57 protein-coding genes, 1 tRNA gene and 1 pseudogene (1 of these 59 running past the window's edge) are annotated in these 54,884 nt (G+C 61.8%); 33 read left to right on the top strand and 26 right to left on the bottom strand.

What is annotated here, in order from left to right; all coding sequences use genetic code 11:
• A protein-coding gene (gene accC, locus EN885_RS02705; RefSeq protein ID WP_095489489.1) for an acetyl-CoA carboxylase biotin carboxylase subunit crosses the window boundary here: on the top strand, positions 1-129 show its final stretch. It extends 1,215 nt beyond the left edge of the window; only the last 129 of its 1,344 coding nucleotides appear in the window; the start codon falls outside the window, past its left edge; it ends in the stop codon at positions 127-129.
• A gap of 29 nt (positions 130-158) precedes the next feature.
• Positions 159-776, top strand: coding sequence for a leucyl/phenylalanyl-tRNA--protein transferase (gene aat, locus EN885_RS02700; RefSeq protein WP_128241175.1), 618 nt, complete (start codon positions 159-161; stop codon positions 774-776).
• A 12-nt stretch (positions 777-788) separates the two neighbouring features.
• Here aat and EN885_RS02695 read toward each other — a convergent pair whose 3' ends face one another.
• The 5 genes and pseudogenes from EN885_RS02695 to EN885_RS02675 all read right to left on the bottom strand — a co-directional run bounded on the left by EN885_RS02695 (position 789) and on the right by EN885_RS02675 (position 4,862).
• Positions 789-1,157, bottom strand: coding sequence for a hypothetical protein (locus EN885_RS02695; RefSeq protein WP_128241176.1), 369 nt, complete (start codon positions 1,155-1,157; stop codon positions 789-791).
• 65 nt (positions 1,158-1,222) lie between these two features.
• Positions 1,223-1,630: a DUF2155 domain-containing protein gene (locus EN885_RS02690; RefSeq protein ID WP_245461418.1), complete on the bottom strand. Its 408-nt coding sequence runs from the start codon at positions 1,628-1,630 to the stop codon at positions 1,223-1,225.
• A gap of 317 nt (positions 1,631-1,947) precedes the next feature.
• Positions 1,948-2,346 carry an NADH:ubiquinone oxidoreductase subunit NDUFA12 gene (locus EN885_RS02685; RefSeq protein ID WP_128241177.1) on the bottom strand — a complete coding sequence of 133 codons (399 nt, stop codon included), beginning with the start codon at positions 2,344-2,346 and terminating at the stop codon, positions 1,948-1,950.
• A 144-nt stretch (positions 2,347-2,490) separates the two neighbouring features.
• Entirely contained in the window at positions 2,491-3,552 is a 1,062-nt protein-coding gene (locus tag EN885_RS02680) for a dienelactone hydrolase (RefSeq protein WP_128241178.1), read from the bottom strand.
• A gap of 204 nt (positions 3,553-3,756) precedes the next feature.
• A pseudogene (locus EN885_RS02675) lies at positions 3,757-4,862 on the bottom strand (AraC family transcriptional regulator).
• A 356-nt stretch (positions 4,863-5,218) separates the two neighbouring features.
• Between EN885_RS02675 and panB the strand changes: the two are divergent.
• The 3 genes from panB (at position 5,219) to EN885_RS02660 (ending at position 8,474) form a co-directional block, all read left to right on the top strand.
• On the top strand, positions 5,219-6,061 hold the full coding sequence (gene panB, locus EN885_RS02670; RefSeq protein WP_128241179.1) for a 3-methyl-2-oxobutanoate hydroxymethyltransferase: 843 nt from the start codon (positions 5,219-5,221) through the stop codon (positions 6,059-6,061).
• Positions 6,058-6,909 carry a pantoate--beta-alanine ligase gene (panC, locus tag EN885_RS02665; RefSeq protein ID WP_128241180.1) on the top strand — a complete coding sequence of 284 codons (852 nt, stop codon included), beginning with the start codon at positions 6,058-6,060 and terminating at the stop codon, positions 6,907-6,909. The genes panB and panC overlap by 4 nt, the downstream gene beginning before the upstream one ends.
• A 167-nt stretch (positions 6,910-7,076) precedes the next feature.
• The gene (locus EN885_RS02660) at positions 7,077-8,474 is read left to right on the top strand and encodes a glycosyltransferase family 39 protein (RefSeq protein ID WP_164897772.1); all 1,398 of its coding nucleotides are present in this window, start codon (positions 7,077-7,079) and stop codon (positions 8,472-8,474) included.
• A 73-nt stretch (positions 8,475-8,547) separates the two neighbouring features.
• Here EN885_RS02660 and EN885_RS02655 read toward each other — a convergent pair whose 3' ends face one another.
• The 4 genes from EN885_RS02655 to EN885_RS02640 all read right to left on the bottom strand — a co-directional run bounded on the left by EN885_RS02655 (position 8,548) and on the right by EN885_RS02640 (position 12,161).
• Positions 8,548-9,036 carry a GNAT family N-acetyltransferase gene (locus EN885_RS02655; protein WP_206616805.1) on the bottom strand — a complete coding sequence of 163 codons (489 nt, stop codon included), beginning with the start codon at positions 9,034-9,036 and terminating at the stop codon, positions 8,548-8,550.
• A 4-nt stretch (positions 9,037-9,040) separates the two neighbouring features.
• Positions 9,041-10,540 carry an Asp-tRNA(Asn)/Glu-tRNA(Gln) amidotransferase subunit GatB gene (gatB, locus tag EN885_RS02650; RefSeq protein ID WP_126106755.1) on the bottom strand — a complete coding sequence of 500 codons (1,500 nt, stop codon included), beginning with the start codon at positions 10,538-10,540 and terminating at the stop codon, positions 9,041-9,043.
• 163 nt (positions 10,541-10,703) lie between these two features.
• On the bottom strand, positions 10,704-11,135 hold the full coding sequence (locus tag EN885_RS02645) for a CBS domain-containing protein (RefSeq protein ID WP_023798170.1): 432 nt from the start codon (positions 11,133-11,135) through the stop codon (positions 10,704-10,706).
• A gap of 285 nt (positions 11,136-11,420) precedes the next feature.
• The gene (locus tag EN885_RS02640) at positions 11,421-12,161 is read right to left on the bottom strand and encodes a rhomboid family intramembrane serine protease (protein WP_095489500.1); all 741 of its coding nucleotides are present in this window, start codon (positions 12,159-12,161) and stop codon (positions 11,421-11,423) included.
• Positions 12,162-12,556: 395 nt separating this feature from the next.
• Between EN885_RS02640 and EN885_RS02635 the strand changes: the two genes are divergently transcribed.
• The 4 genes from EN885_RS02635 to EN885_RS02615 all read left to right on the top strand — a co-directional run bounded on the left by EN885_RS02635 (position 12,557) and on the right by EN885_RS02615 (position 16,335).
• Positions 12,557-13,195: a PAS domain-containing protein gene (locus EN885_RS02635; protein WP_128241183.1), complete on the top strand. Its 639-nt coding sequence runs from the start codon at positions 12,557-12,559 to the stop codon at positions 13,193-13,195.
• 117 nt (positions 13,196-13,312) lie between these two features.
• Positions 13,313-13,930 carry a PilZ domain-containing protein gene (locus EN885_RS02630; protein ID WP_126106758.1) on the top strand — a complete coding sequence of 206 codons (618 nt, stop codon included), beginning with the start codon at positions 13,313-13,315 and terminating at the stop codon, positions 13,928-13,930.
• Between the two features lie 305 nt (positions 13,931-14,235).
• The gene (locus EN885_RS02625; RefSeq protein WP_245492999.1) at positions 14,236-14,808 is read left to right on the top strand and encodes a transglutaminase-like cysteine peptidase; all 573 of its coding nucleotides are present in this window, start codon (positions 14,236-14,238) and stop codon (positions 14,806-14,808) included.
• 966 nt (positions 14,809-15,774) lie between these two features.
• Complete coding sequence (locus EN885_RS02615) at positions 15,775-16,335, top strand: ankyrin repeat domain-containing protein (protein ID WP_164897771.1); 561 nt, start codon at positions 15,775-15,777, stop codon at positions 16,333-16,335.
• Between the two features lie 43 nt (positions 16,336-16,378).
• Here EN885_RS02615 and EN885_RS02610 read toward each other — a convergent pair whose 3' ends face one another.
• Positions 16,379-16,906 carry a gamma carbonic anhydrase family protein gene (locus tag EN885_RS02610; RefSeq protein ID WP_095489506.1) on the bottom strand — a complete coding sequence of 176 codons (528 nt, stop codon included), beginning with the start codon at positions 16,904-16,906 and terminating at the stop codon, positions 16,379-16,381.
• A 121-nt stretch (positions 16,907-17,027) separates the two neighbouring features.
• On the bottom strand, positions 17,028-17,351 hold the full coding sequence (locus EN885_RS02605; RefSeq protein ID WP_164759244.1) for a hypothetical protein: 324 nt from the start codon (positions 17,349-17,351) through the stop codon (positions 17,028-17,030).
• A 149-nt stretch (positions 17,352-17,500) separates the two neighbouring features.
• Here EN885_RS02605 and EN885_RS02600 point away from each other — a divergent pair, with 149 nt between their 5' ends.
• Positions 17,501-18,232: a hypothetical protein gene (locus EN885_RS02600; protein WP_095489507.1), complete on the top strand. Its 732-nt coding sequence runs from the start codon at positions 17,501-17,503 to the stop codon at positions 18,230-18,232.
• 132 nt (positions 18,233-18,364) lie between these two features.
• On the opposite strand, the gene EN885_RS02595 is transcribed toward EN885_RS02600, so the two are convergent.
• On the bottom strand, positions 18,365-18,568 hold the full coding sequence (locus EN885_RS02595) for a DUF3126 family protein (protein WP_013531334.1): 204 nt from the start codon (positions 18,566-18,568) through the stop codon (positions 18,365-18,367).
• Positions 18,569-18,719: 151 nt separating this feature from the next.
• Positions 18,720-19,568: a serine O-acetyltransferase gene (gene cysE, locus EN885_RS02590; RefSeq protein WP_095489508.1), complete on the bottom strand. Its 849-nt coding sequence runs from the start codon at positions 19,566-19,568 to the stop codon at positions 18,720-18,722.
• Positions 19,569-19,713: 145 nt separating this feature from the next.
• Here cysE and EN885_RS02585 point away from each other — a divergent pair, with 145 nt between their 5' ends.
• Entirely contained in the window at positions 19,714-20,313 is a 600-nt protein-coding gene (locus EN885_RS02585; RefSeq protein WP_095489509.1) for a hypothetical protein, read from the top strand.
• 78 nt (positions 20,314-20,391) lie between these two features.
• Here EN885_RS02585 and EN885_RS02580 read toward each other — a convergent pair whose 3' ends face one another.
• From EN885_RS02580 to EN885_RS02570, 3 genes are read right to left on the bottom strand one after another with little or no spacing between them, the layout of a single operon-like run.
• Positions 20,392-21,159 carry an alpha/beta hydrolase gene (locus tag EN885_RS02580; RefSeq protein WP_164547221.1) on the bottom strand — a complete coding sequence of 256 codons (768 nt, stop codon included), beginning with the start codon at positions 21,157-21,159 and terminating at the stop codon, positions 20,392-20,394.
• 20 nt (positions 21,160-21,179) lie between these two features.
• The gene (locus EN885_RS02575) at positions 21,180-21,686 is read right to left on the bottom strand and encodes a DUF192 domain-containing protein (protein ID WP_128244114.1); all 507 of its coding nucleotides are present in this window, start codon (positions 21,684-21,686) and stop codon (positions 21,180-21,182) included.
• A 25-nt stretch (positions 21,687-21,711) separates the two neighbouring features.
• Positions 21,712-22,287 (bottom strand): cold-shock protein, encoded by a 576-nt coding sequence (locus tag EN885_RS02570; RefSeq protein WP_185928364.1) that lies wholly within the window; start codon positions 22,285-22,287, stop codon positions 21,712-21,714.
• Positions 22,288-22,527: 240 nt separating this feature from the next.
• Between EN885_RS02570 and gloA the strand changes: the two genes are divergently transcribed.
• Complete coding sequence (gene gloA, locus EN885_RS02565; RefSeq protein ID WP_095489512.1) at positions 22,528-22,968, top strand: lactoylglutathione lyase; 441 nt, start codon at positions 22,528-22,530, stop codon at positions 22,966-22,968.
• A 144-nt stretch (positions 22,969-23,112) separates the two neighbouring features.
• Positions 23,113-23,406, top strand: coding sequence for a DUF2218 domain-containing protein (locus EN885_RS02560; protein ID WP_095489513.1), 294 nt, complete (start codon positions 23,113-23,115; stop codon positions 23,404-23,406).
• Between the two features lie 10 nt (positions 23,407-23,416).
• Here the strand turns inward: EN885_RS02560 and EN885_RS02555 are convergent, their stop codons facing one another.
• Together EN885_RS02555 and ilvA are read right to left on the bottom strand one after the other, a co-directional pair.
• Positions 23,417-23,977 (bottom strand): DUF1697 domain-containing protein, encoded by a 561-nt coding sequence (locus tag EN885_RS02555; protein WP_128244113.1) that lies wholly within the window; start codon positions 23,975-23,977, stop codon positions 23,417-23,419.
• On the bottom strand, positions 23,974-25,230 hold the full coding sequence (ilvA, locus tag EN885_RS02550) for a threonine ammonia-lyase IlvA (protein WP_128244112.1): 1,257 nt from the start codon (positions 25,228-25,230) through the stop codon (positions 23,974-23,976). Before ilvA ends, EN885_RS02555 begins: the two co-directional genes overlap by 4 nt.
• Positions 25,231-25,437: 207 nt before the next feature.
• On the opposite strand from ilvA, the gene EN885_RS02545 reads away from it, so the two are divergent.
• From EN885_RS02545 to EN885_RS02535, 3 genes are all read left to right on the top strand, one after another.
• Positions 25,438-26,841 carry an aminopeptidase P family N-terminal domain-containing protein gene (locus tag EN885_RS02545; RefSeq protein WP_095489672.1) on the top strand — a complete coding sequence of 468 codons (1,404 nt, stop codon included), beginning with the start codon at positions 25,438-25,440 and terminating at the stop codon, positions 26,839-26,841.
• A gap of 101 nt (positions 26,842-26,942) precedes the next feature.
• Positions 26,943-28,010 (top strand): alpha/beta hydrolase, encoded by a 1,068-nt coding sequence (locus EN885_RS02540; RefSeq protein ID WP_128244111.1) that lies wholly within the window; start codon positions 26,943-26,945, stop codon positions 28,008-28,010.
• 141 nt (positions 28,011-28,151) lie between these two features.
• Positions 28,152-29,318, top strand: coding sequence for an alpha/beta hydrolase (locus EN885_RS02535; protein ID WP_095489517.1), 1,167 nt, complete (start codon positions 28,152-28,154; stop codon positions 29,316-29,318).
• A gap of 239 nt (positions 29,319-29,557) precedes the next feature.
• On the opposite strand, the gene ade is transcribed toward EN885_RS02535, so the two are convergent.
• Both ade and EN885_RS02520 read right to left on the bottom strand, forming a co-directional pair.
• A complete protein-coding gene (gene ade / locus EN885_RS02525) occupies positions 29,558-31,369 on the bottom strand; it encodes an adenine deaminase (protein ID WP_128244110.1) in 1,812 nt (603 codons plus the stop codon).
• Between the two features lie 224 nt (positions 31,370-31,593).
• On the bottom strand, positions 31,594-31,773 hold the full coding sequence (locus EN885_RS02520; protein ID WP_095489518.1) for a hypothetical protein: 180 nt from the start codon (positions 31,771-31,773) through the stop codon (positions 31,594-31,596).
• A gap of 487 nt (positions 31,774-32,260) precedes the next feature.
• Between EN885_RS02520 and EN885_RS02515 the strand changes: the two genes are divergently transcribed.
• From EN885_RS02515 to EN885_RS02505, 4 genes are all read left to right on the top strand, one after another.
• Positions 32,261-32,345: transfer RNA gene (locus tag EN885_RS02515), tRNA-Leu, on the top strand.
• A 357-nt stretch (positions 32,346-32,702) separates the two neighbouring features.
• Positions 32,703-33,182, top strand: coding sequence for a substrate-binding domain-containing protein (locus tag EN885_RS33470; RefSeq protein WP_281035110.1), 480 nt, complete (start codon positions 32,703-32,705; stop codon positions 33,180-33,182).
• A complete protein-coding gene (locus EN885_RS33465) occupies positions 33,089-33,526 on the top strand; it encodes a substrate-binding domain-containing protein (protein ID WP_348631553.1) in 438 nt (145 codons plus the stop codon). The genes EN885_RS33470 and EN885_RS33465 overlap by 94 nt, the downstream gene beginning before the upstream one ends.
• A complete protein-coding gene (locus EN885_RS02505; protein WP_164897768.1) occupies positions 33,523-34,629 on the top strand; it encodes a transporter substrate-binding domain-containing protein in 1,107 nt (368 codons plus the stop codon). Before EN885_RS33465 ends, EN885_RS02505 begins: the two co-directional genes overlap by 4 nt.
• Positions 34,630-34,771: 142 nt before the next feature.
• On the opposite strand, the gene EN885_RS02500 is transcribed toward EN885_RS02505, so the two are convergent.
• Together EN885_RS02500 and EN885_RS02495 are read right to left on the bottom strand one after the other, a co-directional pair.
• Positions 34,772-35,737: an ATP-grasp fold amidoligase family protein gene (locus EN885_RS02500; protein WP_095489521.1), complete on the bottom strand. Its 966-nt coding sequence runs from the start codon at positions 35,735-35,737 to the stop codon at positions 34,772-34,774.
• Between the two features lie 41 nt (positions 35,738-35,778).
• Positions 35,779-36,357 carry an NUDIX domain-containing protein gene (locus EN885_RS02495; RefSeq protein ID WP_095489674.1) on the bottom strand — a complete coding sequence of 193 codons (579 nt, stop codon included), beginning with the start codon at positions 36,355-36,357 and terminating at the stop codon, positions 35,779-35,781.
• A 259-nt stretch (positions 36,358-36,616) separates the two neighbouring features.
• Between EN885_RS02495 and EN885_RS02490 the strand changes: the two genes are divergently transcribed.
• The 7 genes from EN885_RS02490 (at position 36,617) to EN885_RS02460 (ending at position 43,105) form a co-directional block, all read left to right on the top strand.
• Positions 36,617-37,720 carry an NADH:flavin oxidoreductase/NADH oxidase gene (locus EN885_RS02490; protein WP_126106769.1) on the top strand — a complete coding sequence of 368 codons (1,104 nt, stop codon included), beginning with the start codon at positions 36,617-36,619 and terminating at the stop codon, positions 37,718-37,720.
• A gap of 113 nt (positions 37,721-37,833) precedes the next feature.
• Positions 37,834-38,142, top strand: a complete 309-nt coding sequence (locus EN885_RS02485; protein ID WP_095489523.1) for a DUF982 domain-containing protein — start codon at positions 37,834-37,836, stop codon at positions 38,140-38,142.
• 31 nt (positions 38,143-38,173) lie between these two features.
• Positions 38,174-38,413, top strand: coding sequence for a DUF2188 domain-containing protein (locus EN885_RS02480; RefSeq protein ID WP_095489524.1), 240 nt, complete (start codon positions 38,174-38,176; stop codon positions 38,411-38,413).
• A 291-nt stretch (positions 38,414-38,704) separates the two neighbouring features.
• Positions 38,705-39,793, top strand: coding sequence for a sn-glycerol-3-phosphate ABC transporter ATP-binding protein UgpC (ugpC, locus tag EN885_RS02475; protein ID WP_126106770.1), 1,089 nt, complete (start codon positions 38,705-38,707; stop codon positions 39,791-39,793).
• A 34-nt stretch (positions 39,794-39,827) separates the two neighbouring features.
• Positions 39,828-41,153 (top strand): ABC transporter substrate-binding protein, encoded by a 1,326-nt coding sequence (locus EN885_RS02470; RefSeq protein WP_126106771.1) that lies wholly within the window; start codon positions 39,828-39,830, stop codon positions 41,151-41,153.
• A 106-nt stretch (positions 41,154-41,259) separates the two neighbouring features.
• Positions 41,260-42,210 (top strand): sugar ABC transporter permease, encoded by a 951-nt coding sequence (locus EN885_RS02465; protein ID WP_126106772.1) that lies wholly within the window; start codon positions 41,260-41,262, stop codon positions 42,208-42,210.
• Between the two features lies 1 nt (position 42,211).
• Positions 42,212-43,105, top strand: a complete 894-nt coding sequence (locus tag EN885_RS02460) for a carbohydrate ABC transporter permease (RefSeq protein WP_095489528.1) — start codon at positions 42,212-42,214, stop codon at positions 43,103-43,105.
• 74 nt (positions 43,106-43,179) lie between these two features.
• Here the strand turns inward: EN885_RS02460 and EN885_RS02455 are convergent, their stop codons facing one another.
• Positions 43,180-43,467, bottom strand: a complete 288-nt coding sequence (locus EN885_RS02455; protein ID WP_126106774.1) for a hypothetical protein — start codon at positions 43,465-43,467, stop codon at positions 43,180-43,182.
• 356 nt (positions 43,468-43,823) lie between these two features.
• On the opposite strand from EN885_RS02455, the gene EN885_RS02450 reads away from it, so the two are divergent.
• Both EN885_RS02450 and EN885_RS02445 read left to right on the top strand, forming a co-directional pair.
• Entirely contained in the window at positions 43,824-44,567 is a 744-nt protein-coding gene (locus tag EN885_RS02450) for a competence/damage-inducible protein A (protein ID WP_128244107.1), read from the top strand.
• A 205-nt stretch (positions 44,568-44,772) separates the two neighbouring features.
• A complete protein-coding gene (locus tag EN885_RS02445) occupies positions 44,773-45,606 on the top strand; it encodes a universal stress protein (RefSeq protein WP_095489530.1) in 834 nt (277 codons plus the stop codon).
• 10 nt (positions 45,607-45,616) lie between these two features.
• Here EN885_RS02445 and EN885_RS02440 read toward each other — a convergent pair whose 3' ends face one another.
• The gene (locus tag EN885_RS02440; protein WP_128244106.1) at positions 45,617-46,528 is read right to left on the bottom strand and encodes a LysR substrate-binding domain-containing protein; all 912 of its coding nucleotides are present in this window, start codon (positions 46,526-46,528) and stop codon (positions 45,617-45,619) included.
• 170 nt (positions 46,529-46,698) lie between these two features.
• Here EN885_RS02440 and EN885_RS02435 point away from each other — a divergent pair, with 170 nt between their 5' ends.
• From EN885_RS02435 to EN885_RS02420, 4 genes are all read left to right on the top strand, one after another.
• Positions 46,699-48,132 (top strand): pyridoxal-dependent decarboxylase, encoded by a 1,434-nt coding sequence (locus EN885_RS02435; RefSeq protein WP_127206298.1) that lies wholly within the window; start codon positions 46,699-46,701, stop codon positions 48,130-48,132.
• A gap of 75 nt (positions 48,133-48,207) precedes the next feature.
• Complete coding sequence (gene gpt, locus EN885_RS02430; RefSeq protein ID WP_029353723.1) at positions 48,208-48,708, top strand: xanthine phosphoribosyltransferase; 501 nt, start codon at positions 48,208-48,210, stop codon at positions 48,706-48,708.
• A 217-nt stretch (positions 48,709-48,925) separates the two neighbouring features.
• Positions 48,926-49,414, top strand: coding sequence for an NUDIX hydrolase (locus EN885_RS02425; protein ID WP_127206299.1), 489 nt, complete (start codon positions 48,926-48,928; stop codon positions 49,412-49,414).
• Between the two features lie 615 nt (positions 49,415-50,029).
• Positions 50,030-53,815, top strand: coding sequence for a vitamin B12-dependent ribonucleotide reductase (locus EN885_RS02420; protein WP_127206300.1), 3,786 nt, complete (start codon positions 50,030-50,032; stop codon positions 53,813-53,815).
• Here EN885_RS02420 and EN885_RS02415 read toward each other — a convergent pair.
• Both EN885_RS02415 and EN885_RS02410 read right to left on the bottom strand, forming a co-directional pair.
• Positions 53,796-54,026 carry a hypothetical protein gene (locus EN885_RS02415; protein WP_128335158.1) on the bottom strand — a complete coding sequence of 77 codons (231 nt, stop codon included), beginning with the start codon at positions 54,024-54,026 and terminating at the stop codon, positions 53,796-53,798. The two genes, EN885_RS02420 and EN885_RS02415, sit on opposite strands and share 20 nt — an antisense overlap.
• A 34-nt stretch (positions 54,027-54,060) precedes the next feature.
• Complete coding sequence (locus EN885_RS02410; RefSeq protein WP_128244396.1) at positions 54,061-54,432, bottom strand: endonuclease domain-containing protein; 372 nt, start codon at positions 54,430-54,432, stop codon at positions 54,061-54,063.
• Positions 54,433-54,884 lie beyond the last annotated feature (452 nt).

Genomic DNA, 54,884 nt, shown 5'->3' with positions numbered 1-54,884 from the left:
GACGAATTTGTCGTCGACGGCATCAAGACGACACTGCCGCTGTTTCGTGATCTCGTCGGCAATGCCGATATCGCCAATGGCGAGTATGACATCCACTGGCTGGAAAAATATCTGGCCAAAGAGGATTAGGTCGTGAACTTATAGAATATAATGATGCGATGACCCGTCCCTACGCGCCAGGCTATCGCATACCGACCGACCTGTTGCTCAAGGCCTACGCCTCGGGCGTCTTCCCGATGGCCGAAAGCGCCACCGATCCCGAAGTGTTCTGGGTACGGCCGGAGACGCGCGGCATCATCCCTCTCGATGGTTTTCACACGCCCAAAAGCCTGAGGAAAGCGATCCGGAAAAACCCGTTCGACATCCGTTTCGATTTCGACTTCGAGGCGACCATCGATGGCTGCGCCGAGAGGCGCGAGGAGCGCCGGTCGACCTGGATCAATGCGCCGATCCGCGAAGCCTATGTCGAACTCCATCGGATGGGCCATTGCCACTCGGTCGAAGCCTGGCGCGAGGGTCGGCTGGTTGGCGGCCTCTATGGCGTGTCGCTCGGCCGGGTGTTCTTCGGCGAAAGCATGTTCGCCAGGGAAACGGACGCGTCGAAGGTCTGCCTGGTGCATCTGGTCGAGCGCCTGAAGGAACGGCACTTTGCGCTGCTCGACACGCAGTTCACCACCGAGCACCTCAAACGCTTCGGCGCGGTCGACGTGCCAAGGGGCAGATACGAAAAGATGCTGGCTGACGCGCTGAAGGGCGAAGCGGTCTTCTTTCCCTGACGATCCGTCCAATCAGCCTTTCGCCGGGACTTCCAACGGCGTCTGTGAATGGAACATCATCTTCCAGCCATTGACGCGATGGACATAGCCGGTGCTGACCAGCGCCGCATAAGGCTCGCCATTCTCGCGAGTGGCGTGGGCCTCATAGGTCAGCATGACGATGTCGCTACCCGGCTCGATGATGCCCTTGAGGTCGATGTCGAGATCGCGCCAGCGGTTCGGGTCCGTCGCGGTTTCGGCCAGATCGGCGTTGCTCATCGCCTGCGCCATCTGTGGGAACGCCACCAGGCATTCGGTGTCGGCATTGGCTTTGAAATAGGCTGCGTCACCGGTCCAGAACCCTTTTTCGAGTTCGAGAAGCTCGCCTTTGTTGGCCATCATCGGAACGTCCTCCGCACGTGCCCTAACGCGCGGCTGGCAGGGCAGTTCCGAAAGGACGCAGCGCTCTAGTTGGTCTTGGCCGCGTCGGGTGCCGGCACATCCGACTTCTGCTTGCAGCCCTTCAGCCAGACGTCGTAGACGGCGTGCTCGACAGCGTTGAGGCCGGGGCTCTCGGCAAACATCCAGCCTGTGAAGATGCGGCGGATCTTGCGATCCAGCGTGATCTCGTCGACCTCGACGAAGGAATCGGTCTTTGGCTCTTCGGTTTGCGGCCGCGAATAGCAGATGCGCGGCGTCACCTGCAAAGCACCGAACTGCACCGTCTCGTCGATATAGACATCGAAGGTGATGATGCGGCCGGTGATCTTGTCGATGCCGGCGAATTCGGCGACGGGATTGGTGATGCGTTGTGGTGCCGCCGGTGCCGCCGGCGCCACTGTCGCATCCGGTTCCACTGTCGCATCCGGTTCCATTGGCGCATCCGGGTCCACTGGCGCCTCAAATTCCGTCGGCGCCCCCGGGTTCACTGGCGCCTCAAATTCCGTCGGCGCCCCCGGGTCCGCTGGCACCTCCAACGTCTGCGCGGCGGCCATGCTAAAAGCGGCAAAACCGGCGGCGGCCACCGTCAGTCCGCCTATCGAGATTCGGCTGAAAATGCTCATGCAAGGGGTCCGGTGGTTTGCGCCCGGGGTGATTCTGTCGCGCCCAAGGCTAGTCGCTGCTGTCAGATCAGCAAGCAGCTAAACGCCAATTGTGGCGATAAAGGACCGATCTCCACCTTGACGAGCGGTTACGAACCCGGCGTCCAGGCGTCGTAATCGCCTGTCACCTGCGGGCGGTGCTGATTGGTAAGCACCGAGCCCTTGGGGCGATAGGCGGCGGCACTTCCGGTGAGGTTCGGCTGATGCGGCTTCTGCCAGTCGCGTGGCTTGTAATTGTCGCTCGGCGGCGCGACATCGACGCGGTGATGCATCCAGCCATGCCAGCCGGGCGGAATCATCGAGGCTTCCGAATAGTCGCGATAGATGACCCAGCGGCGGGTGCGGCCTTCCGAATCGACCCCGCCCTCGTAGTAGACGTTGCCAGCCTCGTCCTGTCCGATTTTCTTGCCATGCCGCCAGGTGTGGAAGCGCGTTCCCAGCGTCTGGCTGTTCCACCAGGTGAAAAACTGCAGAAGGAAAGTTTTCATCCAAATCCTCGCGGCGGACGCCCCATTGCCTGCTTATGGCGTCAGGTCATCGCGAAGGCAAGGGTTTGCCGCAAGAGCCGCGCAAATGGCTGTCAGAAAACCGATGTCCGTTATCGATGCGGACGCATATGGGACAGTCGATGTTTAAGGGCTTGCCTTCAATGCTCGACTGAAAGCAGTGGTGACCATACTGATCAGTTCCGTATGGATTTCGCGCCGTGTGCGGCCTCCGCCATCCATGCAAATCGGATCACCAACCTTTTCAGCTTCGGCGAGCTCAGGCGCACCAGGTTTGCATTCGGCAAACATGCTGTAATGGCTCGCATCTCCGATTGTGGAATAAGTTGCATTTGGGATGGCTTTTGCAATTTTGGCGGCCTGCGCGGTCAGAGGGATTTTCCCTGGTTGACCTAGATTTGTGAGTTCAACAGGAATTGAGATCTGCGAAAAGCTGTTGAATTCGAAGACATCGGCGGGTGCAGGATCAATCGCCATTGCAAATCTGATACGCATATCTTCATTGTTGCGGCCGGCCGATGTCAGTTCCATGGCGTGAAGATCAACGCCGCTTTGCCTGACCCATCCACAAAGAGAAGGGTTGAGCGCGTCCGTATCGCAATAGCCCGCCAAGCGTTTTGCATCGATGCGGGCACCAGCTATCGCCAAAGCTGTGCTTCCGCCCATGGAAAGCCCGAGCGTACCTACCTTGTCATGTTCGAGGTGCTCTTCGAAAAAAGGGGCTTTGTCCATCGCATTCAAGGTCTCGGTGATATCCGCAGGTCTCAGCCAAAGCTTCATCGTTTCCACCGCGGATCGGTTTGCGCCTGTATTTCCGGGATGGGTAGGGGCCGCCACAACGAACCCCTGCTTCGCCAATGGCATCGCAATCCAGCTCAAGGCTTGCGCGTTTCCTGCCAGGCCAGCGCCATGGGATAGCAATATGACAGGAAATTTTCCATCCGAGATTGGGGCATCGAGCATGGCAGGCGTTCCCACAAAAAACATGCTCTCCCCAAGCATAATCGGTTTGCCACCCGAAGATGCCGGGTACCAAACGGTCACGTCGAGATCGACCCCGCGCTCTTTGGAGAGAGCCGCAATCTGACGCACACCGACATTGTCGCTGGCGACGGCTGGCTGTTGCACCACCAACGTCGAAGACGCGACGGCCCAAAGCATAGCCAAGACATTCATCAAGAACTTCATTGTTTTCCTCTTGCGCTCGTCATCATCGTCACGCTGTCAATTCTCGTACCGGAGTTCGGATAGTTGCCGATAAGAATGAGCTTCAGCGTTCAGGCCCCAAGATTGACCGGAATTCAGGCTGGCTCGCCCTCGAACGCGATCTTGGACGTCCGAGATCGTGATCAAGGTGGTTTCGCGCGATGAATTCAGCCCCTATGTGCAGGATTACGAGGCGGCAGGTGCCCCGTTTTGCGTTTCGGGCGCCGCAGACGTTTCGCCACCGACCCGGCGATAGGCGCTGGGTGTCATGCCCGTGACGCGCAGGAACTCGCGGTTGAAGTTCGACTTCGTGCCAAAACCCGATTCCAGCATGACGACTGTCACCGGATCGCGTGTCGAGACCAGCCGTCGCTGCGCATCGCTGACCCGGTATTCATTTACGACTTGGGAAACGTTGCGGCCATGAACCCGGTTAATCGCTCCAGAAATCTGTCGCGCAGGTATTCCGGCGCGCCGTGCCACACGGTCCAGCGTCAGGTCCGGATCGCGATAAAGATGCTGTTCAGCCATCAGTGCATCAATCCGGCGTATAACGACCTTGTCCGCCTCGGAAAGATCCTCGCTGACCGGCGAAGAGTAAGAGAGTGAAGGCAGTGGCTCGAAGGTGGCGAATGCGAGACCCTCCTCTGTGGCGTTGAATTCCATTTCAGGGCGAGTGTCGTCCGCGACGGTTGCGGCGTAACCGGCGACGCTAGCCACAGAACGCTCGCAGCGGTCAGGAGCATTTGGGCCTGCCGCCCATCACCAAAAAGGAGATCAAGCGATACCGTTGCATCGACAAAGGCGGTGATAATGAGAAGAAGCGCGACCGCGACGAGCGCCTTGTGCGCGGTCCACTCGTCACTAAGCCGCACAGCCGCAAGCGCACTCGGGCCTTGCCGAGCAACTCGCAAGAGCGCGAGGCCGTATCCGAGATTGATCACGAAAAGAACAATGTCGATTGGTGCACGCCAGAAGGCGACGAGAGCCGTGACGAGGCACGCCGGCATTAAATGCGGCCACAGGTCTGAGGGTTTCGCTAGGTTCTTGCGACGAAGCTGATCGAAGGCGGCGAAGGAAAGCGCGGGCAGGACAGCGGCGAGGATTGGCTGGATGAAGCGGGCCGGATACCAACCGACGTTCCAGTTCAATCCTGACACAGTCGCCTGAATTGCGAAGGCGGCCACGAGCAGCGGAAAGAGCCCGAGCTTTCCTTGTCCCTGCCGGGTCATCCGCACGAGGATAAGGAGCAGAACAAGCGAAATGACGAACGGGAGCGGTATCGAAGGCATGTATAACCATTACCACGTAAGAGGCTTCTTCATTGCGCCGTGGGTGATGGTGGACGCCCCTAAATTTTAGATGAAATTTTGTCGCGTGAATTCGCCGCAGAAGGCGAAGATTCGCGACCAACTTTTGCGAGCGGCCGGGCATCCGCGCACGTAGCGATCTTATCATTACAAAGGCCAACGACTTTACACATCGAGGCTGAGGGCATTGCGCCGTCGGCGCTGACGCTGTTGCGGTGGGGCGGCGGTTGCTGATCTCGCGCCCGCCGGACGCATGCTTGCCAAGTTTGTTTCGTCTCCCTAAAGCTCTGCGCGCCCCGTGCGGGTACATGGTTGACTGGTCTTGAGGGAGATGAAGCTTGGCCCCAGACGCATCCGGCGCGGATCCGCGGATCAGCGCCAGCTCCATTCGCCTGCGCAAGGGCGGCGTGCCGATCGTCTGCCTCACCGCCTATACCTACCCCGTCGCGCGCTTGCTCGACGATCATGTCGACCTGCTTCTGGTCGGCGACAGCGTCGCCATGGTTCTCCATGGCCACAAGACCACGCTGGGCGCCTCGCTGGAGATGATGATCGCCCATGGACAAGCGGTGCTGCGGGGTTCAGCCAGGGCCTGCGTGGTGGTCGACATGCCGGCCGGAAGCTACGAGGCTACGCCGCGCCAAGCCGTTGCCTCGGCGCAGCGGATCGTCGACGAAACCGGTTGCCAGGCGGTCAAGCTGGAGGGCGGCGTCACAGTTGCCCGGCAGATTGCGGCGATCGTCGCTGCCGGCATTCCGGTCATGGGACATATCGGCTTGCAGCCGCAATCGGTGGAAAGCGACGGCGGCTACAGGATCAAGGGCCGGACCGAGGAGAATGTGGCCGCCCTTTATCGCGATGCGGACGCGGTCGAGAAGGCCGGCGCGTTTTCTGTGGTCATCGAAGGCACCGTCGAGACCGTCGCCGCCGACCTCACCCGGCACATTTCCATTCCAACCATCGGCATCGGCGCCAGCGGCGACTGCGACGGCCAAATCCTGGTCGTCGACGACATGGTCGGCCTGACCGTCGATCGCGTGCCGAAATTCGTCAAGCAATATGCCGACCTGCGCAGCGCCATATCGCAGGCGGCAGCCAGCTATGCAGCGGAGGTGCGAAGCCGGACTTTTCCCGGCCCGGGCCATGTCTTTTCCGCCGCAGCCGAAAAGGACAAGGCATGAGCCGGCCGTTCGTCGTCGACAGCGTCGCCGCCCTACGCGCGCAAATCCGCAACTGGCGCCGCGATGGCCTCAGCGTCGCCATGGTGCCGACCATGGGTGCCTTGCATGACGGCCATATCTCGCTGGTGGAGATCGCGCTCGAAAGGGCCGAACGCTGCGTCGTTTCGATCTTCGTCAACCCGACCCAGTTCGCGCCCAGCGAAGACCTCGACAAATATCCGCGCCAGCTCGCCCGCGATCTCGACCGGCTGGCCGAGGCCGGCGCACAACTCGTCTTCACCCCCGATGTTGCGGAGATGTATCCGGCCGGCTTCGCCACAAAGATCTCGGTCGGCGGACCGGCTGCCGGGCTGGAATCGGATTTCCGGCCGACCTTCTTCGACGGCGTCGCCACGGTCGTGGCTAAGCTCTTCCTGCAGGCGTTGCCTGACTGTGCGGTCTTTGGCGAAAAGGACTACCAGCAGCTTTGCGTCGTCAGGCAGCTCTGCCGTGACCTCGATCTGCCGGTGGATATCATCGGCGCGCCAACGGTACGCGACGCGCATGGCCTCGCCATGTCGTCACGCAACGCCTATCTGAGCGAAGCCGAGCTCGAGGTGGCGCGCCAACTCAACGTCATTTTGCGCCGGGCAGCAGTGGCACTTGCGGCCGGCAGTGACGAAGGCAGCGCGACCGCCGAGGCCAGCCGCGCGCTCGTCAAGGCTGGCTTCGACAAAGTCGACTATGTCGCGGCGCGCGAGAGCATGACGCTCGCCCCGTGGCGACGAGACCGTGCCGGACGCCTGCTCGCGGCCGCCTGGTTGGGCAAGACCAGGCTGATCGATAATATGGAAACTCCCTCCACTTAAAGCGCGTCCGCGACTAAAGGGATTTGTGAGCTTCACCTCCAAAATCCGCAGCATCAGGCCGGCTCCGTTACAATTCGGCCAAAATCATGGTGCGGTCCTGCGCGCTCCAGGAGCGCTGCATCATGCTCGGCTGGAAAGAGAACGATTTCTGGCGCGGATCCTCAATCTTGATACCAGCATTTGTCGAGCGGCTGCTCCCCTATCTGTTCGCGCTTGCATTGATCTGCATCGCGGTCGCCTTCCGGCCGCTGCTGCCTGTCGATGAAACGCGATATCTCAGCGTCACCTGGGAGATGTATCTGAGCGGAAAGATCTTCGTTCCGACGATGAATTTCGCGCCCTATCTGCAAAAGCCGCCGCTGCTGTTCTGGCTTATCGATCTGGTCTGGGACATTTTTGGCGTAAGCCGGGTTGCCGCGATGCTCGTTATCTTCGTTGCCTCGTCGCTCGTCATCTGGCTGACGACTCGTCTGACAAAAACCCTCTTTCCCGGACGCGACGACATCGCAGGCCGTGTCCCCTGGCTGGTCGCGGGAAGCATCGTCTTCGTCATTTATTCGACCCTGATCCTGTTCGACATGCTGCTGACGGTCTTCGTGCTTGCCGCGCTTTTGTCGTTGCTTGCCTTTGCCAGGAGCGGCAACCGCTGGCACGCCGTGCTGGCGGGATTATTCATCGGGCTGGGTGTCTTGACGAAAGGTCCGGTGGTGCTCATCCATGTCGGCGCCCCCATCCTGCTCTATCCATTCTGGCGCGATCGGCAGGCCGGACTGGCGACGCCGAAATTCTTCGCTGGGGTAGGCCTGGCAATTCTCGCCGCATTGATCCCGGTGGCGATGTGGCTAGTGCCGGCGACCATCCTGACCAAAGGCAACTTCGTCTACGACCTTGTCTGGAACCAGTCGGCAGGGCGTGTCACCGGCAATCTGCACAACTCCCATCACCGGCCGTTCTATTTCTACGTCGTGCTGATGCCGATCATGCTCATACCGTGGATCTTCATACCCGAAATATGGCGGCTGAGGCTGGGCGCCCGGATACGTGGCCTGATCGACACGAGATCGCCAGACCTGCGCGCGCTGCGCCTGCTGTCGTTCTCGTTCGTCGCGGTTTTACTGGTCTTCAGCGCGATATCCGGCAAGCAGCCTCACTATGTGGTGCCGATCCTGCCATTTGCGACCATCCTGTTCGGGTATTTCATGGCGGAGATCCCACTAGCGAGGCTCAGAAACTCGGCCTTCATCCTGCTTGCCATTTTCGGCATCGGCCATGCCGTAGCATCAGCGACCGTTTTCAAACGTGACGATCTCATGCCGCTGGCCAACTTTATCGACGAGCGAAAGAATGCGGATTGGGCTGTCGCCTTCGACTACCAGGACGAGGTCGGCTTCCTTGCCCGATTGCAGAAGCCGTTCGAAAGCACCGACAATCCCGAGGAATGGCTTCGTTCCCATCCTGGCGGCTATGTCATCGACAAATCCAAGGACCCTGGGACATCGGAGCAAATCGCTTTCCGCGTTCGCGTCGAACGAGGCTATCTTGTCGTCCTCAAGGGCCAACACTGACGGCGTGGCTGCCCGCAATCGACCGGCGCTGCCCATGAAACGCAACTGACTGCGACGTGTCCGGCAGACAAGTCTAGCCGATCGTCTTCTCGAAAATCAGCGCCGGCAGTCCTGAGCCACCGCCGCAGTCGGCGGTATTGCCGGCGGGCAAAAACCCTTGCGAGCGGTAGAAGGCGACGGCCGGAGCGTTTGCCTCTTCCACTTCGACACGCAGCGTCGGCGCCTCCGGAAAGCTGGCCTCGACCTCTTCCAGCAACGCCTGGCCGATCCCTTTCCGCTGGCAGGCCGGATGCACGTAGAGCTGGTTCAGCATGACGATCTTCGCATCCTTGGTGGTTGCAGCGAAAGCCATGCCGCCGATGCGCTTGCCGTCGTCCGCGACCAGGAATTCGGAGTTCGGCCGTGCCAGCCGCGCCTTAAGCGAGGCGATCGAATGCCATTCGTCTGTGATCTCGGTGACTTTGGCAGCACCATAGATGTTGTCGTAGGTGGCGTGCCACGTTTCGACCAGCAACGCGCGGACCGCGGCAAGATCGCGCTCGCCAGCGGTGCGAACGAACATCATCCTATTCGATCCCGAGCTTGGCCTTGACGAGGTCGTTGACCGCTTGGGGGTTGGCCTTGCCGCCTGTCGCCTTCATCACCTGGCCGACGAACCAGCCGGCCATGGTCGGCTTGGCGCGTGCCTGCTCGACCTTGTCGGGATTGGCTGATATCACCTCGTCGACCGCCTTTTCGATGGCGCCGGTGTCGGTGACCTGCTTCATGCCGCGGCTTTCGACCAGCTGGCGCGGATCGCCGCCCTCGCTCCAGACGACCTCGAACAGATCCTTGGCGATCTTGCCGGAGATAGTGCCCTCCTTGATCAGGTCGATGACCGCGCCAAGCTGATCGGGAGAAACCGGAGCATTTTCAATACCCTTGCCGGCCTTGTTCAACGCACCCAGCAAATCGTTGATGACCCAGTTGGCGGCAAGCTTGCCATCGCGACCAGCGGCCACCTTCTCGAAATAGTCGGCAACCGCCTTTTCCGATACCAGGATCGAGGCGTCGTAGGTCGACAGGCCGAGCGATGAGATCAGGCGCGCCTTCTTGGCGTCCGGCAGTTCAGGCAGATCCTTTGCCAGCGCATCGACATAGGCCTGGTCGAATTCCAGCGGCAGAAGGTCGGGATCCGGGAAATAGCGGTAGTCATGCGCTTCTTCCTTGGAACGCATCGAGCGCGTCTCACCCTTGTTGGGGTCGAACAGCCGCGTTTCCTGGTCGATCTTGCCGCCGTCCTCCAGAATGGCGATCTGGCGGCGCGCCTCGTAGTCGATAGCCTGGCCGATGAAGCGGATCGAGTTGACGTTCTTGATCTCGCAGCGCGTGCCAAATTCGCCGCCGGGTCGGCGCACCGAGACGTTGACGTCGGCGCGCAGCGAGCCTTCGTCCATATTGCCGTCGCAAGTGCCGAGATAGCGCACGATGGTGCGCAGCTTGGTCACATAGGCCTTGGCCTCGTCGGCGGAGCGCATATCGGGCTTGGAGACGATCTCCATCAGCGCCACGCCGGAGCGGTTGAGATCGACGTAGGACATGGTCGCATGCTGGTCGTGCATCGACTTGCCGGCATCCTGCTCCAGGTGCAGGCGCTCGATGCCGACCTCGATATCCTCGAACTCGCCCTGCCGGTCCGGACCGACCGAAACGATCACCTTGCCCTCGCCAACGATCGGCTGTTTGAACTGCGAGATCTGGTAGCCCTGCGGCAGGTCGGGATAAAAATAGTTTTTCCTGTCGAAGACCGATTTGTGGTTGATCTCGGCCTTCAGCCCGAGGCCGGTGCGGATCGCCTGCTTGACGCATTCCTCGTTGATGACCGGCAGCATGCCCGGCATCGCCGCATCGACGAGGCTGACATTGGCGTTCGGCGGCGCGCCGAAAGCCGTCGAGGCGCCGGAGAACAGCTTTGCCTGCGAAGTCACCTGCGCGTGGACCTCGAGGCCGATGATGATTTCCCAGTCGCCGGTGGCGCCTGATATCAAGCGTTTGGCTTCTGGCGTGCGGGTGTCGATGAGGGTCATAGTGGCCTGCGAACTTTCGGTGGCGGATTCACATCTGAACGTGAATTCCGCCACGCCGGACGTGAAAGTCATTCGCTAGTGCAAACCACGAAAAGAGACAAGCGCAAAGCCGAAGCTGGCGCTTTCGCACCGAGTCTCGCCGCCGCCGTCGCTCTCGCCGCATTCAGGCCGTCGCGATGTAGGCCCTGATCTCGGCTGCCTCGCGCTCGACATCCTCGATGCGCCGCTTGACCACATCGCCTATGGACACGATGCCGTCGAGCAGGCCGTCCTTTTCCACCGGCAGATGGCGGAAACGGCCACTGGTCATGATCTCCATGACCTCGTTGACGGTGTGGTTCTCATTGCAAATCTTCACCTTGGGCGTCATCGCCGAACGCACCGCGATGTCCAGTGCGGCGGCTCCTTCCCTGGCGAGGACCCGCACGACGTCGCGCTCGGAAAGAATGCCGACGATCTTGTGATCGCCATTGGTGATGACCAGCGCACCGATCCTGTGCTCGGCCAGGATGCGAATGGCCTCGCTCAGCTTTTCGTTCGGCCCGAGCGTCAACACGTCATGGCCTTTCTGCTCGAGAATTGCCTTAACAGTCATGGCGTCCTCCTCTGTTTTACTTGCCGGTTCCTGCCCTGACCGGCTTTCCTCCTGCGCATGACCCCGAAAATCGGCCTCGATTTTCGGAAAAGATCATGCGCCAAATCAAAGTTTCTACAGCGTCCTTTGCGCGTCCAAGAGGACGCGCGGCGCTGTTGTGAACATCGTGCGCCGCGATCGATTGCATTTCAAGTGCGGCGTCTTAATGCGCATCGCATGTCGTTGTCCCAAAACCGCTGCGCACCCTCGGTTCAAGACCGAGGGCATGCTTTTGGGCGACATGCTTCAGGCCATGGACTCATCCGCCTGCTGCCGCCGATCGAAAACGCGCAGGCCGAAGAAGCCGGCGACAAAACCGCCAATATGGGCCTCCCAGGCGATCTGGCTGTCGATGCCGGGCGCGAAGGCAACGAGGCCGGTGATGAGATTGATCACCATCCAGATGGCGAGAAAAGTCATAACGCCGCGCGAGCGGAACACCGCCGCCATGGGCATTGGCGCGCCGGCGAAGGCGGCTTTGCCGGACGAGCGGTCGGTGCGGAAGCCAAAGCGGGCAGCGGCCCCCATCATGCCGGAAATCGCTCCCGATGCGCCGACCAGCGGCGCCTGGCCGAGCGGATGCATGGCCCAGAACAGCACCACCGCCGCCAGCCCCGTCGCCGCGAAGAACAGACTGAAACGAAGCGCGCCGAATCGATTCGCCAGTGGCGAGCCGAAAGCCGCCAGCCACACCATGTTGATGGCTAGATGAGCGAAGCCGCCATGCAGGAAGGCATAGGTGAAGGGGCTCGAAAACGCGTAGAAATCGAGGTCGAAGCGACCGGAATAGCGGATCGGGATGAAGGCAGTCCGGATCAGCAGCGAGAAATCCTGGTCGTCGGTGAGCCAATAGAACCGGATCAGGTGAACGGCGACGCAGATGCCGATCACCGCCAGCACGACGGGTGGCATGTTGAATACCGGCTCGCGGCCGATAGGTCTGCCCTCGCCCTGTTCGATTTCCGATGGGCTTGCTGGTTCGCTCATATGCCTTGCACTCAGTCGCTCGCCTTCGCGAGCATGTAGATCACGGTCACCCGATTCACAAAGGGCGAATCGCCGCGAATCGCTTGGGCGCGAATCAAAAAGAAGCCGTCCAAGGTTGCCCTTGAACGGCTGGTCGAGCCCCCACGCTCCCCAAAACTCTTGACTGAAGTGCTGCCGATCGCTGCGAAACGACCGCTTCTGGAGTGGTTTTAGCGTGCCACGGGCTTGGGCGGGGCGCAACGTAAACCACTTGTTAACCTTAACGACCCCGACCCGTGAACAAGTGTTAACGATGCTGGCACGCATCCTGCTCCGCAACGCATGTAGGTCCTCGGAGGGCGCCCTTCTGTTCACCGATGGGACATCAGACGACAGATTGCGCGGAGCAGCATAGCATGAACCAGAACGGATCGATCACGCTGTTCCATTATTGGAACCGGTTGCGTGACGGGCGCCCTGCCCCGAAGCGTTCGGAAGTCGAGCCAGCCGACATCAAGTCGCTGCTGGCCGACACATTCATCCTGGAAAAAGATACGCGCGGCGAGGCGGTGTTCCGGCTCGCCGGCACAAGACTTTGCGCGGTCTATGGCCGTGAGCTCAAGGGGTTTTCCTTCCCGTCGCTGTGGCGGGAGAAGGACCAGCGGCTTGTCTCAAAACTGATCCATGGCGTCTTCGACCAGAAATCCGTGGTGCTCATCACCTATGAAGGTTTCAGCCGCGGCGACCGTTCCAACAAGTTCGAGCTGCTCGCTCTGCCGCTCGACGGCGGCGTCGAAAACCCGCGCTGCCTCGGTGTGATAAGCGCCGCTGAAAAACCCTTCTGGCTGGGCGCGGATCCGATCACCGACGCCTTGATCGATTCGATCCGCATCGTCGATCCGGAGAAGGAACCGATATTCCTCAAGAACCGGCCGGCCATCGACGTCCCCTCGCTTGTCCCGTTGGATCTCGATCCGCCCCAGACGATTTCGGCGCTCGGCCAGGCGCGCCGCATCCGCCATCTGGTCGTGTTCGACGGCGGGCGCGAGGAATAATCGCGAACGCTAAAGTAACGGTGCCAGGCTTTCCCCTTTGTTAACCTGCTTTGCTGTAGTTTTCCGCTGAAGTTCCTCGCATCAACGCGCGGAATGCCAGACGGGGTGTAGGCAGTCATGAGGTCAGCGGCGGTCGACACCGCGCCGTCCCAAGCTGAAAGGCGTAACTTTCAGCGCGTCCGCGTGAAGATCTATGGGCGCTTCATGCTGGAGGATCGCACCGAACATCCGTGCCAGGTGGTCGACATGTCGCCGGGCAATGTTGCGCTTCGCACCGAGCGCATCGGCATGCCGGGCGAGAAGGTCATCGCCTATATCGATCACATCGGCCGCATCGAAGGCGTCGTCACTCGTATCTTGCAGGATGGTTTCGCGATGACGGTCATCGCGTCGGAACGCAAGAAGGACAAGCTTGCCGCGCAATTGACCTGGCTTGCCAACAAGCATGAGCTCGATCTGCCGGAAGACCGCCGTCACGAACGCGTGGCGCCGCGCAATCCGACCAGCGTGCTTCAGCTCGCCGACGGGCGCCAGTACCAGTGCCGCATCATCGACCTGTCGCTTTCGGGCGCCGCGGTCGAGATCAACGTCAAGCCGGCAATCGGCATCCAGGTCATGCTGGGCACCATGCGCGGCCAGGTGGTGCGCCATTTCGAGGACGGCGTCGCCATCGAGTTCGCCGTCATCCAGCGGCCCGAGACGCTCGATTCCGAATTCAACGCATCCGGCACCTGACAAACAATCAACATATTACGCAATCAGACCGGCCCCATTCGTCCGGTTTTTTGTTGTCCCGCACCGACCGACGCGGCTTGCCAACCGATGCCGCGCCAAGGCGTCGCGCCGTGCCGATGTAGCTCCGCGAAAATGCCTAAACAATTTTATACTGAAATGATTCAAATTTTATGTTTATTCTACAGGCGTTTTACTTAATATCTACTTCGAGCCTTTGCGTCGAATAAATCCAATCGTGTCATTGTCTCCTCAAACGGGGAGACTGGACGATGAAGAAGACGAGGGGCAAGCTGTTGCTCTTGGCAATGGCGATGCAGCTTACCGCCTGGGGAACGGCGTACGCAGCGGGACCAGCCTTCATGCACACCGGCAGCCGCACCACACAGCCGGTCGGCCATTACGAATTCTGCCAGAAGATTCCGCAGGAATGCAATGAGCGGACGCCGAAGCAGGCACCGGTCGAGCTGACCCGCAAGCTGTGGGCCAAGATCGTGAGCATCAACAATTCGGTCAACAGCAAGATCGCGCCGCGCACCGACATGGAACTTTGGGGCAAGGAAGAAGTCTGGTCCTATCCCACCAGCGGCTTCGGCGACTGCGAGGACTATGCGCTGGCGAAGCGCCGCGCGTTGATGAACATCGGCATTCCGGCCGGCGACCTGCTGATGACGGTTGCGCGCCAGCCGAACGGAGACGGCCATGCGGTGCTGACCGTGCGCACCAGCCTTGGAGAGTTCATCCTCGACAATCTGGAGACCAGGGTGCTGTCCTGGACCAACACCGACTACACCTACCTGAAGCGCCAATCGAGCCAGAATTCGGGCGCTTGGGTAACGATCAACGACGGCCGCTCCGACGCGGTCGCCAGCGTCCGCTAAGGACGCCAATGCATGTCGCCCAAAGTGCGCAGCGGTTTTGGGATAACGACATGCATAAAACAGAGGTTAAGCGCGTCGCATGAATGCGACGCGCTTAAGGAGAAAACCCGGTCGAGTCCCCCCCTCCCCGTCCCCAACGACCGGGTTTTAGGAGCCGGCCCCGTCCCCGGGCCGGCTCCACCTTTCGGGGGAGACCGGAGGAAGCCCCGATAGGAGAACTCGACTTGAGCGTCGCCAAATTTTGACGTATTGAAAGAATTGTGGAGACGTTCTCTAGTTCGTCTGGGAGCCGTCATTGGTGACTGTATGGATGCCGATCTCAAATTCGGCATCTACCGCTGTAATACTGCGGAGTGGCACTCTTACGGGTGCCGTCTAGTGCGAGGGCTATCCCTCCTGAATAAGGGGCAATCGCTTACAGGTTGCTGCACATCCGCTTCATGTTGATGAAGCAAAAGGATGTGTCAAATGAACAATTCAAACAAACTAACAAAACTCCGAACCGTGCAGGCCAAGAAGCAAAATTGGCGATGCTTCTACTGCGGTTTTCAGATGTGGGATGGAGACCCGACGCTGTTTTCAGAGCGTTATCATCTCCCTGTAAGATCGCTCAACCGCTTCCGCTGCACCGCGGAACATCTGAAACCCCGGATGGACGGCGGCGAGGACAGACCAGAGAACCTTGTTGCGGCGTGCAAGTTTTGCAATCAAACCCGGCATCGAATGGGTAAAGTGCTATCGCCGGCCACGTACCAGCGGCACGTCCGAAAGCGAATAACGGCCTGGAAATGGCATCCGCTCGCGTGTCACCACTTGTTGAAATGATGCAGCGTCAGACGATCCATCGGAAGGCCACGGCCGCTACGGACGTCGGAACAGAGCCAGAAACTCTTGGCTAGAGCCAGCTTTCCAAGGGCAATTGACCGATGCAGTATGAACCATCAATTCAACCTCCGGATCGCTGCGATGTTGGAAATCCCGGAAGATCGATGCGAGCGCCACCGCCTGTTCAAGGCCATCGACGACGCGTTCAAGGCGGGCGACTTCGAGGCCCTCGGTGTGGCCCTCGGCGGCTCACCCTGCTGGTTCGACGAGCAGATGCCTTTTGAACTCGGCCTTGGGCATCCACTGGAATATGCGATCTATTGGGGCCCCACTGCTTTCATCTCGACCTTACTGGATGCGGGCTCGGACCCGAACTATCACCACCATGGCGGTTTTCCGGCAATCATTGCGGCACTGTCCACCGACCGGGCTGACAGACTGGAAATCGTCCGAATCCTGATCGATGGTGGCGCAGACCTCAACATGCGGGGCGTAAACGACTGGACGCCGCTTCACTATGCGGTCGCCATCCGTAGCGTCAATGCCATCCGCCTGCTGTTGGCGGCGGGCGCCAACCCATCGCTCGAAACCCGCATCGACGACTATACGACAGCCCTCGAGGACGCCGACAATGCCGGCTTTGAAGCCGGCGCTTCGTTTTTGCGCGATGCGATGATCAGGCGCGGCCCCAATGGACGGTGAGTTGGGCGACGATGCCGGTGAACCATATAGCCGAAGGCTGGCCTCAGGCCTTCTTCAGTCCCGCCTTGAAGCATTTGCCGTTGGCCACATAATGCGCGGCCGAAGCGCGCAGCCCGGCAACCGCAGCATCGTCCAGCGCTCGCACCAAACGAGCGGGCGAGCCGATAATCAGCGAATTGTCGGGGAATTCCTTGCCCTCAGTGACCAGCGCGCCGGCGCCGACCAGCGAATTCTTGCCGATTTTCGCGCCGTTCAGCACGATGGCGCCCATGCCGATCAGGCTGTTGTCGCCGATCGTGCAGCCATGCAACAAGGCGCGGTGGCCGATCGTGCAGCCTTGCCCGATGGTCAGGGGAAAACCGACATCGGTGTGCATGACCGTGTGTTCCTGCACATTGGTGTCGGCGCCGATGACGATCGGCTCGTTGTCGCCGCGGATGACGACGCCGAACCAGAAGCCGGCGTTGCGGCCGACCCTGATATCGCCGATCAGGGTGGCGTCGGGCGCGATCCAGTTGCTGTCCGCGTCCTCGAAGCCGGGGGCCTTTCCGTCGATCGCATAGAGCGGCATTTTTCGCCTCCGAATCGTCTCACACTAAGCTTTGCATGTCGTCATCGCAAAACCGCTGCACACCCTTTGGTCAAGCCCAGGGGCATGCTTTTGCGCGACATGCACTAAACGTTCGCAGAGCCTAAAAGCGTGCCGGCCCGGGATGCAATATATCGATCAGCGCTATGCCCAAAGCCAACGCCCAGATCGTCGCAGTGCAGCCGCAGGAGATCAGCGCCAGTGCCGAAATGCGGCCTTCCCGCCAGGCGTCCAGGGCGTCGTTGGCAAACATCAGGGGCCCGGCGCATGCCGTCGCGACCAACGAGCGCAGCATATGCTTTGGCGACACATAAGGCTCGACGAAGGCAAGCCGGCGGCCTGATACCAGCTCCATTGCCGATCCAACCAGGCCGCACGCCGTCAGCCCAACCATAAAACCGAAGAGAGTGTGTTCGACCGGACCCATCTTTACCTTCCATTTACCATGAAATCGCACAGTCGTGTCGACAGGCGCGTTGCAAGAGCCGTGCCGCGCCACATGTGCCGCTTGAGGACACCCAAAGGGGAACACCCAAGGGGACATCTTGGGACAGGCGGCCGATACAGGGGATCGCGATGAAGCAGGCAGCCACCGCCAACGGCCCGCAACTCACCGTCGTCGATTCCAAGCTGATGAGGCGGGTGTTCTACGTGTTCGCGGCGCTGGCAGTGCTTTCGGTGGCGATCAGCCTTGGCGGCAAATGGTTCGGCCGCTCGATCGCCATGGCCGGATACACCGACGACACGACAACCCACGAGGTCGTGATCGGCAACAACGTCATCGCCGTGCCGGCCAATGTCGTCCGCTTCGACCAGGCCCGGCGCGACGGCATCGCCTCGCGCCTCGACCTCTATCTGCGCTATCCCGAGATGGACGGCTACAGCGAGGCTGCCCGGGACGATTTCAACAACACCGGATCGAGCAAGAACATCATTTTCCTGTCGCTCGAACGGCAGATAATGTCGCGCGACATGAGCGGCCGCTTCACGCCGATCTACAGCGCCCTGATCGCCCAACCCGGCACGCCCGGCCCGGGCGGCACCACACTCTACGGCTTCACCGAAAAATCAGGCTATCTCAACGAGGTGCTGGCGGTCGGCAACCGCCGGGGCAAGGACCCGTTCGTGGCCCGCTGCCTGAGCGGCCCAAGTGCTGCGCAATCGCTGGCGCCCTGCGAACGCGACATCCTGGTCGGCGACAAGCTCAGCCTCACCTACCGTTTTCCCAAAGACTTTCTGGCGGACTGGCAGGTGCTCGATGCAGCCATCGCCGCCGAGGCCACGCGTTTCCTGAGGACCGGACGCTAACGCGTTGTGTCTGAAAGGAATTTATGCGACGCGCTTTGGTGGAAAATCGCAAACGGCGGAGATTGGCAAAAACCCCTCTCCGCCCAGGGATGACGAACCCGGGGTGCCTGCCGCCAACCGCAAACTCCCGGCTCAGGCCAGGTCGATGTCGAGGATCGCCATCGAGAAATTATAGTCGCCGTCGTCCTCGTCCTTGAAGACGATGCCGAGGAATTCGTCGCCGACATAGACCTCGGCCGAATCGTCCTTGCGCGGCCGCGCCTTCACTTCAAGCTTGGGGTTCTGGAAGACGCGCTTGAAATAGGCGTCCAGCTTTCTGATTTCGTCCGGCTTCAACAGTCTTCTCCGATCGTCGGTCTTGCTCGTTTGAGCGCGCTTCTGGCACGTCGACAATGGCGATGTAAAGGCGAGCCGACCGGATATGCGAGAACCGACAGGCGGCAGAGCCGGCAAACGGAGTTCGGTTGCCCGCCCTGCGGACTTGAAATCAGATATCGAAGCTGACGACGTGGTCCATCGTCTGCGACGGCAAAAGCTGATCCATCTGCCGCGAAGGCTGGTCGCAGCCGGTCTCGCCGACGACGCGGGCCGGCACGCCGGCAACCGTCTTGTTGTGCGGCACCGGCGACAGCACCACCGAGCCCGCCGCGATCTTCGAGCAATGGCCGACTTCGATATTGCCGAGGATCTTGGCGCCGGCGCCGATCAGCACGCCGTAGCGGATCTTGGGATGGCGGTCGCCGCCGGCCTTGCCGGTGCCGCCCAGCGTCACGCCGTGCAAGATCGACACGTCGTCCTCGATCACCGCCGTCTGGCCGACGACGAGGCCGGTGGCGTGGTCGAGGAAGATGCCTTTGCCGATGCGAGCGGCCGGGTTGATGTCGGTCTGGAACACCGAGGACGACCGGCTCTGCAGGTAGAGCGCGAAGTCCTGACGGCCTTGATTCCACAGCCAATGCGCCAGCCGGTGGGTCTGGATGGCGTGAAAACCCTTGAAATAGAGCACCGGCATGATGAAGCGGTCGCAGGCCGGATCACGGTCGTAATAGGCCTGGATGTCGACACGCACCGTCGACGCCCAGTCCTTGTCGTCGGCTGCCATCGCCTTGAATGTCTGGCGGATGAGATCGGAACCGATATCCTGATGGGCGAGCCGCTCGGCCAGCCGATGGATGACCGCTTCCTCCAGGCTTTCCTGGTTGAGGATGGTCGAATAGAGGAATGCCGCCAGCAGCGGATCGCGGTTGACCGCCTCCATCGCCTCGTCGCGGATCGAGCGCCAGATCGGGTCGATCGGCTTCACCATGGTGGGGCGGGCAATCGTAACGCTGTTCATCAATGATCTCCGGCCATCTACTGGCTCAGGCTTGGCAGCTTGCCTATTCTCCGGCCGCACATATAAGCCAGATCATAGCACGGTTGAACTCAATTTTCCTTAGTGCTTTGTCAAATGGATTTGGTTCACGGAAATTCAAGCGGCCATGGAAAACGAACCCTTGATCGAAGCGCCGCTGAAGCGCGAGCTTTCCGCGCTCTACCGGGCCGAAGGCCGCCACTATCACAGCCTTGCCCATATCGAGGCGATGCTGGCGCTGGCCGGGCACTATCGGGCATCCCTGCACGACCCCGAGGCGGTCGAGGCGGCGATCTGGTTCCACGATGCCATCTATGACAGCCGAGCCAAGGACAACGAAGCCAAAAGTGCCGCCCTTGCCGAGAAAAAGCTCTCCGGCCGCACGGATGCGCAGCGCCTCGGCCGCATCACGGCGATGATCATCGCCACCGCCACGCATGAATTGCCGCGCTTTAGCGACGAGAATGCCGCCCGCGACGCAGCGCTGTTCCTCGACATGGACCTGGCGATCCTGGGTGCGACGCCTGATGCCTTCGACGCCTATGAACAGGCGGTTCGCCGCGAATATGGCTGGGTGGAAGAGCCGATGTGGCGTGCCGGCCGCAGTGCTGTGCTGAAGAGTTTCCTCGCCCGTCCGCATATTTTTCACACCGAGGAATTCCGGCAGCGGTTCGAGGCTCAGGCTCGGCAAAACATGGCGCGCTCGCTCAAGGCGCTTGGGGCGTGAGCGCTGCCGCGGTGCGGAACCGTTGATTCTGGCAGGACAGAGGGGGGCGCGAAGGATCACTACAGATCGGCTTTGTGCTCACAGCGGATTTTCGGCATAGAACTCCAGCACCCGCTGCTTGAAAGTCTTGTCGCCGACGGCCAGCATGTGGTCGCGGCCCTCGATGTGAAAAGCCTTGGCGTTCGGCATCAAGGCGGCCAGTTCGTCGGGCGAACCGCCGATGTCGTCCTTGGTGCCGACGGCAATCAATGTCGGCTGGGCAATGCGCGCAATGTCGGCCTCGGCCAGCAATTCCCGCGAGGTGGCAATGCAGGCGGCCAGCGCGCGGCGGTCGCTGCGGGTCTGGTCGGCGAAGGCGCGAAACGAACGGCCGCGCGGATGGCTGGTGGTATCGGGATCTTCGGCCAGAAGGGCGGCGGCGATCGGATCCCAATCGCCGACGCCGTCGATCATGCCGATGCCGAGACCGCCGAAGACCAGCGTCGCCACCTTGTCAGGGTCGGAAAGCGCCAGGAACGCCGACACCCGCGCACCCATCGAATAACCCATGACATGGGCGCGTTCGACGCCGAGATGATTCAGCAACGCTGCCCCGTCGGAAGCCATTTTTGCGGGCGTGTAATCGGCCTCTTCATAGCTCTTCGACGAGGCACCATGGCCGCGATTGTCGAAGGCGATGGCGCGGTAGCCGGCATCGTTCAGCGCCTTGAACCAACCGGGCGACACCCAATTGACGTAGTGGGTCGAGGCAAAGCCATGGATCATGAGCACCGGATCGCCCTGCCCCGATGCCGGCTGGCGATCGAGGAAGGCGAGGTCAAAACCGTCATGGGAGAAAAACTGCATCTGCGACGGATCCTGCGCGTTCAGTTGTGCGCAGTGCCGATTGCCGGGTGGCGCAACAAATCGCCGTCCTCGATGCCGCCCCTCGCGGCGGTGCCCGCCTTGAGCTCGAGCACGAAGCGAACCGGCTCGCCGGGCGAGATCATCGCTTCGGATTGCGGCTCGCCTTGCTTGATCGCCCGGACCTTGCCGTCCTGACCGACGAAGATCAGGTCGAGTGGCATCGGCGTGTTCTTCATCCAGAAGCTGACATCCCGAGGCTCCTCGAACACGAACAGCATGCCATGGTCGTCGGCCATCTCCTCGCGAAACATCAGGCCGGCCTCGCGCTCGGCGGAGGTGTCGGCGATTTCGATCGAGAAAGAGCGTTCGCCGCCTTTCGTCACCGCGACCAGCGGCTGCGGGTCGACGGCAAGGATCATCGCCCGACTGTCCGCCGAAGCCGATTGCTGGAAGAAAGCGCCTGTAGCGATGACAAAGGCGATCGCGGCGCAGACTACGCCCGTTGTCAGCCAGTTCCTGTGAGTCATTCAAAATCCTTGGCCGGAAATCATCCTAGTGCGAGACCGGCAAGGTACCCATATCCGGGTGAATTTCGGCAGCCATAAGGCCTTTGTCGCCGCGCCCGAAGCGGACCAGCACGACCTGCCCCGGCCTGAGCTCGGTAATGCCGTAGCGGCGCAGCGTCTCCATATGGACGAAAATGTCCTCGGTGCCTTCGCCCCGGGTCAGGAAACCGAACCCCTTGGTGCGGTTGAACCATTTCACCAGCGCCCGCTCGAGGCCGCTTTCCGGCGTCACCGAGACGTGGGTGCGCTGATCCTGCATTTCCGCGGGATGGACCGCCGTGGTGACATCCATGGAGAGCACACGGAACGCCTGCAATCCGCGCTCACCATGCTTGACGAGGCAGACGACGCGCGCGCCTTCCAAGGCGGTCTGGAAACCGTCCTTTCGAAGACATGTCACATGGAGGAGAATATCGCCGGAAGAGCCGTCATCGGGAAGAATGAAACCGTAACCCTTGGCCACATCGAACCATTTGATGGCGCCCGCAACCTCGACAAGATCAGCGGCATCGCCGCTTTCGTCCCTTCGCAAGGCGTCGTTACCGGTTCCGTCCCGCCCCATGAAAGAGGCCTTTTCCCCCATAAGAACGCCCCCCTTTTTCCAAGAATACCGCAACTGATTCTTGAAGTTAGATTAACACTGCCGCTTCCGGTCTGTGCAAGACCTGACGTGCCTTTTTTCACGGTTGATTTGCAGGAATACCGGATTTGTTGTTTGCCGGCGCGGCCGGCTATCGGCAATTGCCCTTTGGCCGGGTGGCCCCTATGTTCCGCCGCAACGCAACATTTCGAGGAAAATCACATGCGCTACCTGCACACCATGGTCCGTGTCGCCGACATCGATGCATCGCTCGATTTCTACTGCAACAAGCTTGGCCTCAAGGAAGTGCGCCGCCACGAAAACGAACAGGGGCGCTTCACGCTGATCTTCCTCGCCGCTTCCGAAGACGAGCAAAGCGGCATCGCCGAAAAGGCGCCGCTGATCGAGCTCACCTACAATTGGGATCCTGAAGACTACAAGGGCGGTCGCAATTTCGGCCACCTCGCCTACGAGGTCGACGACATCTACGCCACCTGCCAGCAACTGATGGACAACGGCGTCACCATCAACCGGCCGCCGCGCGACGGCAACATGGCCTTCATCAAATCGCCGGACGGCATCTCGATCGAGCTTTTGCAGAAAGGCCCCGCAAAGGCCAAGGCCGAGCCCTGGGCGTCGATGGCGAACACAGGAAGCTGGTAGCCAATCACAAGATCGAGAGCGGGTACGACCTAGCTGAGATTTTATGGCGTTTCTCAAGATCGCGCCTATCTGTCCGGCCATCGCGCCTGCTTCCGAAATTGGCGCATCCAAAAGATGCGCGCTTGCTTCAGGAGAAATCCATTCATGCCGACCAGCCATGTCGATGTCGCTACCGGACATGCGAGCCGCTATCTGCAGCAGCTCTGCAAGCACTGGGCGCACAAGTTTCCCGTCGAGTTCGATCCGAACCACGGGACAATCGATCTCACGCTAGGCCACACGGTTCTGGACGCCGATGCGGCAGCGCTCCACATCACGGTAGCTGCTGACGAGGCCGGCTCGCTGGAGCGCCTGGAAACGGTCGTCGCCGATCACATCAAACGCTTCGCTTTCCGCGAAGAGCTGGCGTTCGATTGGAAGAGGGCTTCGGCAGCGTAGGCGACCACGTTCAGCCACTTCTCCCAGCCAACTCCAGCAGCGCCAGCACCGTGCGCCAGTTGCGCGCGGTGGCGGGCACTTTCAGCGTGCGCGGGATGAGATTGGCAAACACCGATTTGCCGAGACCTTCCGGTGCATGCAGATAAAGCACGTCGCCCCTGATCTCGAACCGTTCGGGACCCGTGCATTTCTCCGAAAGACGGGCCGTCTCCTCAGGTGTCGGCGCGCGCTCCAGCGCATAGGCGTGAAGTTTCGTCGGCTCCCCGGCGACCTCCGGGTAGGGATTTTCCGCCGCCAGCCGCTCGAACCAACCGAGATCGCGCACCATGATGCGCGAAAAAAATCCCCATTTCTTGTCGAAGGCCGCTTCCAGCTGTTTGGTCAGCGTGGCCGCGTCGCCCTTTGCCGAACGGAACACAACGTTGCCGCTCTGCACATAGGTGGCGACGTCGCCAAAGCCGAGTTCCCCGAAGAACGACCGCAAGTCCGCCATCTTGACGATGCGGTTGCCGCCGACATTGATGCCGGAAAACAGCGCAACGAAGATCTTCGGCCGGGCTCGGGCGCTCATATGATGAACCCGGCCAGCGTCTCGTTGTCGGTGATGTCCTGATACTGGACGCCCTCGGCCTCGAAATTGGCGTTGAGCAGCTCGAAATTGCGGCGGTCCTTGGTTTCGATGCCGATCAGCACCGAACCGAAATTGCGCGCCGATTTCTTCAGATATTCGAAGCGGGCGATGTCGTCGTCGGGACCGAGCAATTCGAGGAAGTCGCGCAGCGCGCCCGGCCGCTGCGGAAAGCGGATGATGAAGTACTTCTTCAGCCCCTCGAAACGCAGCGCCCTTTCCTTCACGTCCGGCAGCCGCTCGAAGTCGAAATTGCCGCCCGAAACCACCGCGACGATGGTCTTGCCCCTGATTTCCCTCTTGGAAAAATCCTTCAACGCGTCGATCGCCAGTGCGCCGGCCGGCTCCAGCACCACGCCTTCGACGTTCAGCATCTCGATCATCGTCGCGCAGAGGCGGTTTTCCGGGATCAGCCGCACCGCCTCAGTGGCAAACGCCCTGAGGTGCCGCAACGGCTCGCGGCCGATCTCGGCCACCGCCGCGCCATCGACGAAATTGTCGACCCTGGCGAGCTTGATGCGCTTGCCGGTGGCGAGGCTCTCGCTCAGGCTCGGCGCGCCGGCCGGCTCGCAGAAGACGAAGCGCGTGTCGCGGCGCTGGTCGGCGAAATAATGCGTCACACCGGCGGCCAGACCGCCGCCGCCGACCGGCAGCATGATGATGTCCGGCATGCGGGCGCCCGGCATCTGGCCTGAAATCTCGTAGGCGACGGTCGCCTGCCCCTCGATGATGTCCTTGTGGTCGAACGGCGGCACCATGTGCGCGCCGGCGCTTTCGGTGAATTCGGCGGCGGCGCGGTAGCAGTCATCGAAAAAGTCGCCGACCAGCCTGATCTCGACGAACTCGCCGCCGAACAGCCGCGTCTTGGCGATCTTCTGCTGCGGCGTCGTCACCGGCATGAACACCACCCCTCGCTTGCCGAAATGACGGCAGACGAAGGCAAAGCCCTGCGCGTGGTTGCCGGCGGAAGCGCAGACGAACAGCTCGGCATCGTTGCCGGCGTCGAGCGCCTTGCGGAAGAAATTGAAGGCGCCCCTGATCTTGTAGGAGCGCACCGGCGACAGGTCCTCGCGCTTCAGCAACACGCGCGCGCCGGTCTTTTTCGACAGATAGTCGTTTTCCTGCAGCGGCGTCTCCGGGAAAATCTGGCGGATCGCGGCAGCGGCGACAGCGACGCGGGAGGAGAAACTGGTCATGGCAAGATCACCCCGGGTCGCATGTCGGCTATCGGTAGCGTGCATTTGGTTTGCCGCCACGCGGTGGTCGCAAACCTAGCACACAGCGCGTGCGTTTGATCCCAGCCTATTGCATATCCAATCCCGCGAAGCCATTGTCCGGCCGGTTCATGCGCCCCGTCACGGGGTATTCCCAGAATCCTTGCAAGCACTTGGAGGCGTTTGTTCATGCCCGTCGCATCGGTTGCCCTGAAAACCATGTCGCTGCCGGAATTCGGCGAGCCGACGGTGATGCCGCTCGTTGCGCGCACCACCTACGAGGCACGCATCGGGGCACTGGTGGCGCGCGGCAGCAAGGCCGGCTTCGACGCTTTCGTCGTGTATGGCGACCGCGAGCACGCGGCCAATGTCGCCTATCTCACGGGCTACGATCCGCGTTTCGAGGAAACGCTGCTGGTCATCGTTCCCGACAAACAGCCGAAACTCCTCGTCGGCAACGAGGGCTGGGGCTATGCCGAGATCTGCGATGGACCTTACGAACGTGTCCTCTACCAGACGTTCTCGCTGCCGGCGCAGCCCCGCGACCGCTCGCCGGCGCTCCTCGACATCTTTGCCGACTGCGGCCTGAAAGCCGGCCAGCGCATCGGCGCCATTGGCTGGAAACCGTTCGGTCCCGGCGACGCCGGTTTTGGTGAAACAACTCTCGATCTGCCCTCCTTCATCGCCGACACGCTGCGCACGCTTGCCGGCGACAAGCACACAGTGGTGAATGCGGCGAACCTTTTGATGAACCCGGCAGACGGCCTGCGCGCGATCAATGAGGCCGACCAGCTCGCGTCCTTCGAATTCGCCGCGACCTATTCGTCGCAAGGCCTGCGCAACGTTCTGCAAGGCATCGAACCCGGCATGACCGAGTTGCAGGCGGCGCGGCTGATGGGCATCAACGGCCTGCCGCAATGCTGCCACCTCATGCTGTCGGCCGGCAAGCGCGCGCCCTATGGCCTGCCAAGCCCCCGCCTCGACGTCATCAAGCGCGGCGATCCGGTCACCATGGCCTATGGCCTCCACGGTTCGCTCAATGCCCGCGCCGGTTTCCTGGTCGAGGACGCAACCGAGCTTCCGCCCGACATAAGCGACTACGTCGAAAGACTGGTCGCGCCCTATTTCGCTGCCGTCGTCGACTGGTACGAGACCGTCGGCATCGGCGTCAGCGGCGGCGCCCTGTGGAAAGCCGTGCATGACCGCATCGGCGATCCGTTCTTCGGCGTCTCGCTCAATCCCGGCCACCTCGTCCACATCGACGAATGGATGCATTCGCCGATCTTCGCCGGCTCCGACATCACGCTGAAGTCGGGCATGGCGCTGCAGGTCGACATCATTCCGGCAACCGGGACGGATTATTTCACCACCAATATCGAGGACGGCATCGCGCTGGCCGACCAGGCCCTGCGCGAGGAAATCGCCGCGCGTCACCCCGAAGCCTGGCGCCGCATCGAGGCGCGGCGCGCCTTCATGACGGAAGTGCTCGGCATCCGTCTCAGGCCGGAGGTGCTGCCCTTCTCCAACATCCCGGCCTTCCTGCCGCCGTTCTGGCTTTCGCGCAACAGTGCGATGGCCGTCGCCAGCCGCTGAGCGCATTTCGGCCGGACATGACTTACTTCTGCCGCACTTCGACTGTCCGGGAAGGTTCGCGGAGGTTGGATAGGCCTTTCGGCCGGAGTGGAATTTCAGAGTTGAAGAAGATTTGTATCATTGCGCTTGCCTTGCTTGTTGCCGGCTGCGGCGGCCGGCAGACCGAGGAACTGCTCGGCAGCGCCATGGTGTCGGCGCCGGTGACCGACATCGCCGGCAACCACAGCATCTTCATCGCCACGACGCGCAAGCGCTCCGACGATCCCAGCAAGGTTTTCGACCGCGAGCGCTCGGCCACGCTGAACTATGCCCGCGCCAACGTCACCGTGCCGGGGACCCACGAAACCGGTCAGATCGAGCGGCGCTCGCGCGGCAAGTCGAACGACCCGGCCAAATATTTCATGGCCTCCGAAGTCGTCGGCTACGACACCGCGCCGAAATTCTCCAGCGCGCTCAGTGCCGACATCGCCGCGCGCGGCGGTCGGGTCATGATCTTCGTCCATGGCTACAACACCGGCTTCGACGCCGCCGTCTACCGCGTCACCCAGATCGCCCATGATTCCGGCTACCCGGGCACGCCGGTGCTGTTTTCCTGGGCGTCGGGCGCCAAAACGAGGGACTATGTCTACGACAGGGAAAGCGCCAGTGCCGCCCGCGACCAGTTGGAAGTGACGCTGAGAATGCTCGCGCAGACCGGCGCGCGACGCATCGACATCGTCGCCCACTCGCTGGGAACCTGGGTCACCATGGAAGCGCTGCGCCAACTTGCCATCAACGGCGACCGCGATCTCGGCGGCAAGCTCGGCGACGTCGTGCTGGCCTCACCCGACATCGATGTCGACGTGTTCAAGAGCCAGATGCGCCGCTACGGCAAGCCGAACAAACCCTTCATCCTGCTTTTGTCCGACGATGACCGGGCGCTGCGGCTCTCCGGCCTTATCGCCGGCTCGCGGCCGCGCGTCGGCGACTACAAGGATGCGGCCGACCTCGCCGACTATGGCGTGAGCGTCGTCGATCTCTCCAGCGTCAAGGGATCGGATCGCTTCAACCACACCAAATTTGCCGACAACCCCGAACTGGTGAAGATGATCGGCCAGCGGCTGCGCGAGGACGACGGTTTTGCCAGCGACCGCGAGGTAACCGACCGCATCAGCCTGCTCGGACAGTGAGGTGCGTTCGACGCCCTGTTCCGCAGGCTTTCGTGATACACGATTGCGCCACCATCGGATCGCTTTCAACTGGACCAGGCCGGCCTCTGGCTCTATCGAAACCAAAGACGTCATACGGTTGACGTCCCTTCGGGAGCCTGCGTGACCGTGCGTTCGAAGATTTTTCTCGTCGTTGCGCTGGCGCTCGCTGTTACCGGCTGCGCCGGCCGGAAGACACACGACCTTCTCAACACGACGGCTGTGACGGTGCCTGCCTCCGACATCGCGGCCACGCATGAGATCTTCGTCGCCACCACCCGCGAGAAAGCCACGAAAGATCCGCGGCAGGTGTTCGATGGCAATCGCTCGCTGACCACCAGCTTTGCCCGGGTCGAGGTAACGGTTCCGAAGGTCCATCAGCTTGGCGCAATCGAGCGCGTCAAAGGCTCCGCAAACAGCAATCCAGCGAAGGATTTCACCGCAACGAATGTCGCCTTCTATGAAGGCGCCCCGCAATTCGCCAAGGCGGTCGGCGCCGACATCGCCATGCGCGGCGACCGCGCGCTGGTTTTCGTGCATGGCTTCAACAACGGTTTCGACGACGGCGTCTACCGGTTGACGCAGATTGCGCACGATACGAAATATCCCGGCACGCCGGTGCTGTTCTCATGGGCGTCGAGCGGCAAGACCACGGGCTATATCTACGACAAGGAAAGCGCCAACGCCGCGCGCGACGATCTCGAAGAGACGCTGCGCATGCTGGCCAAGACGAAGGTCAAGAGCATCGACATCATCGCCCATTCGATGGGCACCTGGGTGACGATGGAGGCGCTGCGCCAGCTTGCCATCACCGGCGACCGCGATCTCAGCGACAAGCTTGGCTATGTCATCCTTGCCTCACCCGATATCGATGTCGATGTCTTCAAGAAGCAGATGATCCGCTACGGCAAGCCCGACAAGCCGTTCGCCATCCTGCTTTCGGGCGACGATCGCGCCCTCAGACTCTCCTCGCTGATCTCCGGCGATAAGCCGCGCGTCGGCGACTATGGCGATGCGGCCGACCTCGCCAGCTATGGCGTTTCGGTGGTCGACCTCACCAAGACCAAAGGCGGCGACCGCCTGAACCACGCCAAATTCGCCGACAACCCGTTTTTGGTGCAGTTGCTCGGCGACCGGCTGCGCGCGCCGGCCGGCCTGGCATCGGAAGAAGCCAATCCGGCGCAGCCGATCGACAATCTCGGCCAAGGCATCGGCAAGGCCGTCGGCTCCGTCGCCGAGATCGTCATCACCACCCCGTTCAGGGTGCTGACCATCGCCACCGGCGGATGAGCGGCGGCTGAGCTAGTTCGGAATATAAGTAGCGATCCTTCGCGCCCCCCTCTGTCCTGCCGGACATCTCCCCCACTTGGGGGGAGATTGGCAGCTTCGGCGCTCCGCTCATTCCTACGACGGTGAAGATTGGCGAAAGCCGAGGTGACGTCCAATCTCCCCCCTCGTGGGGGAGATGTCCGGCAGGACAGAGGGGGGCGCGAACCCGCCGGCATCAAAGGTTCTACACCGCAGCAACCCTAAACGAACAGATCAACCTTCTGGAACGTCGTCACGTCGATCAGGCCGACATCGGAAATCCTCAGTTCCGGGATGACGACCAGCGCCAGCAGCGAGTGCTGCATGTAGGCGTTGTTCAGCGAACAGCCCATCTTGCGCATCGCCTCGGTGAGCATGTCGGCCTTGACTGCCACGATTTCGGCGCGCTCGTCCGACATCAGCCCGGCGATCGGCATTTCGACCAGTGCCAGTTCCTTGCCCTTGGAGAACAGCACGACTCCACCGCCGCCCTCGCCCAGCCGGTTGACCGCCAGTGCCATGTCCTGCTTGGAGGTGCCGACGACGATGATGTGGTGCGCATCATGCGCCACGCTGGAGGCCATGGCGCAGTCGGCCATATAGCCGAAGCCGGAGACGAAGGCATTGGTGACGCCGCCGGTGCCCCGGTGGCGCTCGACCACCGCGATCTGGCAAACGTCGTTGCGACGGTCCATGGCGACCAGCCCGTCCTCCACCGGAAGATCGGCCTCGAGAGCCCGCGTCGGCGCCTGGTTCTCGATCACGCCGATGACCCGCACCCGCACCTCGTTGGCGCCCATGGGCGCCACGATGTCGAAATCCCCCGGTTTGAGCTTCTTGCCGAGCTTGACGGTGTTCTTCGCCGTCTTCGGATAGTCATAGGCCGGAATGTCGATTTCGAGCTTGCCGCCCTTGGCCAGCCTGACGCCGCGGCCATAGACCTCGTCGATGGTCATCGCGGCCAGATCGGAGACGATCAGCAGATCGGCGAGCCGCCCCGGCGCGATCGAGCCCAACTCGCGCTCCAGCTTGAAATGCTGGGCGGTGTTGAGCGTCGCCATCTGGATCGCCGTCACCGGCTTCAACCCCTGGCTGATGGCGTGCCGGACCACCCGGTCCATATGGCCTTCATGGACAAGCGTGCCGGAATGGCTGTCGTCGGTGCACAGGATGAAGTTGCGCGGGTCGAGCCCGCTCTCCGTCACCGCCTTGATCTGCGAGGCGACGTCGTACCAGGCGGAGCCCAGCCTCAGCATCGCCTTCATGCCCTGGCGGACGCGGGCGATCGCGTCCTCGGCGCGCGTGCCTTCATGGTCGTCCTCGGGTCCGCCGGCGACATAGCCGTGGAACGGCAGGCCGAGATCGCGCGAGGCGTAATGGCCGCCGACGGTCTTGCCCGCCCTCACCGTCGCGGCGATCTCGCCCGACATCACCGGATCGTTGGCCGCGACACCGGGAAAATTCATCACCTCGCCAAGCCCGATGACGTTTTCCCAGGTCATCGCCTCGGTGACATCGGCGACCGTCAACTCGGCGCCGGCATGCTCCAGCCCCGGTGCGGAGGGCACGCAGGACGGCATCTGCACATGCACGTTGATCGGCATGGCGACGGCCTCGTCATGCATCAGCCGCACGCCCGGCAGGCCGAGCACGTTGGCGATTTCATGCGGGTCGATGAACATCGAGGTGGTGCCATGCGGGATAACCGCGCGGCAGAACTCCGTCACCGTCACCATGCCGCTCTCGACATGCATGTGCGCGTCGCAAAGGCCCGGCACCAGATAGCGCCCGCCGGCGTCGACCACCTTGGTGCCCTGCCCGATAGCGTGACCGGCATTCGGCCCGCAATAGGCGAAGCGGCCGCCGGCAATGGCAATGTCGGTGCCGGCGATGATCTCGCCGGAGTGAACGTTGACCCAGCGCCCATTGCGGATGACGAGATCGGCGGGCCGCCTGCCCATCGCCACGTCGACCAGATGCGTCGACACCTCGGCCCAGGGTTTTGGTTTCGTCGCACGCGCGGTCTTCGCCATGAAGGGACTCCTGTTTTCCCGACTGTGCCAAGCCGCGCGGATTTTGACCAGCGAGATCAGCGGATTGCTTGAGCGCTCCTCGGCCTTCACATCGATCGTGATTCTCGCGTTTCGTTGCGAGGTCGCGATTCGTTGCTTTGTGACGGCAGTTATGCTATCGGCATGGTGCTGATTTGCGCCAACGACCCGCCGCCGAGGCGGGTTTTTTGTTTCGGCGCCGGCCGTTAAGTATCCTCCCGCTGTTCCCTGTCGCGGCAGTTGAGAAGGTCGACCAGATCGTCGGCCTCTTCGATGGGCATGTCGATCAAGGGGACGCCCACCTCGACAACCGGCAGGCCAGTGAACACATCAATGATGTCCCAGGTGCCTTCAGGTGTCTTCTCAATGTCGTAGCGTTGAGCCATGGGGGTGGAGCATGGATAGAGGAGAAGATTTAGCGCGTTTTACCCGGTCACCGCTCGTTTGGCCTACGGCATTGCGGAAATGATTCCCGTCCAGTCTGATCAAGCGCCTCAAGTAATGGGGCAAGAGTGCTGGGCAGCCGGAGGTCGACAGCCAGATTTAGCACGTCGTGTAAATGCCGGCGATTATCTTCGGAACGGATCAATTGCCGTACGGCCTTGGCAACAGACTTCCCTCGTCCTGTGTCAAACTCTGCCATGTTCGGGGTTCCAGTAACTTTAGTCCGAAACTCAGCCGCTGCGAAATAGTTCCAGCGATCTTGTTTGAATCTCTGTGGGTGGTTGGAGCTGGCTCGGTGACGGCAGCTATGTGGGCGCGGTGCTGATTGCGCCAACGGCCCGCCGTCAAGGCGGGTTTTTTGTACCAGGTTTCAGCGATGGCAGAAGATGGCTTGACGGCCTTTGGCTGGCGTCTGAAAAGGACTGGCCTGCGGACGTGGCGGAATTGGTAGACGCAAGGGACTTAAAATCCCTCAGCTACGGCTATCCGGGTTCGATTCCCGGCGTCCGCACCAGATTGTATTTATGGCTTCGCGAGCCGGCAGTGCCCGGACCGTTTGGAATGTGATGGCGGCCGGCCTGTTGTGAGCGACATCGCGCGCCGACCAGCGAATTTCTCATTGAACGGCCCGCGGCTGGCGACCCCAACTGGGCTGGTCGGAGGCAAACAAGAGCCAGCCTGGCTCTATGTCACCAAACTGACACCTGTCCCGGTGCAGTTTCCGAATACGCGACCACATTTCGCTGATCGGGGGCAAAGACTGGAACCGCCAATCAACACGAGACCGAGTGTCGCGTGGGTCGCGGCATCGTCCATTGCGACAGCCATCATCGTTGCGTTGGCCGCCTGGTATTTCTACGGCAGCCGGGCAATGCCGGGCTCTGGGCCGGCTTCTGTACTGGTCTCCGGGCCGGTTACTGGCGGTTCACTGCAAATAATGGGTTCCGAAACGATGCGGCCGGTCGTCACGGTCTGCGCCGAGGCATTCATGGCCGACAATCCCGAGGCCGACATCATCGTGCGCGGCGGCGGCTCCGGCGACGGTATGGCAGCGCTGCTCCACGGCATGATCGATATCGGCATGATCTCACGGCCACTGTCGCCGAAGGAGATTGGGTTCGCAACCGCGAAAGGTATCGATCTGACGCAGTTCGAGCTGGCGCTGGACGGCGTTGCTATCGTCGTGCACCGAACCAACCCGCTGCGCGAAATCGATGTCGATCAGCTCCGCGCCATCTGGTCCGGAGATTTATCGCAATGGCGGGAGCTCAGCGGCGGCCCCGGCGAGATCCAACCACTTGCCCGCGCCAAGGGTCTGGAACCGAGGAGGTGTTCGCCGAGCGGGTATTGAAAGGACAAAGGGAGGGTGTGGCAAAGGAATTGCCAACAAACGAGGCCATTGTCGCCGAGGTCTCCGCGCAGCCGAATGCTATCGGATACACCGGCCTCGGAGCGCTCCGCAATGCCTCGGACCTCGTCCATGTCCTGGCCATACGCAGCCAATCTTCCTCGGTCTTGCCGAGCGCCGATACGGTGTGGTCAGGCAGCTACCCGCTGACACGCGCCTTGCTTTTGATCAATCCGGGGACGCCGTCGGGACTTGCCGCCTCGTTCATCGCGTACTGCACCGGCCCCGCCGGACAGGCCTTGGTGAAGCGCGCCGGCTATGTCGAGATCGCGGCGGGCGAGCCATGAGCGCGCGCCGGGTCGTCGGTTTGGCGGTCGGCGTGCTCGCCTGGGCATTCTCCATGCCGGCGCTCGCCGAGCCGCGGGTCGAGGATTTCCGCGTACGCAAGCTCGTCGTCGGCACGATGCGGGTGCCACCCTTTGCATCGCGCGGCGATGATGGCGTATGGAGCGGCCTGAGCATCGAGCTCTGGCAAAAAGTGGCCTCGCAATTGAACCTTGGCTATGAATTCCGCGAGTTCGACTATGATCCCGATGCCATGGTCCAGGCCTTGCAGACCCGCCAAATCGATCTGGTGGTCGCCGCCATGCCGGTCACGACGGACGGTGAGGCGCGCTTCGATTTCTCGCATGCCTACTTCGCCGCGGGCGTTGGTGTCGCGGTGCGCAGCGAGCCAACCGCCGGTATCCTGGCGACCCTGCGCAGGCTGTTTACCTGGCAGTTGCTTGTTCCAATCGGCGGCCTCGTGGGTCTACTGCTGCTTGTCGGCACGTCGTTGTGGCTGATCGAGCGACGCCGCAATCCCGGCCATTTCGATCCCCGCATGATGCAGGGCATTGGCGATGGCATCTGGTGGGCCGCCGTGACGATGACGACGACCGGCTATGGCGACAAGACGCCGATCACCTGGCGCGGCCGCGCCATCGCTCTTGTCTGGATGTTCACCAGCATTTTCTGCATCGCCACCTTTTCGGCGACGCTCGCCTCGTCTTTGGTCGTTGGCCGGCTTAAGAGCAGCGTTGACGGTCCCGAAGACTTGCCGCGAGCCCGTGTGGGAACAGTGGCGGGTACAGCCGGCGAGTTGTGGACTAAGGCGCAGGGCCTGAAGGTGCAGACCTACCCTTTCCTGATCCAGTCCAGCAAGGCGCTCAAGCGCGGTGAAGTGGAGGCGCTGGTGGTGGAGCGCGCCATCCTTGGACACATGATCCAGGAATACCAGTGGAACGACTTGCTTATCCTGCCGCAAACCCTGGCGGTCCGCGACTACGCGATCGCCACTCCAAGCGGCAGCCCGCTCATGGAGGACATCAACCGCGCCGTGCTGACGGTGACCCATCATCCCGATTGGAAAGAGCTCGTGCATCGCTACGTCGGCCAAAGCGAACCCTGAATTCGGAATGACCGAGGGGTCCCGGCCGACCGAAGCCGGCGATGCGATGCGGGTTTCTCTCCTACACGGATTTCTCTCGCCGATAAATTCGCCTGCCGCCTCGTGCCGTGGATTTGGACCGCGAAGAGACCGTCGCTCTGTTTCAGATGCGGCCGGCAGCGACAAGCACGGCCCTGTAGCGGCGCGCAAACCTGCTCGACGGGCGGCTCAGATAGCCGGACGCCGCAATATCCCAGCACGCGCCCAGTTCACGATCGAAAGCCGGCGGCTCGAATTGCTGCAGGCCGCTGCGGGGATAGATCGTGAACTCGCCGAACACCGGCTCTCCGCCGTCTTCGTAGAAATCGACTCGCATCATGTCGAATTCGCCGCCCAGTATCTCGGCAGCCTCGACCATGCGCGAAAAGCTTTGCGGCCGGGCAATTTCCAGCGACGCGTCGATGCCGCCCTGGACGACTGCCAGCCGGCGCCAGTCGCGATCGAAAAGTGCCGTCTTCCGCACCGTCGAGCGGAAAGACGTGACCACGACAAAGGCGACACGGCCGGCAATCACGTTGAACTTGTAGTCGATGGGCTGATAGTCATGATCCTTGCCGATCAGCGTCTCGACGAAAACCTGCGGCTTGATGTGGGCATAGCCGCGCTCCAGCTTGCGGCTGCCATAGGTCTCGGCGAGGTGCCTGGACATCTCGGCAATGATCGCGTCCCGATCGGCGGTTGCGGGGTCCGGAACGACGGCATTCATGTTGCAGCCGTGATTGCATTTGACGATGTATGGAATCGTCAATTCGTCGAAGGGGATTTCGCGCGGGTCGTCGCCGCGCCACAGCACCGCCGGGACAAGCAGCCAGGGAAGCCGATCCCGGACGAATTCCTTGGCTTTCAGCTTGTCGAGCACAATCGCAAACCGCGGATCGTCGTCGAAAATCTTGCGCCAATGGATCTTTTCCGTGAAGGTCGCCGGGGCAGCAAAACTGGGCAGATGCCGCATCCTTTCGGAGAAACGCTGGGTCAGGCGCCGGTAGCTGACCAGCAGCGCGACATTCAGGACCAGCAGCAGCGCCATCGCGCCAACCCGCTTCAGCGAACCCAGCTTTCCGGCGCTCATGTTTGCCGCGCCCCTTCGCTGCACCCAGATTCCGGCACGGGTCAGGCCCGGATCAGGTTCAGCTTCAGATGCTGGATCAGGATGATCGTCTTGGCATCGATAATGCGGCCGTCGTAAATGCCGGCCAAAGCCTCATCGAGCGGCATTTCCAGAACCTCGATGTCCTCGCCTTCTTCCGGCGCGCCGCCGCCGTCCGAGATGCGGTCGGCGGGCGAGTAGCGCGCGATGAAGAACCAAAGCCGCTCGGTCACGCTGCCAGGGCTCATATAGGGCGCAAACAGCCGTTCAACGTCCTTCAGCCGGTAGCCCAGTTCCTCTTCCGCCTCCTTGCGGATGCAGGTTTCCGGATCGTGTTCATCGAGCAGGCCGGCGCAGGCCTCGATCAGCGGCTCGCGGTGGCCGGTGACGTAGGCCGGGTAGCGGAACTGCCGCACGAGCAGAACCGTCGAGCGCTCGGGATCGTAAGGCAGGATCACCGCCCCGTCGCCGCGATCGTAGGTCTGGCGGATCTGCGTCTCCCATTGCCCGTCACGCCGGCGATAATCGAGGACGGTCTTTTTCAGGACGGCCCAGTCGTCGGAAAGGATTTCCTCCGAACGGATGCGAATGCGATCTTCCATGACGGACTCCGTGCTGTCGGTGGCGAGGACTACAGCGCCGCGCGTCCTCTTGGACGCGCAAAGGACGCTGTAGCACTTTTGATCTGCGCATGATCCTTTCCGAAAATCGGAATTGATTTTCGGGGTCATGCGCTAACCGCGAACCGGCCTTTGCGCAATCCCGGCAGCCATTGGTCCAGAGGTGCGCTTCACCGCCTCGTGTATGGCGCAGGCGCAATCCACTGCCTAAATAGCGGCAGCCCCTCCCCGGAGTTTTTTGATGACCACATCCCTTTTCCAGCCGATCACGCTTGACGGCCTCACCTTTCCCAACCGCATCGCGGTGGCGCCGATGTGCCAGTATTCCGCCGATGACGGGTCCGCCAGCGACTGGCACCTGTACCACTGGATGAACCTGGCGATGTCCGGCGCCGGCATGGTCACCGTCGAGATGACCGACGTCGAGCGGCGCGGCCGCATCTCGCATGGCTGCCTCGGCCTTTATTCCGACGACAACGAGGCAGCCGCCCGGCGCGCGCTGGATGCCGCCAAGCGCGTCGCCGCCCCCGGCACCAGGTTCGGCACGCAGCTTGCCCATGCAGGCCGCAAGGCTTCTAACCAGAAACCGTGGGAAGGCGGCGGACCGCTGAAGGCCGATCAGGACCCGTGGCCGATCGTGTCTGCCTCGGCAATAGCTTACGACACGGGCTGGCAGGTGCCGCGGGCGCTGGAGGATGAGGAGATCCTGCACATCATCGAACGCTTCACTGATGCGGCAAGGCGGGCCGAACGTGCCGGTTTCGACTTCATCGAATTGCACGCAGCCCATGGCTATCTGATCTTCCAGTTCCTGTCGCCGCTTTCCAACCAGCGCACCGACCGCTGGGGCGGCTCGCTGGAAAACCGCATGCGTTTTGTCGTCGAGATCGCAAAGGCGGTGAGAAAAGCCGTCCCCAAGCTGATGCTTGGGGCGCGTCTGTCGGTCAAGGAGTGGGTCGATGGCGGCTTCGATGTCGAGGACGCGATCGAAGTGGTCAAGGCGCTGAAGGCGGAGGGCGTCGCTTATCTCTGCTGCTCGAGCGGCGGCAATTCGCCGCTGCAGAAGCTGCCGACAGGCCCGGGCTACCAGGTGCACCTGGCGGAAGCCGTGCGCAAGGGCGCTGGCATCCCGACGCGGGCCGTCGGCCTGATCGACGATCCGAAGCAGGCCGAGGCGATCGTCGCCGAAGGCCGTGCCGACATGGTGGCTCTGGCCCGCGCCTTCCTGGCCGACCCGCGCTGGGCGTGGCGCGCCGCGGCCACATTCGGCGAGAAGATCCACCCGGCGCCGCAGCTTGCCCGCTCGGTGACGACGATGCGGCACTGGATGAAGGCGGCGGGCTGACCGTCCCGTTTCCACTGGCTGCGGCCCCAATGACCGCGGCCCCATTAATCGCGGCACTTGAGACCTTTGCGCCGAGGCGTTGCAACCAAATCGGTCGCTCCGCGTTGCCGGCGATGATGGACAACAAGCCTTTTGAAAAGCCGGTCGTGGTCGAGCTTGGCCATGTCGGCAAATACCGTGAGATCCGTAGCACCCAGGAAGCAGCGGAGTGCCTGATGACGGTCTGGCCACTCAATCGTGGTCCTCGGCATCGCGATGCTCTCGACACTTGCCTAAAAGTGCTGGAGGGTTATCGTTCGACAGCGGATGCGCGCCGGGCATTGGTCGAGGCCGCGAAGGAATCGGACGTGCTGGTTCCCGACGAGAGATTGTCCGACGGCAAGCTGCCCGAACGCAAACTGCCCGAAGACAAACTGCATTGAGCAGACGGAGCTTTTTCCACCGGAGGATTTCATGGCGAAGCTGACCTACAAGATCGTCGAACATGACGGGGGCTGGGCCTACAAGGTCGGCGCGACATTCTCGGAAACGTTTCCTACTCACGAGGACGCGCTGCGCGCCGCCGAGATCGCTTCGGCCGAACAGCAGGTCGCCGGCACCACGGACGGCATCCAGTACGAGGACGCCGACGGCAAATGGCACGACGAGCTCGCCGATGGCCGGGACCGGCCGCAAACCGAAGTTTCCGATTAGGCTGGCGTCGTTGCTGATGGCTTCTCGCACCTCCGGTTTTGGGAGCTGGGGCTTGGCAAGTTATTCTCTTGCTCCGATCCCGGACATGACGAATCTCAGTCCCGTTGGGAACGCTCACGATCAGGTGCGACGAAGAAGAGCGCTTGCCACGCAGCCGCTTTACAGGGCGGTCTGGTAGCGCTACCGTTTCATCATCGCGCGTGACCAGGGAGGAGCTTGGGAGCTGCCGCGGGCCAGTTAGGAAAGCGGTTTCCTTCGAAGACGTCGCAGGAAGCATTCGGGAGGAAATCGATGGCGTCTGTCGCGATTGGCGATGTCTACAAATCATTTGGAACCGTCGAGATTCTCCACGGCGTCAGCGTGGATATAGACGATGGCGAGTTCGTCACGCTGGTCGGACCGTCGGGCTGCGGAAAATCAACGCTTCTCAGGATGATTGCCGGCCTGGAAAAGATTTCGCGCGGCCAGATCGCGATTGGCGAGCGTGTCGTCAACAACGTTGCGCCAAAAGAACGCGACGTCGCCATGGTCTTCCAGAACTACGCGCTCTACCCGCACATGACCGTCGCAGAGAACATGGCGTTCTCGCTCATGCTCAAGGGCGTCGCGAAAGCCGAGAGTAGTGCTAGCGTCCAGCGCGCCGCCGAAATCCTGGGACTGGTGCCGTTGCTGGCACGCTATCCCCGGCAGCTTTCCGGCGGCCAGCGCCAGCGCGTCGCCATGGGCCGGGCGATCGTGCGCGATCCGGCGGTCTTCCTGTTCGACGAGCCGCTGTCCAATCTCGACGCCAAGCTCAGGGTGCAGATGCGCGCCGAGATCAAGGAATTGCACCAGCGCCTGAAGACCACGACCGTCTATGTCACCCATGACCAGATCGAGGCCATGACCATGGCCGACAAGATCGTGGTCATGCATGACGGCATCGTCGAGCAGATCGGGCCGCCGTTGGAACTCTACGACCGGCCGGATAATATCTTTGTCGCCAGTTTTATCGGCTCGCCCGCCATGAACATGCTGCGGGGCGAAATCACAACCGATGGCGGCTCACCGTCGTTTCGCGGCTCCGGCGGGATTTCAGTCCCATTGGCCACAGCACTGTCCATCGGCAGTGGCGAGCCGGTGGTGCTGGGAATACGGCCCGAGCATTTGCGGCTGTCCGACGACAGGGGCATTCCGGTGACGGTCGCGGTGGTCGAGCCGACAGGGTCCGAATTGCAGCTCATCGGCCGGACGGCTGGCGGCGAAGAGATCGTCGCGAATTTCCGGGAGCGCCACTCCTTCGCGCCGGGCGAGACCATACGCCTCACGGCCGAGCCCGGCCTAATCCATCTCTTCCACGGCGAGACCGGAAAGCGATTCAAGACGCGCAGCGAACAGTAAGAACCACGGCAACGAATAACAGGAGGAAACGAGCATGAAATTCACCAGACGTGACGTGATCCGCACGACCGCCGGCGTGGCGGCGGGAGCCTTGGGAAGCCGGTTCGTCGGCTCTTCCGCCTTTGCCCAGGAGGGGTTGACGTACAAGCCCGAAGACGGCGCGAAGCTGCGGATGCTGCGTTGGTCGCCCTTCGTGCAGGGCGATGAGGATCAATGGCTGGCCAACACCAAGCGGTTCACCGAGGCGACAGGCGTCGAGGTTCGCGTCGACAAGGAAAGCTGGGAGGACATTCGCCCCAAGGCGGCGGTCGCCGCCAATGTCGGCTCCGGTCCAGATCTCATGTTGGTCTGGTTCGACGACCCGCACCAGTACCCCGACAAGCTGCACGACGTCACGGAACTGGGTGAGTATCTGGGCTCGAAATACGGCGGCTGGCACGACGGGCCAAAGCAATATGCGACGCGGGAGGGAAAATTCCTCGGCCTGCCTCTGGCAACCATCGGCAATGCCATCGTCTACCGGGAAAGCTGGGTGAAGGAGGCTGGCTTCTCGGAGTTTCCGAAGGACACCGCAGGCTTCCTCGAGCTTTGCAAGGCCTTGCAGGCGAAGGGACATCCGGCCGGCTTCACGCACGGCCATGGCGTTGGCGACGGCAACAACTACGCTCACTGGCTGCTGTGGAGCCACGGCGGCCAGATGGTCGACGAGAGCGGAAAGGTGGCGATCAACAGCCCCGAGACCCTCAAGGCGATCGAATACGCGCAGGAACTCTACAAGACATTCATCCCCGGCACCGAAAGCTGGCTCGACGTGAACAACAACCGCGCCTTCCTGGCCGGCGAACTGGGCGTCATCGCCAATGGCATTTCCGTGTATAACACGGCCAAGACCAACAAGGACAATGATCCGAAACTGGCTGAAATCGCCAAGGACATGCGCACGACCAGCCTGCCGATCGGTCCGGTCGGAAAATCGGTCGAGTTGTTCCAGGTGACCACGGCCGTGATCTTCGACTACACACCCTACCCCAACGCGGCCAAAGCCTATCTGCAGTTCATGTTCGAGGAGCAGCAGATGGCGGAGTGGATCACCTCCTCGGCCGGCTATTGCTGCCAGACGCTCAAAGCCTTCGACAACAATCCGGTGTGGACGGCCGACCCGAACAATGCCGCTTACGCCAAGGCCTCGGCGACGCTGCGTCCCAATGGCTATGCCGGGCCGCTCGGCTATGCCTCGGCGGCGACCATGGCCGACTATGTCCTGGTGGACATGTTCGCCAAGGCCGTGACGGGCCAGGCGACGGCCCAGGAGGCGATGGAAGAGGCGGAGAAGCGCGCAAACCGGTACTATCGCGTTTGATCACAGCCGAGCCGGGCAGCCGCAACCGGCTGCCCGGTCTGGTTCCTGAAATCGCGTGGCGGCCACTCAGGCCACCATGCCACCAGACCTTATGAGGAGCCGTCCCATGGCCGTGTCGTCCGCTGCCGTTCAGCCGCGTCCGTCGATCCTGTCGCGGAGCCTGTCGCTCTTGGCCGACAGCCGGAACGCGCTTGGCTTCGGCTTCATGCTGCCGGCGGCAGCGCTGCTGCTGGTCTTCCTGACCTATCCGCTCGGGCTCGGCGTCTGGCTCGGCTTCACCGATGCCCGCATCGGCCGCCCCGGTATCTTCATAGGCACCGAAAACTATCAATATCTGTGGGATGACGCCGTCTTCTGGCTCTCCGTCTTCAACACCTTGCTCTACACGATAAGCGCCTCGATCCTGAAGTTCGTGCTCGGCCTCTGGCTGGCGCTTATCCTCAATCAAAATCTTCCCTTCAAATCGTTCTTCCGCGCCATCGTGCTGTTGCCGTGGGTGGTGCCGACGGTGCTGTCGGCCATCGCCTTCTGGTGGATCTACGATTCGCAGTTCTCCATCCTGTCCTGGGCGCTTATGGAAATGGGCCTGATCGACCATCGCATCAATTTCCTCGGCGACCCGGAGAACGCGCGCGCTTCGGTTATCGCGGCCAATGTCTGGCGCGGCATTCCGTTCGTCGCCATCACGCTGCTTGCCGGCCTGCAGACGATTCCCCAGTCGCTTTACGAGGCCGCCACGCTCGATGGCGCCAGCCGCTGGCAATTGTTCCGCTTTGTGACGCTGCCGCTGCTGACGCCGATCATCGCCATCACCATGACGTTTTCGGTGCTGTTCACCTTCACCGATTTCCAGCTGATCTATGTGCTGACCCGTGGCGGACCGGTGAATGCCACCCATCTGATGGCGACACTGTCCTTTCAACGCGGCATTTCGGGGGGCCAGCTTGGCGAGGGCGCCGCGATTGCGGTCGCCATGATCCCGTTCCTGCTGGCGGCGATCCTGTTCAGCTATTTCGGCTTGCAACGCCGCAAATGGCAGCAGGGCGGCGGAGACTGACATGGCCACGACCAAGAAGACGAAACGTCCGGAACTCGACGAAGGCGGCATGGGCTACCTTCAGAGCCTGCCGCGGCGCGTGGTGACGGTCTATCTGCCGTTGCTGGTGTTCGTGATCGTGCTGCTGTTCCCGTTCTACTGGATGACGATCACTGCGGTTAAGCCCAATCTCGAGATGACCGACTACGCCAATTTCAACCCGTTCTGGGTTGTGCATCCGACCTTGGAGCACATCCGCTATCTTTTGTTCGACACGTCCTATCCGGGCTGGCTGCTCAACACGATCATCATCTCCACCGCCGCCACATTCCTGTCGCTGCTGGCTGCGGTGTTCGCTGCCTATGCGATCGAGCGGCTGAGGTTTTCAGGGGCGCGGCAGGTCGGCCTCGCGGTCTTCCTCGCCTATCTCGTGCCGCCCTCGATCCTGTTCATCCCGCTGTCGGTGATGGTGTTCAACCTTGGGCTTTACGACACGCCCTTCGCGCTCATCCTCACCTACCCGACCTTCTTGGTGCCCTTCTGCACGTGGCTGCTGATGGGCTACTTCCGCTCCATCCCGTTCGAACTGGAAGAATGCGCGCTCATTGACGGGGCGAGCCGGTGGCAGATCCTCACCAAGATCGTGCTGCCGCTGTCGGTGCCCGGACTGATTTCGGCCGGGATATTCGCATTCACCCTGTCATGGAACGAATTCATCTACGCCCTGACGTTCATCCAGTCGTCCGAAAACAAGACTGTGCCGGTCGGGGTGCTCACGGAGCTTGTCCGCTCCGACGTCTATGAGTGGGGAGCGCTGATGGCCGGAGCGCTGATCGGCTCCCTGCCGGTGGTCGTGCTCTATTCGTTCTTTGTCGAGCATTACGTTTCGTCGATGACTGGCGCGGTGAAGGAATAGCGCGCTGCCTCGGTCCCGGCGGCCGCGGATGCCCGTTGAAGAGCATCCTGCCGGCCGGTCCGGTCGTGGGCTGATTACTTGCCGCAGTACTGATCGTTGACGTTCATTCGGGCGTTGGCGTCGGGTCCTGGCGAGTTTGAGGCGCAAGGTCCAACCGGGCCGGGGTTGCCCTGGATGTTCAGACCCGAGGCGTCGCCATTGATGCTGCCGGTGGCGCTGGGATCAGCGGTCATCCGCTCTTCGTTGGTGGGAACTGGGTTCGTGGGAGCTGGGCTATTGGATAAAACATCCGACGATTGCGCCATTGCGGACGTGGCGAGGCCAATCGTGAAGACCGAGGCTGCGAGAATTTTGGTAAGCATAAAGAGACTACTCCATTCCATGTGGTTGCAGATGTCGACTTCGTGCGACCGCCAAAGAATCCATCAGCCGGCTCGAAGTTCCGATGAAAAGGTCGTTAAGGCGCGCAAGCTTCGACACCTTTTTGTGACCAGTGCGTGAAGAGGTTTGGGATGCTTCGGCAGTTTTGAGCAACGCGAGATCGGCGACGTGCCCGCCTGTCGAGATCAGCCTGCGAACGCGCGCTCAAGGGAGATGGCACAGGTGGATCCGTCGTTCGGACGGCATTGCCGCCGGCCATCCGCCGCGCTATCTCAGGCGACCCTCTCTACCTGAGGCGATCCTGTCTGCCTCAGGTGACCTTTTGCCGGAGCCTCCCATGCCCGAAATCGTCACCGCCGCCATGCTCGTCATCGGCGACGAGATTCTGTCCGGCCGCACCAAGGACAAGAATATCGGCCACCTCGCCGATATCATGACGGCGATCGGCATCGACCTGAAGGAGGTGCGCATCGTTCCCGACGAGGAAGACGAGATCATCGCCGCGGTGAATGCCGTGCGTGCCCGCTACACCTATGTCTTCACGACCGGCGGCATCGGCCCCACGCATGACGACATCACCGCGGACGCGATTTCCAAGGCCTTCGGCGTGCCCTGCGAATACGACGCCAAAGCCTATGCCATGCTGGAAGCGAGCTACGCCGCGCGCGGCATCGAATACACCGAGGCGCGCAAGCGCATGGCGCGGATGCCGCGCGGTGCCGACCATATCGACAATCCTGTGTCCATCGCGCCGGGCTTTCGTATTGGCAACGTCCATGTCATGGCCGGCGTGCCGTCGATTTTCCAGGCGATGCTCGACAATGTGGTGCCGACGCTGAAGGCCGGCACAATGATGCTGTCGGCCACGGTGCACTGTCCGTTCGGCGAAGGGCTGGTCGGCGGACCGCTGGGCGACATTCAGAAGGCGCATCCGGATACAATCATCGGGTCCTATCCGAAATATGGCGACGGCAAGTTCTGGACGGAGCTGGTCGTGCGTGCCCGCAGCCAGGAAGCGCTGGACGCCGCCCGCGCCGATGTCGAGGCGATGGTCGCAGGCCTCGCCAGCGCGGTCAGTTGATCTATAGCGCGTCGCGTCTGAGAGGATCCATGCGACGCTCTTTAGGTTCTTGTTTTTATGCATGTCGTTATCCCAAAACCGCTGCGCACCCTCGGTTCACGCCCGAGGGCATGCTTTTGGGCGACATGCATTAGGCCGGAACCAAGCATGGTGCTGTAACGTTTCTCGCGGGCGAGTTTCGATCGCCGTAAAATGAGGGATTACCATGCGATTCAAGACCATCGTCGCCATACTGCAGAACGAACAGGATGCGGAGCGCGTGCTCGAATGCGCCATTCCGCTTGCCGATAAGTTCCAGAGCCATCTCATCGGCATTCATGCCGAAGCGCTTCCCGTCCCCTACACCTCGGCCACCGGCTTTCCCGACACCGAGTTCCTGCAGGTTTCAGCCGACATGAACAAGGAGCGTGCTGAAAAATTGCGGGCGGTTTTCCTCAGGCATATCGAAGATTCCGGCCTGTCTTTCGAGTGGCGCAGCCTCGAGAGCTTTTCCGGAGATAGCGCGCTGACCGGCATCCCAACCGTTCGCACCGCGGATCTGATCATCGCCGCGCAGCGCGAGTCCGGCGGCGATCCGAGCGCCGACGTCGACACGCTGGTCTACGACGCCGGCCGGCCGGTGCTAGTCGTGCCCCATTCGGGCCCGCTCGTCACCAGCTTCAAGCATGTGCTGCTCGCCTGGAACGGCAGCAAGGAAGCCGCGCGCGCCGCCTTCGACGCCCTGCCCTTCATCATCGAGGCCGAGAAGACGGATATTGTCGTCATCGACCCGCCGGATACGCTTGACGCGGCTCCCGAGGCGGCCGGCGCCGAAATCGCCGCCGCCCTGTCCAGACATGGCGCCACGGTCAGCGTCTCGGTGCTGCAATCGGGCGGCCATTCGGTCGACGACGTGATCCAGACCAGGATTGCCGAAACCGGCGCCGACCTGCTCGTGCTTGGCGCCTACAGCCATTCCTGGCTGCGCCAGCTTCTGTTCGGCGGGGTCACGCGCACGGTGCTGCGCACGGTGCCGGTGGCAGCTTTCCTGTCGCGGTAAGAAGCGTAGATCAAGAACTCTGGCGCGCGGCGAAATACGCCCCGACATGGTCAACGACGGTGGAAGTCAGGTCATCGGGCGCATGAGGGCTGCGCCGCAAGGCCACGTCATAGTAACCAATCGACGGAAGGCCTTGCTCAGGCCCAAACGGCACCAGTTCTCCCGATAAGGTTGCAATCGGTAACGGCGCGACTGCCAGCCCCGCCACCACCAACGCAAGCTGGCCCGCGAGATTCTCACTTGTACAAGCGATCTGATAAGAGATGCCGGCTGCGTCGAGCGCGTCGATGGCTGACTTCCGCCAAATGCAACTCGCTGGACCTGCGGCGACAGCCAGCGGACGACGGAGATGGGCGGTTCCATGCGCAAGGCCTGCCCACACAAGCCGATCTCTATGGATGGCCGTGTCGGGCGATCCAGTTCGACCCGTCGCGCCAGCCGTCACCAGTGCGACATCCAGTTCGCCCTCATCCAGCATCCGCGACATCGTGCTGCTTGTGCGACACGTCACGCTGATCTCCACCAACGGATAGGCCGCTGTATAGCTGGCGAGAACCGAGGGAAGGAACGCAACTGCATATTCGTCCGTCATTCCCAGCCGCACAGCGCGTCCCTGCGACAGGGGATTGAATCGCACTATCGCCTCTTCGGCGATTCCAAGAGCGCGCCGCGCGTAGGTCAGAAGCGCTTCACCTGCTGGCGTCAACATTATCGAGCGCCCTTGATGCACAAAGATCGGCTGTCTGATCTGCGTTTCAAGCCGTTTCATTTGCATGCTGATGGCAGATGGCGTCCGGTGCACTGTTCGGGCAGCACCGACGAAGCTGCCTGTGTCGACAACCGCCATCAGAGTACGCAGGAGAGAGTTGTCCAGCCCCAACAGAACGCCCGAATCCGGCCCAAAGCGTGCGTGGTTCGGCATGAGTGGCAAGCCCCAATTCGCCAATTTCGTTGATGTCGAGTGTAAGTCCTTTTCGTTTGTCGGAGCAATCAGCCTTGGCCAAACTGAGTAAAACCAATTGCACAGCCGGCATGGTGACCGGCTAGCTGCGTCTGGGCATGGGCAAATACACCGCTTGAGGAACCCACTCAATGAACACGGCGCTAGATCTTGCCTACCGTGCAGCACGAGCCTGGATCGACGGATTGGATGAACGTTCGGTGGCTGCAACGGCCAGTCTTATGGATCTCAAACGGTCTTTTGCCGGCCCACTGCCATACGAAGGCAGCAGTGCAGAGGAAGTGGTTCAAGCACTTGCCAGGGATGCCGGCCCCGGGATGCATGGCAGCGCAGGCGGACGCTTCTTTGCCTGGGTGATTGGCGGCGGCCTGGAATCCGCACTGGCGGCCGACTGGCTGGTAACCACCTGGGATCAGAACGCGACCGTCTATGCCTCCAGTCCGGCCTCCGCCGTGATCGAGGAAACAGCCGGCGAATGGATCAAGGAGTTGCTCGACCTGCCGCGAGACGCCTCTTTTGCGTTCACCAGCGGTTGCCAAATGGCGCATATGACCAGCCTTGCGGCTGCACGCGCGGCGCTGCTGAGGCGCGTCGGCTGGAACGTGGAAGAGGACGGGCTGATTGGCGCGCCGGGGATCAGGGTGCTGACGAGCGACCAGCGACACGTCACCGTAGACCGCGCGGTGCGCTTTCTGGGGATCGGCCGCAAGGCTATTGATCAGTTGAAAACGGACGGGGATGGACGCGTCTCTCCTGCGGTTCTCGACGGCGCGCTTTCCGACAGTTCCACACCGACCATGCTGGTGCTGAATGCTGCCGACTTGAACATCGGCGCCTGTGACGCGTTCAGGGAGTTGATATCGATGGCGCATTCAGCCGGCGCCTGGGTTCACATCGACGGTGCCTTCGGCCTATTCGCACGCGCCAGCCGAACGTACCGCCACCTGCTGGACGGCGTGGAACTGGCGGATAGCTGGGCGACCGACGGCCACAAATGGCTGAATGTTCCTTTCGATTGCGGTATCGCCATCATCGCAGACCGGGAAGCACATCGCACAGCTATGACATCGAGCGCATCCTATGTCGCGCCAACCTCAATTGCGCGGGACCAGTCAGACTGGAACCCAGAATACTCTCGCCGCGCGCGTGGCGTTCCCGTCTATGCTGCCCTCAAGCAACTCGGCCGCAGCGGCATGGAGGCTTTGGTTGATCGCTGCTGCGCGCATTGCGCCAACATCGTCGAGGGGATAGGCGAACTACCGGGCGCCGAGATCCTTGCGAGGCCAACGCTCAATCAAGGCCTGCTCAGGTTCGCTCGGCCTGGCGCTTCACCTGCGGAAAATGATGCTTTTACCGACGAAACGATTCAAAAAATCAATGCCACAGGCGAAGCCTTCTTCTCCGGCACGACCTGGCGCAATCACCGCGCCATGCGCGTCAGCGTGGTTAACTGGCGCACCAGCGAGCAAGATGTGAAGCGGGCGATCGCGGCCGCGACTTCTGTGCTGACGCCGGAAGTGGCTGTGCCGATCGGACTGGAGGTTGCGCCACTTGCCAACACCTAGGCTTTCCAGTTAATTCCGCGCGCATTCCCTCAAGTGTCTGCGCGCGATCTCGCGCGCTGCGGAGTGCGCAGAAAAATGTCCCTTCCCGAAAAGGCCTTTCCCGTCTCGTGGGATCAGTTCCACCGCGATGCGCGTGCGCTCGCCTGGCGGCTTGCCGGCGCCAACAAAGGCCAATGGAAAGCGATCGTCTGCATCACACGCGGCGGCCTGGTTCCGGCCGCCATCATCTCGCGTGAGCTAGGGATCCGGGTCATCGAGACGGTTTGCGTCGCCTCCTATCACGACTACGCCAGCCAGGGGCAGCTGCAGGTGCTGAAGGAGGTCACGCCGGCACTGCTCGCCGATGACGGCGCCGGCGTGCTGATCATCGACGACCTCACAGACACCGGCAAGACCGCGGGCATCGTGCGCGCCATGATGCCCAAGGCGCATTTCGCCACCGTCTATGCCAAGCCGAAAGGCAGGCCGCTGGTCGACACCTTCGTCACCGAGGTCAGCCAGGACACCTGGATCTATTTTCCGTGGGACATGGGCTTCACCTACCAGAAGCCGATCGCCGACGACCACGTCGGCTGATTCGCGGCAACTGCCTTTTCTCCTGGAACAGCCAGGCGAGCACTTCTTGCCGGCGACCACTTCTTGAAAGCATGCCGCGGCGCACGATATTTCCTGAATCGACGCCTCTTGGCGTGGTTAACCAGTGCGTATGAGGTTTTTTACTTTTATTGCCCATGATTAGCCGTAAGATTCACGAGACGGCAGATGATTCTGGAGGCTGGGGCAAGCTTCTCCGATGTTGACGACGCCAGCAACGCACAACCATTTGGCCGAAAGGGTCCAGCGGCTCTTCGGCACAGCGCCGTGCCGCCTGCAGGTTGCAGCACTGCCCTGGCGCGATACCAAGCATGGCATCGAGATCATGCTGATCACCAGCCGCGATACCGGCCGCTGGGTGCTTCCCAAGGGCTGGCCTGAGGCCAAGGAACTGCTTTGCGAAGCGGCGGCACGCGAGGCCGGCGAGGAAGCCGGACTGCGCGGCACGATCTCCCACCACGAAGCCGGCCGCTACTTCTATGCCAAGGCATTGGCTTCAGGCGAGGAAGTGCCTTGCGAAGTCCTGGTGTTTCCGCTGCAGGTCGACAAGATCGCCGACCGGTGGAAGGAAAAGCGCTCACGCACCCGCAAATGGGTCAGCTGCGCCGAGGCCGTGCGCATGGTCAATGAGCCGGACCTTTGCCAGATCATCGCCTATTTCTGTGCCGACCCGCACCAATTCTCCTGAGCAAGACGTAGGCGCGCCGGCCGCGCATCGCGCGGGTAAAAATCGAAACCCTCCGCGTCACTTTCTATCCCCGTTATCCACATGTGTGACACACAAGATGTTGGGGTCATAAAAGCTACGCAAACGAATCCTTGACGGCGCAAAACGAGTCGCCTTTTATAGGCCATGCGCTCCTGTTGAGAGCGCGACCGGAAAGTTCTGAGCCCGGTCTTTTTCCCGGATTATGTGCGTTTTGGCCGCATTTCCGCCTGGTTACGAGGCTGGCGGAAGCGTTGCAATTGTGGGGTCTTTGGGGGCGAAAGGGAAAAATGTTGGACTGGAATAAATTGTCTGTTAACACTATATTTAGTGTTTGCAGGTAGGTTCGACGCTAGATAGTGTGAAGTTCCCTCGATTGAGGGAGTCGCAAAAAAGTTTCAGTCTTGAGGGATCCGCAGGGTTCGTCGGCGCGTTGGACGGCTACTTCGCAAGGAGTTCGACCAGCAGGGCGGGCGGAGGCTGTGAAAAGGAGCCGGCCGTTTTTCGAACGCCGGCAGACGGCGGACATGCGCGTTTCAGAAAGGGGCAGAAATCCCCTGGGAAAAGCGCTATATGTAGACACAAAGGATAGGACCAATGCGCATCGAGCGTCGTTTCACCAAGCAGGGGCAGTCGGCTTATGCGGAGATCGAATTCCGCAAGGCGCTTTCGGAGATCAAGAATCCGGATGGCTCGGTGGTGTTCCGCTTGGACAATATCGATGTGCCGGCGCAGTTCAGCCAGGTTGCCGCCGACATCCTGGCGCAGAAATATTTCCGCAAGGCCGGCGTGCCCGCGCGACTGAAGAAGGTCGAGGAGAACGACGTCCCCTCCTTCCTGTGGCGCTCCGTCGCCGACGAGGCCGAACTGGCAAAGCTGCCCGAAGCCGAGCGCTACGGCTCCGAGATCGACGCCCGCCAGGTCTTCGACCGCCTCGCCGGCACCTGGACCTATTGGGGCTGGAAGGGCGGCTACTTCAAGTCGGAGGAGGACGCCCGCGCCTTCCGCGACGAGCTTGCCTATATGCTGGCCACCCAGCGCGTCGCGCCGAACTCGCCGCAATGGTTCAACACCGGCCTGCACTGGGCCTATGGCATCGACGGCCCGAGCCAGGGCCACTTCTATGTCGACCCGTTCACCGGCAAGCTGACCAAGTCGAAATCTTCCTACGAGCATCCGCAGCCGCATGCCTGCTTCATCCAGGGCGTGCAGGACGATCTCGTCAACGAAGGCGGCATCATGGACCTGTGGGTGCGTGAAGCGCGCCTGTTCAAATATGGCTCCGGCACCGGCTCCAACTTCTCGTTCCTGCGCGGCGAGGGCGAAAAACTGTCCGGCGGCGGCCGCTCGTCCGGCCTGATGAGCTTCCTGAAGATCGGCGACCGCGCGGCGGGCGCCATCAAGTCGGGCGGCACGACGCGCCGCGCCGCAAAGATGGTCATCGTCGACGCCGACCATCCCGATATCGAGGAATTCATCGACTGGAAGGTCAATGAGGAGCAGAAGGTCGCCTCGCTGGTCACCGGCTCCAAGATCGTGAAGAAGCACCTCGAAGCGATCATGAAGGCCTGCATCAATTGTGAAGGCCAGGACGACGATTGCTTCGACCCGGCGATCAACACCGCGCTGAAGCGCGAGATCAAGCTGGCCAAGAAGGACGGGGTGCCGGAGAACTACATCTATCGCGTCATCCAGTTCGCCAAGCAGGGCTACACCTCGATGTCGTTCAAGACCTACGACACCGACTGGGATTCGGATGCCTACCTCACCGTTTCGGGCCAGAACTCCAACAATTCGGTCTCGCTGAAGGACGATTTCCTGCGCGCCGTCGAAGAGGACGCCGACTGGCACCTCACCGCACGCAAGGACGGCAAGGTGCTGAAGACGCTGAAGGCCAGGGATCTGTGGGAAAAGATCGGCTATGCCGCCTGGGCATCGGCCGATCCGGGCCTCCACTTCAACACGACGATGAATGACTGGCACACCTGCGCCTCGGCCGGTGCGATCCGGGCGTCCAACCCGTGCTCGGAATACATGTTCCTCGACGACACCGCCTGCAACCTGGCCTCGATCAACCTGCTGCCCTACCGCAACGCCGACGGCACCATCGACATATCAGCCTACGAGCACACGGTTCGGCTGTGGACCATGGTGCTGGAAATCTCGGTGATGATGGCGCAGTTCCCGTCGAAGGAGATCGCCAAGCTCTCCTACGAATACCGCACGCTCGGCCTCGGCTACGCCAATATCGGCGGCCTGCTGATGACCTCGGGCATTCCCTATGATTCCGACGAGGGCCGCGCCATCTGCGCAGCACTCACGGCAATCATGACCGGCACGGCCTATGCCACCTCGGCCGAAATGGCCGCAGAGCTCGGCGCCTTCCCCGACTACGATCGCAATGCGCAGAACATGCTGCGTGTCATGCGCAATCACCGCCGCGCCGCCTATGGCGACAGGGACGGCTACGAGAAGCTCGCCGTCAACCCGGTGCCGCTGGTCGCCTCCGACCTGAAGCAGCCGGAGCTTGCCGCCCATGCCAAGGGTGCCTGGGACCGCGCTATCGAGCTCGGCGAGGAGCATGGCTACCGCAATGCGCAGGCGACCGTGATCGCGCCGACCGGTACGATCGGCCTGGTCATGGATTGCGACACCACCGGCATCGAGCCCGACTTCGCGCTGGTGAAGTTCAAGAAGCTGGCCGGTGGCGGCTATTTCAAGATCATCAACCGCGCCGTCCCGGAAGCGCTGCGCACGCTCGGCTATTCGGAAAGCCAGATCGCCGAGATCGAAGCCTATGCGGTCGGCCACGGCAATCTCAACCAGGCGCCTGCCGTCAACCCCGGCTCGCTCAAGGCAAAGGGTTTTACCGACGACAAGATCGCAGCACTTAACGCAGCGTTGAAGTCGGCCTTCGACATCAAGTTCGTCTTCAACCAGTGGACGCTGGGTGCGGACTGGGTGAAGGAGACGTTTGGCTTCACCGACGAGCAGCTCAACGATTTCTCGTTCGAGATGCTGCCGGCGCTTGGCTTCTCGAAGAAGGACATCGAGGCCGCCAACATCCATGTCTGCGGTGCGATGACGCTGGAAGGCGCGCCGTTCCTGAAGGCAGAACATTTGCCCGTGTTCGACTGCGCCAGCCCATGCGGCAAGATCGGCAAGCGCTCGCTGTCGATCAACAGCCACATCCAGATGATGGCGGCGGCCCAACCCTTCATCTCCGGCGCCATTTCCAAGACCATCAACATGCCGAACGACGCGACGGTGGAAGACGCCAAGGGCGCTTACATGCTGTCGTGGAAGCTGGCGCTGAAGGCCAATGCGCTCTATCGCGACGGCTCGAAGCTCTCCCAGCCGCTCAACGCCTCGCTGCTTGCCGACGTCGATGACGACGAGGACGATGCCGTCGAGCAGCTGATCGCGGCGCCGGCGGCGGCACGCGCGGCACAGATCACCGAGCGGATTGTCGAGCGCATCATCGAGCGCGTCTCGCGCGAGCAGGAGAAGCTGCCGTCTCGCCGCAAGGGCTACACGCAGAAGGCCAAGATCGGCGGCAACACCATCTTCCTGCGCACCGGCGAATATGACGATGGCCGTCTCGGCGAGATCTTCATCGACATGAACAAGGAGGGCGCGACCTTGCGCGGCCTTCTCAACAATTTCGCCATCGCCATCTCGCTCGGCCTGCAATATGGCGTGCCGCTCGACGAATATGTGCACGCCTTCACCTTCACCAAATTCGAGCCGGCCGGCATGGTGCAGGGCAACGACGCCATCAAGAGCGCGACGTCGATCCTCGACTATGTGTTCCGCGAGCTCGCCATCTCCTATCTCGGCCGCAACGACCTCGCCCATGTCGACCAGTCGGACTTTTCCAACACCGCACTTGGCCGCGGCATCAGCGAAGGCAAGACCGACGCCGTTTCCAAGGGCCTGACCCGCGGTGCCTCGCCGGTGAAGCTGGTGTCAAGGGTGAGCGGCAACGATCCGAAGGGCTTTGCCGGTTCGGGCTCGTCCGGCCGCTCCGCGCCGACGGCGTTCTCCGGCTCCAACGTGCTGGCGCTGAAGCCGGCCAGCGACGAAGCCACCGCCTACAAGCGCGACTTCGAGGAGCGGGCAAAGGAGCTGATCGAGGACATCGCCTTCGAGGAGGCGGCGGGTGCTGCTTCCGAGGCTTCGGATGCCACGGCGGCGCTGTTCACCGATGCTGCGGCACTCGAGGCAGCCGAAGCGAAGAAGCTAGCCGCCGACCGCCGCGCCAAATCGCTGCTCCAGGGCTACACCGGCAATTCCTGCTCCGAATGCCAGAATTTCACCATGGTGCGGAACGGGACGTGCGAGAAGTGCGACACTTGTGGGGCTACGAGCGGGTGTAGCTGAGGAAAGATGCAGCGCTAAAACGCAACATGATCGGCCCGGTCGCAAGATCGAGCCGAAATCCGTTTAGCGTCGTGATCAGGCGCATCTCTTCCTTCTCCCCTTGTGGGAGAAGGTGGCCGAGCGAAGCTCGGTCGGATGAGGGGTGCTCCAGCTTGGCATCAGCGCCGAGTTTCTTCCAACACCCCTCTTCCGTCTTGGCGCTGCGCGCCAATCCACCTTCTCCCACAGGGGGAGAAGGGAAGGCCTCACCGCCACGGTTGCAAACTCTCATCGCGGACATAAGCTATGATGGTGTCGCAGACGGCGTTCAAATCCCGCAGCACGTCGTCGTTCCAGAAGCGCAGCACGCGAAAGCCCCTCACCTTCAATTCGGCGTCTCGTTCCCGATCGTGGTTCGAGTCCGCATGCTGGCTGCCGTCGATCTCGATGATCAGCCTGGCCTCGGCGCAAATGAAATCGGCGACGAATTTGCCGACAGGAACCTGACGCCGGAATTTGATGCGATCGAGCCTGCGCCCGCGCAGTTCGTGCCACAGGCGGTCCTCCGCCTCCGTTGGCTCGCGGCGCATCGAGCGGGCGAAACGACGTTTGATCGGAGCGACGGACTGATGCGGCATGGGGCGAAGATTACCCAGCCTTGGCGCTCCGTCCAGCACCATCGTCACGCAAATCGCTGACATTTAAGATTGGCCGAAGCGCGGAATGCCAACGCTCTCCCTTCTCCCCTTGTGGGAGAAGGTGGATCGGCGCGTAGCGCCGAGACGGATGAGGGGTGTTGGACGGAGTGCCGTCGGTGCCAAGCTGGAACACCCCTCATCCGTCGCCGTCGGCGACACCTTCTCCCACAGGGAGGGCTTTGCACGGGGAGCGAAGTGGATTTCGGTGGTCAGTGAGGGCCTTTTTGAAGGCCGGCAGAGCGGTTTTCCGCGGCCCTTGCGGGGCCTTTGTCGGTTTAGGCAGCCATCCTGCCGGATTGTGGACGCACTCCTCCCTCATGTCCGCCTCTCATCGGGTGGATAGAGGACGCCAATCATGGTGCGCAGATTGTAAGCGCAGGCGGCCAGTATGC

The sequence above is a fragment of the Mesorhizobium sp. M6A.T.Cr.TU.014.01.1.1 genome, assembly GCF_004022765.1.
In the GTDB taxonomy this organism is placed as follows: Bacteria; Pseudomonadota; Alphaproteobacteria; order Rhizobiales; family Rhizobiaceae; genus Mesorhizobium; species Mesorhizobium mediterraneum.
Note: the sequence above shows the minus strand (reverse complement) of the source record. Positions and strands in the feature narration are given on the sequence as shown.

Bases quoted from the DNA above. Each gene is read 5' to 3' on its own strand.
- aat (WP_128241175.1), top strand. From the start codon at position 159: ATGACCCGTCCCTACGCGCCAGGCTATCGCATACCGACCGACCTGTTG.
- EN885_RS02695 (WP_128241176.1), bottom strand. From the start codon at position 1,157: ATGATGGCCAACAAAGGCGAGCTTCTCGAACTCGAAAAAGGGTTCTGG.
- EN885_RS02690 (WP_245461418.1), bottom strand. From the start codon at position 1,630: ATGGAACCGGATGCGACAGTGGAACCGGATGCGACAGTGGCGCCGGCG.
- EN885_RS02685 (WP_128241177.1), bottom strand. From the start codon at position 2,346: ATGAAAACTTTCCTTCTGCAGTTTTTCACCTGGTGGAACAGCCAGACG.
- EN885_RS02680 (WP_128241178.1), bottom strand. From the start codon at position 3,552: ATGAAGTTCTTGATGAATGTCTTGGCTATGCTTTGGGCCGTCGCGTCT.
- panC (WP_128241180.1), top strand. From the start codon at position 6,058: ATGAGCCGGCCGTTCGTCGTCGACAGCGTCGCCGCCCTACGCGCGCAA.
- EN885_RS02655 (WP_206616805.1), bottom strand. From the start codon at position 9,036: ATGTTCGTTCGCACCGCTGGCGAGCGCGATCTTGCCGCGGTCCGCGCG.
- gatB (WP_126106755.1), bottom strand. From the start codon at position 10,540: ATGACCCTCATCGACACCCGCACGCCAGAAGCCAAACGCTTGATATCA.
- EN885_RS02645 (WP_023798170.1), bottom strand. From the start codon at position 11,135: ATGACTGTTAAGGCAATTCTCGAGCAGAAAGGCCATGACGTGTTGACG.
- EN885_RS02640 (WP_095489500.1), bottom strand. From the start codon at position 12,161: ATGAGCGAACCAGCAAGCCCATCGGAAATCGAACAGGGCGAGGGCAGA.
- EN885_RS02635 (WP_128241183.1), top strand. From the start codon at position 12,557: ATGAACCAGAACGGATCGATCACGCTGTTCCATTATTGGAACCGGTTG.
- EN885_RS02630 (WP_126106758.1), top strand. From the start codon at position 13,313: ATGAGGTCAGCGGCGGTCGACACCGCGCCGTCCCAAGCTGAAAGGCGT.
- EN885_RS02625 (WP_245492999.1), top strand. From the start codon at position 14,236: ATGGCGATGCAGCTTACCGCCTGGGGAACGGCGTACGCAGCGGGACCA.
- EN885_RS02615 (WP_164897771.1), top strand. From the start codon at position 15,775: ATGTTGGAAATCCCGGAAGATCGATGCGAGCGCCACCGCCTGTTCAAG.
- EN885_RS02610 (WP_095489506.1), bottom strand. From the start codon at position 16,906: ATGCCGCTCTATGCGATCGACGGAAAGGCCCCCGGCTTCGAGGACGCG.
- EN885_RS02605 (WP_164759244.1), bottom strand. From the start codon at position 17,351: ATGGGTCCGGTCGAACACACTCTCTTCGGTTTTATGGTTGGGCTGACG.
- EN885_RS02600 (WP_095489507.1), top strand. From the start codon at position 17,501: ATGAAGCAGGCAGCCACCGCCAACGGCCCGCAACTCACCGTCGTCGAT.
- cysE (WP_095489508.1), bottom strand. From the start codon at position 19,568: ATGAACAGCGTTACGATTGCCCGCCCCACCATGGTGAAGCCGATCGAC.
- EN885_RS02585 (WP_095489509.1), top strand. From the start codon at position 19,714: ATGGAAAACGAACCCTTGATCGAAGCGCCGCTGAAGCGCGAGCTTTCC.
- EN885_RS02580 (WP_164547221.1), bottom strand. From the start codon at position 21,159: ATGCAGTTTTTCTCCCATGACGGTTTTGACCTCGCCTTCCTCGATCGC.
- EN885_RS02575 (WP_128244114.1), bottom strand. From the start codon at position 21,686: ATGACTCACAGGAACTGGCTGACAACGGGCGTAGTCTGCGCCGCGATC.
- EN885_RS02570 (WP_185928364.1), bottom strand. From the start codon at position 22,287: ATGGGGCGGGACGGAACCGGTAACGACGCCTTGCGAAGGGACGAAAGC.
- gloA (WP_095489512.1), top strand. From the start codon at position 22,528: ATGCGCTACCTGCACACCATGGTCCGTGTCGCCGACATCGATGCATCG.
- EN885_RS02560 (WP_095489513.1), top strand. From the start codon at position 23,113: ATGCCGACCAGCCATGTCGATGTCGCTACCGGACATGCGAGCCGCTAT.
- EN885_RS02555 (WP_128244113.1), bottom strand. From the start codon at position 23,977: ATGAGCGCCCGAGCCCGGCCGAAGATCTTCGTTGCGCTGTTTTCCGGC.
- ilvA (WP_128244112.1), bottom strand. From the start codon at position 25,230: ATGACCAGTTTCTCCTCCCGCGTCGCTGTCGCCGCTGCCGCGATCCGC.
- EN885_RS02545 (WP_095489672.1), top strand. From the start codon at position 25,438: ATGCCCGTCGCATCGGTTGCCCTGAAAACCATGTCGCTGCCGGAATTC.
- ade (WP_128244110.1), bottom strand. From the start codon at position 31,369: ATGGCGAAGACCGCGCGTGCGACGAAACCAAAACCCTGGGCCGAGGTG.
- EN885_RS02520 (WP_095489518.1), bottom strand. From the start codon at position 31,773: ATGGCTCAACGCTACGACATTGAGAAGACACCTGAAGGCACCTGGGAC.
- EN885_RS33470 (WP_281035110.1), top strand. From the start codon at position 32,703: ATGCCGGGCTCTGGGCCGGCTTCTGTACTGGTCTCCGGGCCGGTTACT.
- EN885_RS33465 (WP_348631553.1), top strand. From the start codon at position 33,089: ATGGCGGGAGCTCAGCGGCGGCCCCGGCGAGATCCAACCACTTGCCCG.
- EN885_RS02505 (WP_164897768.1), top strand. From the start codon at position 33,523: ATGAGCGCGCGCCGGGTCGTCGGTTTGGCGGTCGGCGTGCTCGCCTGG.
- EN885_RS02500 (WP_095489521.1), bottom strand. From the start codon at position 35,737: ATGAGCGCCGGAAAGCTGGGTTCGCTGAAGCGGGTTGGCGCGATGGCG.
- EN885_RS02495 (WP_095489674.1), bottom strand. From the start codon at position 36,357: ATGGAAGATCGCATTCGCATCCGTTCGGAGGAAATCCTTTCCGACGAC.
- EN885_RS02490 (WP_126106769.1), top strand. From the start codon at position 36,617: ATGACCACATCCCTTTTCCAGCCGATCACGCTTGACGGCCTCACCTTT.
- EN885_RS02485 (WP_095489523.1), top strand. From the start codon at position 37,834: ATGATGGACAACAAGCCTTTTGAAAAGCCGGTCGTGGTCGAGCTTGGC.
- EN885_RS02480 (WP_095489524.1), top strand. From the start codon at position 38,174: ATGGCGAAGCTGACCTACAAGATCGTCGAACATGACGGGGGCTGGGCC.
- ugpC (WP_126106770.1), top strand. From the start codon at position 38,705: ATGGCGTCTGTCGCGATTGGCGATGTCTACAAATCATTTGGAACCGTC.
- EN885_RS02470 (WP_126106771.1), top strand. From the start codon at position 39,828: ATGAAATTCACCAGACGTGACGTGATCCGCACGACCGCCGGCGTGGCG.
- EN885_RS02465 (WP_126106772.1), top strand. From the start codon at position 41,260: ATGGCCGTGTCGTCCGCTGCCGTTCAGCCGCGTCCGTCGATCCTGTCG.
- EN885_RS02460 (WP_095489528.1), top strand. From the start codon at position 42,212: ATGGCCACGACCAAGAAGACGAAACGTCCGGAACTCGACGAAGGCGGC.
- EN885_RS02455 (WP_126106774.1), bottom strand. From the start codon at position 43,467: ATGCTTACCAAAATTCTCGCAGCCTCGGTCTTCACGATTGGCCTCGCC.
- EN885_RS02450 (WP_128244107.1), top strand. From the start codon at position 43,824: ATGCCCGAAATCGTCACCGCCGCCATGCTCGTCATCGGCGACGAGATT.
- EN885_RS02445 (WP_095489530.1), top strand. From the start codon at position 44,773: ATGCGATTCAAGACCATCGTCGCCATACTGCAGAACGAACAGGATGCG.
- EN885_RS02440 (WP_128244106.1), bottom strand. From the start codon at position 46,528: ATGCCGAACCACGCACGCTTTGGGCCGGATTCGGGCGTTCTGTTGGGG.
- EN885_RS02435 (WP_127206298.1), top strand. From the start codon at position 46,699: ATGAACACGGCGCTAGATCTTGCCTACCGTGCAGCACGAGCCTGGATC.
- gpt (WP_029353723.1), top strand. From the start codon at position 48,208: ATGTCCCTTCCCGAAAAGGCCTTTCCCGTCTCGTGGGATCAGTTCCAC.
- EN885_RS02425 (WP_127206299.1), top strand. From the start codon at position 48,926: ATGTTGACGACGCCAGCAACGCACAACCATTTGGCCGAAAGGGTCCAG.
- EN885_RS02420 (WP_127206300.1), top strand. From the start codon at position 50,030: ATGCGCATCGAGCGTCGTTTCACCAAGCAGGGGCAGTCGGCTTATGCG.
- EN885_RS02410 (WP_128244396.1), bottom strand. From the start codon at position 54,432: ATGCCGCATCAGTCCGTCGCTCCGATCAAACGTCGTTTCGCCCGCTCG.